This window comes from Nocardioides sediminis (genome assembly GCF_003047295.1).
GTDB classification, from domain to species: domain Bacteria; phylum Actinomycetota; class Actinomycetes; order Propionibacteriales; family Nocardioidaceae; genus Nocardioides; species Nocardioides sediminis.
This window is the reverse complement of record NZ_PZYZ01000001.1, coordinates 900,717-956,778: the sequence shown is the minus strand read 5'-3', so window position 1 is coordinate 956,778 and position 56,062 is coordinate 900,717. Positions and strand designations below refer to the sequence as shown.

Sequence of the window (56,062 nt, the reverse complement as noted above, 5' to 3'; positions counted from 1 at the left end):
GGCCTCGGCGCCCACGTCACCGTCCTGGACCGTGACGAGACGGCCGCCAAGGAGGTGGCCTCCAGCCTCGGCGGCGACGCCATCGGCCTGGACCTCACCGACGCCGCCGCGATCGACGCCGCCGACCTCGAGGCCGACATCCTGGTCAACAACGCCGGAGTCCAGCACGTCTCGCCGATCGAGGACTTCGACCCCGAGGCCTTCCGGCTCATCCAGCGCCTCATGCTCGAGGCGCCCTTCCTGCTGGCCCGCAAGCTCCTGCCCGGGATGTACGCCCGGGGCTGGGGTCGGATCGTGCACGTCTCCAGCGTCCACGGCCATCGCGCCTCGGCCTACAAGTCGGCCTACGTCAGCGCCAAGCACGGCCTCGAGGGGCTGTCCAAGGTGATCGCCCTCGAGGCGGCCGGCAAGGGCGTCACCAGCAACACGGTATGCCCGGGCTACGTCCGCACACCCCTGGTCGAGGGCCAGGTCGCCGACCAGGCGAAGGCCCACGGCATCGACGAGTCGGAGGTCCTCGACACCGTCCTGCTCGCCCGCACGCCCGTACGCCGTCTCGTCGAGCCCGACGAGGTCGCGCGCGCCGTGGCCGGCTTCTGCCTCCCCGGGAGCGACTCGATGACCGGGTCCTCCCTCCTGATCGACGGCGGCTGGACCGCCGCCTGAGCACGCGCACCCGCGTGATCCGCCTGAAAGGAACCCTCAGCACATGACATCCCCCGTCACCCAGTCCCCCCGAGCGGAGCAGGGGCCCGGCGAGACCAACATCGTCAAGGTCGTCTTCGCGTCCCTGATCGGCACCGCCGTCGAGTGGTACGACTTCTTCCTCTACGGCTCGGCCGCGGCGCTCGTCTTCGGCACCCTGTTCTTCCCCGAGAGCGAGCCGGCCGCCGCCACCATGCTGGCGTTCGGCACCTACGCGCTCGGCTTCGTGGCGCGTCCCCTCGGCGGCATCGTGTTCGGCCACTTCGGTGACCGTGTGGGCCGCAAGAAGATGCTGGTCACCTCGCTGCTCATGATGGGCGTCGCGACGTTCGCGATCGGCCTGCTGCCGACGTACGCCTCCATCGGCATCGGCGCCCCGATCCTGCTGCTCGCCTGCCGCCTGGTGCAGGGCTTCGCCGTGGGCGGCGAGTGGGGTGGCGCGGTCCTGATGGCCGCCGAGCACGGCGAGGACTCGCGTCGCGGGTTCTGGTCATCCTGGCCGCAGGCCGGCGTGGCGCTGGGCAACCTGTTCGCCACCGGTGTGCTGTGGGTCCTCGCTGCGGTCCAGTCCGACGACGCGTTCAACGCGTGGGGCTGGCGCATCCCGTTCCTGCTCAGCGCCGTGCTCGTGATCATCGGCCTGTGGGTGCGCCTCTCGATCGAGGAGTCGCCGGTCTTCAAGGAGGCCCGCACCGAGCTCGAGACCACCGAGAAGGCGCACGTCCCGCTGCTCGAGGTCGTCAAGAAGTACCCGCGTGAGGTCCTGGTCGCCATGGGCATGCGGATGGCCGAGAACATCTCCTACTACCTGTTCACCGTCATCTCGATCACGTTCCTGACGACGTACGTCGGCACCACCGGCGACAAGGGCATCATCCTCAAGGCACTGCTCATCGGCGCGGTCGTGCACTTCGTGACCATCCCCCTCATCGGCGCGCTCAGCGACAAGGTCGGCCGCCGGCCGCTCTACATCGCCGGTGCCATCGGCGTGGCCGCCTGGTCGTGGGTCTTCTTCGACCTGATCGCCAGCAAGTCCGAGGGCAAGATCCTGCTCGCGGTCTGCATCGGCCTGGTGCTGCACGCGCTCATGTACTCGCCGCAGGCGGCGTTCTTCTCCGAGCTGTTCGGCACCTCGGTCCGCTACACCGGCGCGTCGGTGGGCTACCAGCTGGCCTCGATCTTCGCCGGTGCCCTCGCGCCGATCATCGCCATCGAGCTGCTCGGCCCGGCCACCAACGGGGCGGCCAACGTCAACAGCGTGGCGATCTACATGACGATCGCGTCGGTCATCACGCTCGTCGCCGTGATGCTGGCCAAGGAGACCCGCAACTCCTCGCTGCGCCACGACCGCGTGCTCGACGACGCGCACCGGTGAGCTGACGCACCATCCCCCTCAGGCGCCCTGCTCGGCCACCGTGCCGAGCAGGGCGCCGCGCACTGCATGCGCGGCCTCGGCGGCCCGCTCGTCCGAGAGCCGGCCGGCACCCTGCTCCTGCAGGTAGAACACGTCCACTGCTTGAGGACCCACGGTCGACACGTGCGCGGACCGCACCGAGATGTCGTGGTCCGCGAGGGCCGCGCAGACCAGGTGCACCACGCCGGGCCGGTCGTCCATCCGCACCTCCAGGACGGTGGCCCGCCGCGACTCGCCGTGCCGCACCGCGACGACCGGCTCGAGCCGGCTCGGGGCCGGGCGCGCCAGCCGTCCGGTGGCGTCCAGCCGTCCCTCGCTGACCGCGGCCAGCCGCTCCCGCAGCACGGCCGGGTCGAGGTCGGGCTCCGCGACCTCCCAGACGGAGACCCCGACGACGGCCGCTCCGTCCTCCTGCGCCCACGCCCGCGCGGAGCGCACCGGCACCCGCTGCAGCGCCAGCACCGCGGCCGCGTCGGCGAGCAGGCCGACCCGGTCCGGCGCCATGACCGTCACCCGGGCACCTCCCTCGTCCGGCTCGACGCCCACCCACGTCCCGCCGCGGCGTACGACGTCGGGGACCGGGACCGCCCGGTCGGCGTCGACCGGCGCCTCGCCCTCCCCCGTCCGGGCCAGCGCCTGGGTGGCGAGGCGGGTGACGAGCGCGGCCCGCCAGGACGACCAGGCCTTGGCGGAGGCCGCGCGGCCGTCGGCCTCGGTGAGCGCGAGCAGCTGGGCGAGCGCCTCGGCGGTGGGGACCTTCGAGAGCACCGCGTCGACGGTGGCCGGGTCGTCGGGGTCGCGGGACGTGGCGGTCTCCGAGAGCAGCAGGTGCCACCGGACCAGCAGGGCGACCAGGTCGACGGCGTGGTCGTCGAACCCCATCCGCCCGGCGATCGCCCGGGCGATCGGCTCGCCCGCGACCGAGTGCTCCGTCAGGTCGCCCTTGCCGATGTCGTGCAGCAGCGCGGCGACGAGCAGGACGTCGGGACGGGCCACGGCACGGATCAGGCGGGAGGCCTCGACGCACGTCTCGACCACGTGCCGGTCCACGGTGAAGCGGTGGATGGGCGAGGCGTGGGGCAGCAGCCGGATCCGCTCCCACTCGGGGAGGAAGCCGGCCAGCGCCCCCGTCTCCTCCAGCGTCTCCCACACCGGCAGCAGGCCGTCGCCGGACGCGAGCAGGCTGACCAGCGCGTCCCGGGCCTCGCCGGGCCACGGGACGGGCAGGGGGGCACTCTCCCGGGCAAGCCGGGCCGCCGTCGCCGGGGCGAGCACGACGTCACGCTCGGCGGCCGCGGCGGCGGCGCGCAGCAGCAGCACGGGGTCGCGGTCGGGTCGGGCGTGTGCGTCGAGCACCACCTCGCCGCGCGACAGCGCGACCCCGCGGGCGATCGGCTCCAGCGCCGGCCGGCGGGCGTCGCGCACCGACGAGGGGCGGGCCAGCACCGACCCGACCCGGCGCCAGGTCAGCCGGGAGAGGTGGGTGACGCGGCGGCCGATCTCGCGCACGTGGCGCTGCGCCGCGGCGGCGTCGGCCAGCCCGAGGTCGGCCGCCAGCGCGTCCCACATCTCCGGGGCGACCCGGTCGGTGGGGCGCCGGGCCTGGGCGTGCACGAGGTCGCGGAAGTCCAGCAGCGCCTGCCGAGAGCGCTCGAGCTCGGGACCGGACACGTCGACGAGCCAGGTCGCCTCGAGCGCCTTGAGCACGGTGGCGTCCCGGAGGCCGCCCTCCGCCTCCTTGATGTCGGGGACCGACACGTGGGCCAGCTCCCCCACGACGTCGTGGCGCCGCTGGACGAGCTCGCGCAGGGCCGGCAGCCGCTCCCGCGCCTCGCGGCGCCAGGCGGCGAGCATCGTGGCGCGCAGCCGGAGGGTCAGGTTGGGGTCGCCCGCGAGGTGCCGGACGTCGAGCAGGCCGAGGGCGACCTTGAGGTCCTCCTCCGCGGCCGCCACCATCTGCGGCAGCGAGCGCACCGAGTGGTCGAGCCGCGAGCCGGAGTCCCACAGCGGGTACCAGACCTTCTCCGCCACGCCGCCGGGGTCGACGTCCGCGTCGTGCACGAGGACCACGTCGAGGTCGGAGTGCGGGGCGAGCTCGCCGCGGCCGTAGCCGCCGACCGCGACCAGCGCGACGCCGACCTCGGGCCCGTGGCAGTCGTCGTACGCCGCCCGGCACAGCTCGTCGGCGGTCGCGGTCCGGGCGGACCTCTCGGGGGCAGTCATCGTGGCTCCGATCCTCCTGCGGGTGGGTCCGGGTGTGCCACTGGCCCGCCGGGACGAGTCCCGGCGGGCCAGTGGGCGGGGCACCTCAGAGGGCGGCTTCGTCGGTGTCCCCCGTGCGGACCCGCACGACGGTCTCGACCGGGCTCACCCAGACCTTGCCGTCACCGATGCGTCCGGTCTGCGCCGTCTTGACGACGATGCCGACCACGTCCTCGGCGTCGGCGTCGTCGACGACGATCTCGATGCGGATCTTGGGCACCAGGGCGATGTCGTACTCCGCCCCGCGGTAGACCTCGGTGTGGCCCTTCTGCCGGCCGTAGCCGCTGACCTCCGAGACGGTCATGCCGGTGACGCCGAACGTCTCCAGCGCCTCGCGGACGTCCTCCCACTTGTGGGGCTTGATGACTGCGGTCACGAGCTTCATGCGTTGGCTCCTTCGGTGCTCGAGGCGGCGGACGGGCGGGCGGAGCTCGAGGCCGTGCTGGAGGCCAGGATGCCCGTGCCACCGCCGCTGGTACCACTGTGCAGGTCGTAGGCGGACTCGCCGTGCTCGGCGAGGTCGATGCCGTTGACCTCGTCCTCCGGGTCGAGCCGCAGTCCGATCGTGTACTTGATCGCCAGCGCGATGACCGTGGTCAGCACGCCGGAGTAGGCGACGGCCACCAGGACACCGAGGACCTGGTCGCCCAGGGACCCGAACCCGCCGCCGTGGAGCAGGCCGTCGACGCCACCGGCACCGTCGGCCGTGGAGAAGACGCCGATCAGGACGGTGCCGACGACGCCACCCACGAGGTGGACGCCGACGACGTCGAGCGAGTCGTCGTACCCCAGCTTGTACTTCAGGCCCACGGCCCAGGCGCAGACGGCGCCCGCCACGAGGCCGATCGCCACCGCGCCCTCGATGTCGACGGCACCGGCCGCCGGCGTGATGGCGACCAGGCCGGCCACGATGCCCGACGCGGCGCCCAGCGAGGTGGCCTTGCCGTGGAGGAGCCGCTCGATGAGCAGCCAGCCCAGGATCGCAGCGAAGGTGGCCAGCGTGGTGTTGGCGAAGGTGCGGCCGGTCTCGGAGTAGAACTGCGCGAGGAAGGCGTCCGGGTCCTCGTCGAAGGTCGTGCCGAAGACGATGGAGCCGACGTTGAAGCCGTACCAGCCCAGCCACAGCATGCCCGCGCCGAGCATGGTCAGGGTCAGGTTGTGCGGACGCATCTGGTCCTTGGGCCAGCCGATCCGCTTGCCGAGCAGCAGCACGAGGACCAGGGCCGCGACGCCCGCGTTGATGTGGACCGCGGTGCCGCCGGCGTAGTCCTGCGCGCCGATCCGGCCGCAGATCAGCGAGTCGTCGGTGCAGCTGAAGACCATGTGCGCCATCGGGAAGTAGACGATGACCGCCCACAGCGGCAGGAACACCAGCCAGGCCGAGAACTTCAGGCGGTCGGCGACCGCACCGCTGATGAGTGCGGCGGTGATGATCGCGAAGGTCATCTGGAACATCACGTAGATGTAGTTGTCGGTGGTGACGCCGTCGAGCCAGAGCAGCTCGAACGGGTTGGCGAAGAAGGTGCCGTCACCGCCGAAGCCCATCGACCAGCCGACCGCGACGTACAGGATGCCGACGACGGCCGCTGCGACGAACGACATCATCATCATGTTGAGCACGGACTTGGATCGCGACATGCCGCCGTAGAAGAGCGCCAGCGCGGGCACCGTCATCATCAGGACGAAAGCAGTCGCCACGAGCATGAACGCGTAGTAGCCGTCCACAGAACCTCCAGGGAAACGTTCGGGGGTGGTCCGCGTGGACATGACGCCGGTGTCACGCTGCGGACGAACCTGTTGGCCAGAACCCTGCTCGCGCGACGTTTCCTCGGCCGCCGGCTCGTGTTGCGGTCGTGCAACGGATGCGCCCCCGGTGTTACGTCCGCGTGAACGCGGGCACCCCGGGCGACCGCGGCCCGGAGGTCCCCCTCCCTCTAGACTGCGCCGCATGACCGGGACCCCACGGGACGCTTCGGCTGCGCCCGTGCACCAGCCCGGTCGCACCGGGGTCGTGATCGTCAACCACGACAGCGCCGACGACACCGTCGCCTGCGTGGGCTCGCTGGAGACCTCCCGCGACCTGGACCTCGACATCGTCGTCGTGGACAACTCCGACTCCGCCGACTCGGCCGCCTCCCTGCGCACCGTCCTGGGCCGGCGCGCCGAGGTGGTCAGCAGCGGGGGCAACCTCGGGTACGCCGGGGGCAGCAATGTGGGCATCGCCCGGTGCCTGGAGCGCGGCAACGAGTACGTGTGGCTGCTCAACCCCGACACCCGGGTCGAGCCCGAGACGCTCCCCCGGCTGCTCCAGGTCTTCGAGGACGTCCCCGACTGCGGGGTGGTGGGCCCGCGGGTCGTCCATCCCGGTGACCCTGCGGTCGTCTGGTTCGACGGCGGCATCGTGGACGAGGCCAAGCACGGCGAGACGCGCCACGTCCACCAGAACAAGCGCCTCGACGAGACGCCTCCGCCGCGCCGGATCGAGGTCGACTACGTGACCGGCGCGTCCCTGCTGGCGCGTCGTACGACCATGGAGACGGTGGGGCCGCTTCCCGAGGAGTACTTCCTGTACTTCGAGGAGACCGACTGGTGCCGTCGCGCCCACCGGGCGGGCTGGCGCATCATCGTCGACCAGCGCGCCCACATGGTGCACCACAAGCGGTCGAGCGGATCGCTGCCCTCGCCCTACCATCTCTACTACATGACACGGAACCGCTACCTCTTCGTCGACCGCGCGCTCGGCGGCGATCCCGAGGCGGCCCTGGCGCAGCTGCGTGGCAAGTGGGTGCGCAACTGGCGCCGGACCGTGCGCAGCGCCGCGCCCGAGTGGCTCGACGAGTTCGACGCCCTCGTGGAGCGCGCGGTCGACGACGCCCGGGCGGGTCGTGACGGACGCAACGACGAGGTCTCGCACGTGCCGTGGCCCGAGGACCAGGGAGGCGGCCGATGAGCGGCAGGGACGACAGCACCGCGGTGATCGACAGCACGCTGGCCGGCGGTCCGCGGGTCCTGCACATCGGCGTCGAGCCCTCGACCGTGCCGCGTCGCCTCGCCCAGGAGCACGACCGCGAGGTCGAGTGCCTGCGCTGGCCGCTCGGGCACGGCGCCGACGCGCAGTGGGGCCCCGAGGTCGACCTCGCCGAGCGGGCCGACGCGTGGGTCCAGCCGTTCCTGGTGGCGCCGGTCGACGTCGTGGTCGTCGAGGACGTGCTGGACGACGGACCGGCACCCGACGCGTTCCTCCGCACCCTGGGCTCCGGGGCCCTGGTGCCCGGCGGACTCGTCGTCGTGTCCGGCGCCCGGGACCTGACCGCGCAGCTGCAGACCGCCGGCTTCACGGTCGAGGGTGGCGCCGCCACCGACGACGGCCGTCGCGTCACGGTGGCCCGCTTCCCCTCCTTCACCACGGCCCGGCCGGAGTCGCAGGCGGCCGACGAGGCGAGCGCCGCCGAGAACCGGCGGCTGGCCCACGAGCTGGAGCGCACCCGCGAGCTGCTGGGGCGCGAGCGCGCCACCGTGGCCCGGGAGATGCAGCTCGGCAAGGACGAGCTGCTCGCCATGGACCGCCAGGTCGCCGAGCTCCAGGACCGGCTCCAGCGGCTGCGGCACAAGAACGTGCTGCTGCGGGCCCGGGTCGCGCAGGTCGCGCGGGAGCGGGACCTCGCCGAGGCGCGGGCCACGGCGCTGGCCGAGGAGCTGTTCCTGGCCCACGACTCCCGAGCGGTCCGCGCGGTGGCGGCGGTGGTCGAGCGAGCACGCCGCAGGCGGTCATCGTGACGACCACCGACCCCGACGACCGGGGGGCCCTGGACCGTCGACGAGCCGCCTACCGGCAGCTCGTCGACGGCGAGCTCGCCTCCGGCGACGGCCACCGCTACACCTTCCTCGTGCGGTCGGTCGACCTCCGCAACCCGACCCCGGACCTGGTGGCGGCCGCGGGTCTCGGCCTGGCGCTCGTCGAGCGCGGTCACGGCGTTCGCCTGGTCCCCCAGCACCGCTGGCACCTCGGGGGCTCGACCGACGTATGGGTCGCGGCGACGCCGGAGGTGGACCCGTCCCTCGCCCCCGCCGACGCGTGGAAGGTGGCGTGGGCGCACACCGCGGTCGACGAGTGGGCGGCCCTGGACCACCTCGTCGCCTTCGACCGCGTGCTGTCGGGCTCGGAGGTCGCCCGGGCGACCCTGCGGCGGCGGACGCCCCGGGCCACCGAGGTCCTGCGGCTCGGCGTCGACGCCGAGCTGTTCGCACCCGGACGGGGTCCGCGCGAGGACGTGGTCGGCATCGGCGTGCACGTGGACCGCGGACGCAGCATCCAGCCGCTGATGACCGACCTGCGCCTCGAGGTGCCGCTCACCGTCCACGCCGAGCCGGTCCGCAACATGCGCACCGGGCTGCTGGGCCGGCTGGAGGCGCCGGTGGCGTGGCTCCGGGCCCCCGACGTGCTGGGCGGCGCGCTGCTGAGCGTCGTCGAGATGCCGTGGTCCTCCGTCGCCCACGGCACGCTGCCCGCCACGGTGCTCGAGTCGCTGGCCTCCGGCGTGCTGCCGGTCCTCAACTCCCGCCTCGGCGCGGTCGAGGCGGGCCTCGAGCTGCCGACGTTCTCCACCTCCCGCGAGCTCGGCGACGTCATCACCGCCCACCTGGCCGACCCGGAGGCGACCGCCGCGCGGGCGGCCGAGCTGCGGGAGTCCGTGCTGGACGGGCACACGTGGGACCACCGGGCGGCCCAGCTCGACGGCCTCGTCCGGGCGGGTGCCCGGGTCGGCGAGGCGGCGCCACCGTCGCGAGCGTTGCACTACTTCCCCGACTACAACCGGGCCAATCCCTACCAGGGGATGCTCTTCGCCGGCCTCGACGGCGTGGACGCCTACCCGGTGGCGGTGGCCGACGTCGTCGGCCACCTGGAGAACCGCGCCGTCTCGGCCGTGCCGGGGACGCTCAACATCCACTGGACGACCCCGATCATGCAGTACGCCGCCGGCCCCTACCGCGCCGCGATCGAGCTCGACCGTTTCAGCGCCGCCCTGCACAAGTTCCGGGCCGCCGGCGGGCGGCTCGTGTGGACCCTGCACAACGTGCTGCCCCACGAGGCCAAGCACGTGTGGGCGGAGACGCAGCTGGCCCAGCTGCTCGCTGACCGGGCCGACGCGATCCACGCGCTGGCGGAGATCACCGCCCGCCAGGCCTCCGAGGTGCTGCGCCTCGACCCCCGGAAGGTGGTCGTGATCGAGCACTCCAGCTACCTCGGCTGCTACCCGCAGTGGATCAGCCGGGAGGCCGCGCGGGCCCAGCTCGGCTTCGGTCCCGACGACAAGGTCCTGGTGGCGCTGGGCGGGATCCGGCCCTACAAGGGGCTGGGGCGCCTGCTCGACGTGTTCCACGAGCTCGCCGACGACGACCCCACCCTCCAGCTGCTCGTCGCCGGCAAGCCCGCGCAGACCCAGGAGACGGCCGGGCTCAAGCGCCGCTGCGAGCAGTCCCCCCGCGTCATCTCGGAGTTCTCCCACGTGCCCGACGACCAGCTCCAGGTGTGGTTCGGTGCCGCCGACCTCGCCGTCCTGCCCTACTCCCGCATCCTCAACTCCGGCGTCTTCTGGCTGGCCCAGACCTTCGGCCTGCCGATCGTGGGCCCGCGCACCGGGGCACTGCTCGAGCTGGCCGACGAGCCGCACGTGCGGCTGTTCAACCCACGCGACGACCGGTCGCTGAAGGAGACGCTGCGCGCCGCCGTACGCGACCTGGTCGACGACGAGGAGCGGTCGGCGATGGCCCGGGAGGCGTCGTTCGCCACGGCCCGGTCCCGGCCCCCGCAGCAGATGGCCGACGACTTCGCGGCCTTCATCGGGCCGCTGCTCGGCACCGAGCGGTCCCCCCGGCTGGCGACGGGGTGACGGCACCGTGATCGAACCTCCGATGAGCTCGGCGGCCCGCCACTCCGCCCGCGACCTCGTGGCGTCGGGCCTGCTCGACCTCGACTGGATCGCCGCCCAGCTCGGCACCGAGCCCGGCACCGCCGAGGACGCCGCCCGGGCGGTGATCAACACCCCCGACATCTCCCCGCACCCGCTCTTCGAGGCGACCTGGCTGCCCGGCAAGGGCGTGTGGCAGGCGGGCGACCTCCCGCCGTCGCTGTGGTACGTGACCGAGGGGCCGCGCCGCAACCGACTGGCGCCGCACCCGCTGATCAACACCGAGCGGATCCACGAGGAGAACGCCGCCGCCCGCGACCACGAGTTCGGTCCGCTGGCCTGGTGGGCGGCGCACGCCACCCGCGACACCCCCCTGCCGGTCCGCCGCGGCTACCCCCACATCTCGTGGGGCGAGTTCCGCGACAACGCCCTGCGGGCGGCCCGGGAGTGGCAGGTGCTGTCCTACCTCGACGCCAACCCCGGGGCCCACCAGCACTCCCCCGAGGCCGACGGGCCGGTCGTGACCGTGCTGATGAGCGCCCAGGACGTGGGTCCGCTGCTGGCGCCGACCATCGCCGCCCTGCAGGCGCAGACCCTCGATCAGTGGGAGCTGCTGGTCCTGGACCGGGGCTCCATCGACGCCACGGGCACCATCGCCTCCGACGTGGCGGCGGGCGACGCCCGGGTCCGGGTCATCATGGGGTCGCGCACCCAGCTGGGCCGCACCTTCAACCGCGGCCTCCAGCGCGCCCGCGGCGAGTTCGTCGCCTTCCTCGAGCCCGGCCACCTGTGGCACCCCGAGTTCCTGGCCCGCGGGGTGGGCGTGCTCCGGGCCGGCGACAGCTCGGCCGTGCACGCCTTCCCCGGCCGCGACACCCGGCTCTCCGGGGAGCTGGTCACCGCCTCCCAGTTCGACCTCGGCACCACCCTGCTGCGGCGCTCGGTGCTCACCGGCCTGGGTGGCTTCGACGAGGGCGACTCCGAGGAGACCGTCGCCGACCTCGTACGACGCCTCCGCTCGGGCGACCTGGAGTGGGCCAACCCCCTCGTGCTGCTGCGCGGCGCGACCGAGGAGGCCCCCCGCACCGTCAACTGGGAGGCCGCCCAGGCGACCGCCCGTGTGGTGGGGCAGACCAGCGTGGTGCTGCCGATGGGCACCGGCAGCCGCGGCACCATCGACTGGCTGCTCGCGGGCGGGTCGGACGTCGACGTCGTCGTGGTCACGGCGCGCGACCGTCGCGGGCCGCACCTCCTCACCTCGGCCCTGGCCGGCCTGCTGCCGGGCGTCACCAGTGTCTCGGTGCCCAGCGGCACCTCCATCACCTCGGCCATGAACATCGGCATCGCCCACAGCTCGGGCGACACCGTGGTCCTGGTCCGCCCCGAGGCGCAGCCCGCTCCCGGCATCATCGGGCCGCTGGCCGCCGCCGTGCACGAGGAGGGCGTGGCCGTCGCCCAGCCGCTCGTCCTGGACCGGCGCGGCCTGATCCTCTCCGCGGGCGCCGGCTTCCCCCGCGCCGACGACCGGCTCGGCCTGCTCTTCGCGGGTCACCCGGCGTCCGACGCACGGCGCCTCGGCCGCACCGAGATCCCGGCCCCCGCCTCCCCCGTCGTGGCCCTGGAGGCTCGGCGGCTCACGGCCCTGCGCGGGCTGGACCCGCTCTTCGACGACGTGCTCGCCGAGACCGACCTCGGGCTGCGTGCGCGGGCGAGCGGGGCCGGGCGCAGCCTCCTGGTGCCGGACGTCACGGTCACCTCCCGCACCGCGTACGCCGACCCGGCCGACCTCAAGGTCGCCATGTCGGCCCTCCGCTCGCGACGCCACCAGATCCCCGAGGACCGCACCTCGCAGCTGTGGCGCTCCACCGGCTTCGAGGTGACCGGGGTCCGCACCCAGCGTGTCTCGGCCGACCCCGAGGACCCCGAGTCCGACTCGGTCCTCCTCCAGCAGCACGTCGTACGCCCCGTGCAGGGCATCGACGAGAGCCCGCCCCGGCTGCGCTGGACCATCGACACCGCGGCGCCGGCGGGACCGCGCGGCGAGCGGTGGGGCGACACCCACTTCGCCCGCTCCCTGGCCGCCGCCCTCGAGCGGTGCGGCCAGGACGTCTCCGTCGACTCCCGCGACGCCCGCAACCGGACCTCGCGCGACCACGACGACGTCGTGCTGGTGCTGCGCGGGCTCGACCTCGTCGCGCCCCACCCTCGCGCCCTCAACATGGAGTGGATCATCAGCCACCCCGACCTCGTCACGGCCGAGGAGATCAAGGGCTTCGACCTCGTCTACGCCGCCAGCGTGAGCTGGCCCGCCCAGGTGCGCCGCGACTGGGGGCTGGCGGTCACCCCGCTGCTCCAGTGCACCGACCCGCGCTACTTCCACCCCGACCGGGGCGTGCCCGACACGGGTCCGGCCGTGCTCTTCGTGGGCAACTCCCGCGGGGTGTTCCGCCACGCGGTCCGTACCGCCCTGGCCGCCGAGGCCGACCTGACCGTGCACGGCGCCGACTGGGACGAGTACCTCGACCCGCAGACGGTGGCCTCCAGCGGCGTGCCCAACGACGAGGTCGGAGTCCTCTACGCCTCGGCCGGCGTGGTCCTCAACGACCACCACGTCGACATGCGCCGCGACTCCTTCCTCTCCAACCGGCTCTTCGACGCCGCGGCCTGCGGTGCCCGGATCGCCACCGACGAGGTGTCCGGGCTCGACGAGACGTTCGGGGCGCTGGTGCAGCCGTTCGCCGACGAGCACGACCTCGCCCGGCTGGTGCGCCCGCCGTACGCCGCGTTCCCCGACAACGAGACGCGCCGCCGGCTGGCCCAGCGCGTCATCGCCGAGCACACCTTCGACCAGCGGGCGGCCACGCTCGTGCACGACGCCGTGGCCGCGCTGCGGGCCCGGAGCCGCTGAGGCCGGTCCTCACCGACCGTCCTGCGCCGTCGGCGCGGGGCCCTCAGCCCAGGAGCGCGTCGACGAAGGCGCCGGAGTCGAAGGGCGCCAGGTCGTCGGCGCCCTCCCCCAGGCCCACGAGCTTGACCGGCACGCCCAGCTCGCGCTGGACCGCGACCACGATGCCGCCCTTGGCGGAGCCGTCGAGCTTGGTGAGGACGATGCCGGTGACGTCGACGATCTCGCTGAAGACCCGGGCCTGGATCATGCCGTTCTGCCCGGTGGTGGCGTCGAGCACGAGCAGCACCTCGGTGACCGGCGCCTGCTTCTCGATGACGCGCTTGACCTTGCCGAGCTCGTCCATCAGCCCGGCCTTGTTCTGCAGGCGCCCGGCCGTGTCGACCAGGACGGTGTCGACGCCGTGCTCCACTCCCTGCTTGACCGCCTCGAAGGCGACGCTTGCCGGGTCGGAGCCCTCGGGGCCGCGCACGACCTCGACGCCCACGCGCTCGCCCCAGGTGGCGAGCTGGTCGACGGCGGCGGCGCGGAAGGTGTCGGCCGCGCCGAGGGTGACGGAGCGGTCCTCCGCGACGAGGATCCGGGCGATCTTGCCCACGGTGGTGGTCTTGCCGGCGCCGTTGACGCCGACCACGAGGACGACGCCCGGCTTGCCGTCGTCGCCGCTCACCCGCAGGCGGCGGTCCATGTCGGGGTCGACCAGGGCGATGAGCTCCTCGCGGAGCACCTCGCGGGCGTCGGTGGCGGTGTTGCCCTCGACGCGCAGCCGGGTGCGCAGCCGGTCGACCAGCTGCTGGGTCGGCGCCACGCCGATGTCGGCGGTGAGCAGGGTGTCCTCGATGGACTCCCAGGTGTCCTCGTCGAGCCGGTCACGGCTCAGCAGGGCCAGGAGCCCCCGGCCCAGCGTGCCCTGCGACCGGGAGAGCCGCTGGCGCAGCCGGACGAGGCGGCTGGCGGTGCTCTCGGGCTGCTCGAGGGCCGGCGGGGCCTCGGGGACGGCCTCGGCCGGGAGGGTCTGCTCGACCGGGGTCTGGACGTCGACCTCGGTCGGAGGCGCCTCCGGCGGCGCGGTCGGCGTCTCGGCCGGCCGCTCGATGAGGTCGGTGCCGCCGCTGGGCGGCGTACGCCTGCGTCGGCCGGCCGACGTGATGAGTCCGACGAGCGTGAGCACGCCGACGACGGCGATGCCGATGATCAGGTAGAGCCAGTCACCCATGGGTCAATCCAACCAGACGCCTCGGTCGCGCTCAGGCGCGGATGTCCTCTTCCTCGGCGATCGTGGGCAGGGCGTCGACACTCTTGCGCATCGCGTCGCCGAGCTGCGGGACGACCGGGAGGTCCTCGCCGCGGTGGGGGAAGGCGACGTAGACGACGACGGCGGCCGCCGCGACGAGCACGAACAGCATCACCAGGGTGATCACGAGCATGGGTTCAACTCCCGAGTACGACGGACCGGACCTCCAGCGTGGCACAGCACGGCCGGTATCCCCATTCGGGCGCCGGGCTCGCCGTGTCGCCGCGGTTCAGGAGCGCAGGAGGGGCTCCACGGCCGCGCGGACCACGTCGGGCATCGGTACGACGGGTCGGTTGCCGGCGCCGTGCTCGTTGTCGACGTACACGTGCACGAACCGCCCCTCGGCGGCCGCCTCGTCACCGTCGCCCTGGAAGAGCCCGATGCGGTAGACGATCGAGGAGGTGCCGACCTTGTCGACCACCAGGCCCATCTCGATGGGCTTCGGGAAGCCGATCTCCCGGAAGTAGCGGCACGACGTCTCGGCGACGACGCCGATCTGCGGCAGGTGACGCACGTTGGTGCCGGTGGCCTCGAAGAGGTGGGCGTTGACCGCCGTGTCGAACAGCTCGTAGTAGGTCGCGTTGTTGAGGTGGCCGTAGGCGTCGTCGTCGCGCCACCGGGTGGTCACGGTGCGCCACGCGACGTAGTCGGCACGGGTCGGCTGGGGGGCTCGCTCGCTCACGGCGGCCACCCTAGGGCGTGCCCCGCCACGCGTCGTACGCCGCCCGATCCCCCCGGATAGTTTGGGACGAACTGGGGGCAGAAACGGGTCGGGGACCTACGAGATCGTCCCAAACTATCCCCCCAGAACACGCGCGCGCGCACGCTCAGGCGCTCGCCCGCTCCAGCCGCTGGGAGATGACCGCCGAGACGCCGTCGCCGCGCATCGTGACGCCGTACAGCGCGTCACCGACCTCCATGGTCCGCTTCTGGTGGGTGATGACCAGCAGCTGGGAGTTCTCGCGCAGCTCTTCGTAGATCTGCAGCAGCCGGCCCAGGTTGGTGTCGTCGAGGGCCGCCTCGACCTCGTCGAGGATGTAGAACGGCGACGGCCGGGCCTTGAACAGCGCGACCAGGAAGGCCACGGCCACGAGCGACCGCTCGCCTCCGGAGAGCAGCGAGAGGCGCTTGACCTTCTTGCCCGGCGGGCGGGCCTCGACCTCGACGCCGGTGGTGAGCATGTCGGAGGGGTTGGTGAGCACGAGCCGGCCCTCACCGCCGGGGAAGAGCCGAGCGAAGGTCGCGTCGAACGCCTTCGACACGTCGGCGTAGGCCTCGGTGAAGACCTGCTCGACCCGCTGGTCGACCTCGCGGACGATGTCGAGGAGGTCCTTGCGGGTGCGGCGCAGGTCCTCGAGCTGCTCGGTGAGGAACTTGTGGCGCTCCTCCATCGCGGTGAACTCCTCGAGCGCGAGGGGGTTGACCCGGCCGAGCATCGCGAGCTGGCGCTCGGCGGCCTTGAGCCGCTTCTGCTGCTCCTCACGCACGAACGGGACCGGCTCGGGGGCCTCCTCGCCGTCCGGCACCTCGCCGGTGAACGGCACGGGGTTGTCGGGGCCGTAGTCGGCAACCAGGCCGTCGGGGTCGAGCCCCAGCTCCTCGAGGGCGCGCTCCTCGAGCTGCTCGATGCGCATCCGCTGCTGCGTGCGCGCCATCTCGTCGCGGTGCACGGAGCTGACCAGCTCGTCGTGCTCGCGGCCGAGGTCCCGCAACGTCGTGCGGACCGCCAGGAGCTGCTCCTCGCGCTCCTTGCGAGACTCCTCCACCTCAGCACGCCGGTCGGCGGCCAGCATGACCGAGCGCTCCAGCGCGTGCAGCACGACGCCGACGGCGGACCGCACGGCCTCGGCGGCCCGGCCCTCCCGGAGGAGCCGCTCCCGGCGCTCGGCCGCCCGGGCGCGCGAGTCCCGCTCGGCCTGCGCCGCCCGGGCCAGCGAGTCGGCCCGGCCGTGCAGGGCCCGGGCGCGCTCCTCGGCCGTGCGCAGCGCGAGGCGGGCGTCCATCTCGCCCTGGCGCGCGGTCCGGGCGGCCTCGGCGAGCCGCTCGCGCTCGGTCGCGTCCGGCTCCTCGTCGGGAGCGTCCTCCGCGGTGGCGAGCCGGGTCTCGAGCTCGCTGAGGCCGGCGAGGTCCTTGTCGCGAGCCTCGGACGCGGTGGTGATCGCGCGCTCGAGGCGCTCGGCCTCACCGCGTGCGGACCGGGCCTGGGAACCGTGGTGCCCGAGCTCCTCGGCCACCGCGGCGAGCGTGGCGTCGGACTCGTGCAGCTTGGCCAGCGCCACGTCGGCGCGCTTGAGGGCGTCGTGGCGCTCGGCCTCGAGGCCGGAGATGACGAAGCCGAGCCGCTCGGCGGTCGCCGTCGCCTCCCCCAGCGCCAGGGTCGCCTCGTCGACGGCCGCCTGCACCTCGAGCAGGCTCGGCTGGCTCGAGGAGCCACCGGCCGCGTAGTGGGCCCCCAGCAGGTCGCCCTCGAGGGTGACCGCGGTGAGGTCGGGCAGCTTGGCCACCAGCGCCTGGGCCGCGTCGAGGTCCTCGACGACGGCGACCTTGTGCAGCAGCCGCGTCAGCGCTCCCGCCAGGTCGTCCGGGGCCTCGACCACGTCCACGGCGTACGACGCCCCGTCCGGGAGGTCGGGCCAGTCCCGGTCCTGCGTGGGCGCACCGCCGAGGACGAGCCCCGCCCGACCGAGGTCGTCGCCCTTGAGGTGGGTGATCGCGTCGACCGCGGCGTCGGCGCCGGTGACCACGACCGCGTCGGCCGCAGACCCCAGGGCGGCGGCGACGGCGGTCTCGTGCCCGGCGCGGACCGACAGCACGGCGGCCACCGAGCCGAGCAGGCCGGAGACGCGGTCGGTGGCGGCGAGCAGGGCTCCCGCGCCGTCCTTGCGGTTGAGGCCGAGCTCGAGCGCGTCGCGGCGGGCCACGAGCGCGGTCCGGTCGCGGTCGGCCTGCTGGGCCTCGTCACGGGCGGTGGCCAGGCGCTCGTCGATGTCGTCGAGGGCGGCCGTCGCGGCCTCGTGCTCGGCGTCGAGCCCCTCCTCGCCGGCGTCGAGCCCCGCGACCCGGGTCTCCAGGGCGGTGAAGTCGCGCTGCGCACGCTCGGCCCGGGCGACGGCCTCCTCGCGCGCCGCCTCCAGCCGGCCGATCTCGTCGGCGGCCGCGGTGGCGCGCGACCTGAGCGCGTTGACCTGGCCGTGGAGCCGGGCCAGGCCCTCGCGCCGGTCGGCGGCCGCCCGCTGGAGGGCCGCGATGCGCCGGTCCTCCTCGGCGGCTGCGTCCTCGGCCGTGCGCCGGGCGGCGACGGCCGCCTCGAGGGCGGCGCGCTGCTGCTCGACCTCGGCGGCGATCTCGGCCTCCTGCTCACGCACCCGGGCCGCCTGGGCGTCGAGCTGGTCGGGGTCCCGGCCGGTGTCGACCGACTCGTCCGCCGCTCCGGCGGCGTTGCGCACGCGCTCGTCGGCCAGCGACTGGGTGCCGCGCAGGCGCTCCTTGAGGCCCGAGAGGGCGAACCACGTCTCCTGCGCGGCGGCGAGCGCGGGCAGGTCCTCCCGCAGCGCCGCCTCGAGCTGGGCCTCGCGCTCCCGGCCGCGGGCGAGCTCGGCCTCGACCTGCTCGCGCCGCTCGACGAGCACGCTCTCGTCGGCCATCTCCTGCTCGAGGGCGGTGCGGGCGGTGACGAGGTCGTCGGCGACGAGCCGGGCCCGGGCGTCGCGCACGTCGGCCTGCACGGTGGCGGCCTTGCGGGCGACCTCCGCCTGGCGGCCCAGGGGCTTGAGCTGGCGACGGATCTCGCTCAACAGGTCGCCCAGCCGGGTCAGGTTGCCCTCAGTGGAGTCGAGCTTGCGCAGCGCCTTCTCCTTGCGCTTGCGGTGCTTGAGCACGCCGGCCGCCTCCTCGATGAAGCCGCGGCGGTCCTCCGGGGTCGCGTGCAGGATCGAGTCGAGCTGGCCCTGCCCGACGATCACGTGCATCTCCCGGCCGATGCCGGAGTCGCTGAGCAGCTCCTGCACGTCGAGGAGGCGGCACGAGCTGCCGTTGATGGCGTACTCCGAGCCGCCGTTGCGGAACATCGTCCGGCTGATCGTGACCTCGGCGTAGTCGATGGGCAGCGCGCCGTCGGAGTTGTCGATCGTCAGCTGGACCTCCGCGCGCCCCAGCGGCGGCCGGCCCGAGGTGCCGGCGAAGATGACGTCCTCCATCTTGCCGCCGCGCAGCGACTTGGCGCCCTGCTCGCCCATCACCCAGGCGAGCGCGTCGACGACGTTGGACTTGCCGGAGCCGTTGGGCCCCACGATGCAGGTGATGCCGGGCTCGAGCTGCAGCGTCGTCGAGGAGGCGAAGGACTTGAAGCCCTTCAGCGTCAGGCTCTTCAGGTACAACGTGCTGCTCCCTGGCTTCTGGAGTACCGCGCGGTCGGCGGACTTCTGCGATCGCGGCATCCTCTCAGACACCGGGGGAAGCGTCGGTCCGCTCACACTACGCGTCGCGGGGGCCCGTTCCGGGGACCTCGACCGTTCCCGGTGTCACCTGCCACAGTGGCCCGGTGAGCGAGTCCTCCGCCGGACGCGAGGCCACCGACAGCCCGGGCGGCATCGCCGGTGTCTTCGACCGGGCCGCGGCGACGTACGACCAGGTCGGGGTGAGGTTCTTCGGCATCGTGGCCGAGCACCTCGTCGACCGCACCGCCCCGCGGCCCGGCGAGCGCGTCCTGGACGTCGGCTGCGGTCGCGGCGCCAGCGCGCTCCGCGCGGCGCGGGCCGTGGGGCCGGGAGGCCGGGTGCTCGCCACCGACCTGGCCCCGCGGATGGTCGAGGGCCTCCGCGGCCTCGCCACCGACCTGCCGTGGCTGGAGTCAGCGGTCGGGGACGCGGCGGACCCGCCGGCCGGCCCGTGGGACGTCGTCCAGGCGAGCCTGGTCCTCTTCTTCCTGCCGGACCTCCGGGCGGCGCTCGACCGCTACCGCGAGGTCCTCTCCCCCGACGGCCGGCTCGGCCTCACCTGGTTCGGCGCCGTCGACACGTCGTGGGAGGCGGTGCACACCGCGGTCGTCGGCGGGCTGCCCGAGGCCGACCGGCCGCCGCGCGTCACGACCGCCGGCCCCTTCTCGTCCGTGGCCTCCCTCGAGGACCTGCTGCGGGAGCACGGGTACGACGACGTCGTCACCACCGAGCGTCGCGTCGACGTGGCCTTCACCGGGCCCGGACAGTGGTGGGACTGGTCGTGGTCGCAGGGCCAGCGGGTGCTCCTCGAGGCGCACGAGCGCAACGGCACCCTGGCCGCCCTCCGCGAGGCGGTCGACCCCCTGCTCGAGGAGTGGGCCGCCGAGGACCGGCTGACGTGGTGGACCGACGTGCGGTGCACGACGGCCCGTCGCGCCTGACGGCGCCCGGGCGCTAGAGGATCGCCCCCGGGTTGAAGATGCCGGCGGGGTCGAGGGCGTCCTTGACCCGCCGCGTCAGCGCCATCACGTCGTCCCCGAGCTGGGCGGGCAGGGCCGCCTTCTTGGTGCGTCCCACGCCGTGCTCGCCGGTGATCGTCCCGCCCAGGGCGATCGCTGCCTCCATGACCTCGTCGAAGGCCGCGAGGGCCCGGACGCGGGCGTCGGCGTCGCCCCGCGGGACCACGATGAGCGGGTGGGTGTTGCCGTCGCCGGCGTGCGCCACCACGGGGATGAGCACGTCGTGCCGCTCCGCGATCCCCGCGACCGCGTCCACCAGCTGCGGCAGTCGCGGGACGGGCACCCCGACGTCCTCCAGCATGAGCTCGCCCAGCGGCTCGACCGCCGGGACGACCAGCCGTCGGGCCTGCACGAAGAGCTCCCCCTCGTCGGGGTCGGTGGTGACGAAGACGTCCGACCCGCCGGCCGACTCGCAGGCCCGCCGCATCGCGTCGACCTCCTCGGCACAGGCGGCGCCGGGCGCGTCGCTCTGGGCGACCAGCAGCGCCCCGGCCGCGGTGTCCAGGCCCATCGGCCGAAAGTCCTCGACGGCGCGGATCGACGGGCCGTCCATGAGCTCGAGCATCGAGGGCCGCAGCTGCCCCCTGATCGCGACCACGGCCTCGGCGGCCGCCGTCATCGTCGGGAACGACGCGACCAGGGTCGCCCCGGCGGACTGCGCCGGCAGCAGCCGCAGCACCGCACGGGTGACGACGCCCAGGGTCCCCTCGCTGCCGACGAAGAGCTCGAGCAGCGACAGCCCCGCCACGTCCTTGATGCGCGGTCCGCCGAGGGTGACCAGGGTGCCGTCGGCCAGGACGACGTCGAGGCCCAGGACGTAGTCGCTGGTCACGCCGTACTTCACGCAGCACAGGCCGCCGGCGTTGGTGGCGATGTTGCCGCCGATGGAGCAGATGTCCCACGACGACGGGTCCGGCGGGTACCAGAGCCCGTGCTCGGCGGCGGCGGCCTTCACCGCGGAGTTGAGGGCCCCCGGCTCGACGAACGCGACCTGGCACTCGGCGTCCACCTCGACCGCGGTCATCCGCTCGAGGCTCAGCACGATGCCGCCGTCGAGGGCGCTGGCGCCGCCCGAGAGCCCGGTGCCGGCACCGCGCGGCACGACCGGGACGCCGTGCTCGGCGGCCCACCGGACGGTGGCCTGCACCTGGGCGGCGTCCTGGGCCCGGACGACCGCGAGCGGAGTGCCGGCGTGCGGGTCCTGCGAGCGGTCCCAGCGGTACTTCTCGGTGCGGTCGGCGTCGGAGACCACGACGTCGTCGGGAAGGGCGGCGACCAGGTCGGCGAGCGCGTCGGTCAGGGCATCGGCGGGGAGAGCGGACATGGGTGCCATGCAACCACGTCGCGCGACCGGTGCCGGTCGATCAGCCGACGGCGAGCGTGGCCTCCTCGTCCGCGTGGGCGATGTGGCCGAGCTGGCGCCACACCAGTGCGAGGGTCAGCCCGGACCCGACGAAGGCGAACCACCACGGGGCCGTCACACCCCACTGGTGGGCGATCAGGCCGCCGAGCAGCGAGCCGCCGAGCATGCCGCCCATCACGCACAGCATGTAGACCGACCCGACCCGCCCCTGGAACTCGGTGGGCACGGCCCGCTGGCGCACCGCCTGGGACAACGTGCCCCAGATGAAGGCGTAGGCGCCGAAGAAGAACATCAGCGGGTACGCCGCCCACGGCGAGGTGGTCAGCGCCATCGCCAGGTGGAACACGACCTCGCACGCCAGCACCGTGCGCATCAGGGTCGCCAGCGGCACCCGTCTCTCCACGCGCCCGTACGCCGCCGTCCCCAGCAGTCCGCCCAGGGCCGCGGCCGTGGTGAGCAGGCCGAAGCCGGCCTCGTCCATCCCGACGCGCTCGAGGGACCAGAGCACCAGCACCGACCAGGGCGCGGCCCAGGTGATGTTGAACGCCACGATCACCAGCGCGAGCGTGCGGACCGGCTTGTTGCGGGCCAGCCAGCGCACGCCCTCGGCGATGTCCTGCCGGACGTGGGTCTCGACGTGCTCGCGCACCGCGCCGCGCGGCGTACCGATCCGGGAGACGAGGACGACCCCCACCGCGACGCACACCGTCTGGATCATGAACGGCAGCGCCATCCCGGCGGCGAACACGACTGCCCCCAGGGCTGGTCCCACCAGCTGGTTGGCGGTGAGGAAGCCGACCTGGATGCGAGCGTTGGCGATGCCGAGGTCGGGCTTGTCGACCAGCATCGGGACCAGGGTGCCGGTCGAGGAGTCCGCGAAGACCTCGGCCAGCCCCACCAGGAACATGGCGGCCATGACCAGCCAGATGTTCACGTGCCCGGTGACGATGACCGCGCACAGGCCGGCCAGCACCACGGCACGCGCTCCGTCCATGGCCATCACGAGCAGCCGCCTGTCCAACCGGTCGGCCATCGCGCCGGCGACCAGGCCGAAGACCAGCCACGGCAGCTGGAAGGCCATCGCCGCGGCCGCCACCAGCACGGGGTTGCGGGTCTGGGAGGCGACGAGCAGCGGACCGGCCGCCATCATCAGCCCGTCGCCCAGGTTGGTCGTCCACGAGGAGGCGACCAGCCAGCGGAAGGAGGTGCCGAGCCGACGGGGGAAGACGGTCTCGACCAGGCGGCTCACAAGAGCGAGAGCCTAGTCCCGCGCCCGTCGTCGGCCCACGGGTTTTCGCCCCTCCCGCCCGATCACACCCCGTGATCCTGACCACGGCCGGAAGATCAAGCGCGAGGGTCGCAAGCTCCGCGTGCGGTGGACGGAACCGCGCAGCGGCGACAGCGCCACGATGCTCGCCAGGAGGACCTGAGGCACGCCGGGCGCCCGGACCCGGATGCAGCTCCGGGTCCGGGCGTCCCCGGGAATCAGGAGCGGCGCAGCGACCGACGGCGTACGACGACCAGCAGGGCACCCAGACCGCCGACCGCGCCGAGCGGCACGGCGTCCGAGAGTCCGACCTCGGTGCCGGTGCCGCCGGGCAGGAGGGTCGGGTCGGGGACGGCGCCGACGCCGTCGCCCTCGACGTCCACCGCAAGCACGTCGAGCCCGCGGACGAGGTCCACCGAGTAGAGCAGGTTGGTCTTCCTGCCGGTGGCCACGCCGCGGGCGTTGTAGACCGGGACCCAGTAGCTGTCCCACACCTCGGAGGCTCCGAACCAGGCGTGGCCGTGGCTGGAGGGTGTCAGCGGGTCGCTGACGTCGATGACCTGGGTGCCCCCGCCGTAGTAGCCCACGGACACCAGCCCCGACGGGTGGAAGTCGAACCAGTGGGCCGAGCAGAACGCCCCGACCGGCAGCGGATAGGTGGCGAGGTCGGCCAGCTCGACCTTGGCCAGCGGCACGATCGAGCCGTCGGAGCCGTCCAGCCGCTTGACGTGCCAGGTCTGGAAGGAGCCGGCCGTCGAGCAGTCGGGGTCCTCGTAGTCCTCCTCGGTGACCAGCAGGACGTTGCCGTTCTCCAGCGCAGGAGGTGCGTCCGGCCGGAACGCCTCGGCGTTGGGCTGGAAGGAGTTGTGGTGGATGAAGTCGTTGAAGCCGTTGGACTCCCCCTCCCTCGCGGAGTCGCCGGCCGCGCCGGTGTTGGCGATCTCGACCGGGCGGGTCGGGTCGGAGACGTCGAAGACGTACGCCCCGCCGGCGCCGGTGTGGACGCCTCGGCCAGCACCGTCGAAGTTCCACTTGTGGCCGCCCCAGCCGACCGCGTCGGAGCGGAAGGGCTGGATGCCGGCCGCCACCGGGTCGCTGTCGACCTCGACGGGCCGGTCGAGGTCGGTCAGGTCGAAGACCGAGAAGCTCCCCTGGCCCGGCACCTGGCTGTCGTCGCCGGCGGAGTAGACGTAGCGGCAGTCGGTGTCCACCACGCACGTCACGGTGTGGGTGCTGGTGCTGGACGGGACCCGGGAACGGATGCGTGGCGCGGCCGGGTCGGTGACGTCCACGACGACGAGCTCGTAGTCGCCGGTCGCGGGATCGTTGACGTGGCTGATGTCGTCGGGTGATGCCTGGTAGAGGTCCACGCCGATGAGGGCGAAGCGCTGGGTGGTCCCGTCGACCTTGCGCTCGCCGCAGTTCATCGCCTCGTTCTCGAACTGCAGGCTCGGCAGCGTGCCGACGCGCTGCGGGTCGAGGGGGTCGCTGACGTCGTGGACGACGACCGAGTCGAGCCCGGACATCACGAAGAGCGGCGCGGTCTTCATGAAGCAGCCCGAGATCCCGGCCGAGCCCGGGTTGCTGTCCACCAGGCTCACGCTGGGGCTCGTCGCGGCCGGGACGTTCAGGCCGGCGACGTGCTCGGCCCTCTTGTCGTCCATGCGATCGCGGTCACCGTGGGCGAGGGCGGGTGCCGCGAGCGGGACCGAGGCGGCGAGTGCGAGGGCTGCGAGCAGCGGGGGCAGTGGGCGCATGCCTCCTCAACGACCCGGGTGTGTCCCGGGTCACGCCCTGCCGGGATCAGGCAGGGAGCATCTCCGGGTCGGGGGCGACCGGCCTCCGCGCGCCCTGCTGGCGCGCCTCGAGCTGGTCGTTCTCGGCCTGGAGCCGGAGGACCAGGGTCTCCAGCTCGGTGACGCGTTCGCGTAGTCGACGGTTGTCGGTCGCGAGTCGGGCGGCGGTGCGTGTGTCGCCGGCCAGGTGGCCGATCAACGCCTTGGCCATGGAACAGCCCTTTCGGTGGGGATGCCCGGAACCGGGCCGTCTACAAGAGTCCCACCGGGGTGGCGGGTGGTCAACGGGCACCGGCGCGTCGCGGCGCGGCCCCGGCGCGTCGGCGCGGTGGGCGCTGGCACTGCGGGCAGAAGTAGGACGACCGGTTCATGAAGGCGACCCGTCGGATCGGGGTCCCGCACCGCTCGCACGCCTCCCCCTCGCGGCCGTAGGCGTGCAACGAGCGGTCGAAGTAACCGGACTCCCCGTTGACGTTCACGTAGAGCGCGTCGAAGGACGTCCCGCCCTGCGCCAGGGCATCGGTCATCACGTCGCGGGCGTGCCCGATGACCTCGCGCACCTGCGCCGCGGCGAGCCGGTCCCCCGGACGCTCGCCGTGGACCTGCGCCCGCCACAGCGCCTCGTCGGCGTAGATGTTGCCGACCCCCGAGACCAGGGACTGGTCGAGCAGCTGGCGCTTGATCGCGCTCGCCCGCCGGCGGACGCGACGTACGAAGGCGTCCTCGTCGAACGCCGGGTCGAGGGGGTCCCGGCCGATGTGGGCAATCTCGGTCGGGAGCTCCGCGCCGGCGTCCGAGACGAGCAGGCCCCCGAACATGCGCTGGTCGACGAACCGCATCTCCAGCGGACCCTCGTCGGTGGCCAGCGTGAAGCGCACCCGCAGGTGCCGCTCGTCGGGCGCTCCGGGGCGGTGGAGGAGCATCTGCCCGCTCATGCCGAGGTGACCGAGCAGCGCGTCACCCGGACGCTCGCCCTCGGCGTCCAGGGCGAGCCAGAAGTACTTCCCGCGACGGCGGACCGCCTCGATGCGGCGACCGACCAGGGCCGCGACGAAGCCGTCGGACCCACGCGGGTCCCGGCGCAGCGGGCGCGGGTGGAGCACCTCGACCGCCTCGACACCGGCTCCGGCGACGTGGCGCTGGAGGCCGGCGCGGACGACCTCGACCTCGGGCAGCTCGGGCACGGGCGGGGCGTCAGGCCTGGGAGGTGAGCCCGGGGTGGGCGGCCGTCAGCTCGCCGTACGCCGTCTCGGCGGCGCCCTGCTCGGCCTCCTTCTTGGAGCGGCCGGTGCCGCGGCCGTAGAGCTCCTCGCCGACCCGGACCCGGGCGACGAAGGTCTTCATGTGGTCGGGGCCGTCGTCCTCGATCACGTAGTCGGGCACGCCGAGCCCCAGGGTGGCCGACAGCTCCTGCAGGGAGGTCTTCCAGTCGAGGCCGGCGCCCATGGAGGCGGCCTCCTCCATCAGCGGGTCGAAGAGGCGGTGCACCACCTCGGCGGACGCCTCGATGCCACCGGAGAGGTGGATCGCGCCGATGACGGCCTCGACGGTGTCGGAGAGGATCGAGGCCTTGTCGCGACCCCCGGTGGTCTCCTCGCCGCGGCCGAGCTTGATGTGCTCGCCGAGGCCGAGATCGCGGGCGACGCCTGCCAGGGCGCGCGCGTTGACCACGGCGGCGCGCAGCTTGGCCAGCCGTCCCTCGGAGAGGTCGGGATGGGTCGTGTAGAGCGTCTCGGTCACCACGACGCCGAGCACCGAGTCGCCCAGGAACTCCAGGCGCTCGTTGGTAGGGAGCCCGCCGTTCTCGTAGGCGTAGGAACGGTGCGTCAGGGCGCGGTCGAGCAGCTCGGGATCCAGGGTCGGATCACCGAGTGCTCGGCGCAGGTCCTCGGTGGTCAGGGGATCGCAGGCCTGGTGAGAGGTGGTCTCAGAGGACCTGGCGACGGTCGGCGCGAGCGCCGTACTGACCGCAGGTGCCGCACGCGCGGTGCGGGAGGTGCTTGGCACCGCAGGCGGGGTTGGCGCAGGTCACCAGGGTGGGGGCCACGGCCTTCCACTGCGACCGGCGGTGGCGCGTGTTGCTGCGCGACATCTTCCGCTTCGGGACAGCCACTGTTATCTCCTGTTTGCTACGGGCCGGGTGATTGGTTCGGTCGGCCCGGGATGGTCAGTCTTGGGTGGTGCTCTGGTCCTGCGTCAGGGCGGTGAGCCCGGCCCAGCGCGGGTCGATCGGTGCTGCGTGCGCGTGGTCGGGATCGTCTGCCAGTCGTGCACCGCACTCGGTGCACAACCCGGGACAGTCGTCCCGGCACACCGGGGTGAACGGTAGTGCGAGCACCACTGCGTCCCGGAGCAGGGGCTCGAGGTCGAGCAGGTCGTCCTCGAGCAGGCTGGTCTCGTCGTCGAGGTCGCGGTCGTCGTGCTCCACGGCCTTGTCGTGCTGGTCGGCGTAGACGAACAGCTCCTGCAGCGTCACGTGGACGTCGTCCTCGATCGGCTCCAGGCACCGCGCGCACTCACCCTCGAGCGCGGCGGTTGCCGTGCCCGTGACCAGCACTCCCTCCATGACCGCCTCGAGGCGCAGGTCGAGCTCGACCGGCGACCCCTCGGGGACACGAAGGACTTCGATTCCAAGCTCTGCCGGTGCCGGGACCGTGATGACGACGTCCCGCTGGGACCCCGGGCGGCGGCCGAGCTCGCGAGTGTCGAGCACGAGCGGCGCTCTCGGGTCCAGGCTGGTCATGAAGTCACTTCCGGTGTCCGGACACAAACAGAACCTCGGAATCGTAGCCGCCACGCGTCGGGTGGGGCAAAACGACTCGTCCCCGTGCGGGTCCGGGGGCCGGTCATCCCCGCTGCTGCTCGGCCAGCCGCGCGGTGAGCCTCCGCAGCACGAAGTCGGGGACCAGCCCCGACACGTCGCCGCCGAACGTCGCGACCTCCTTGACCAGCGAGGACGCCAGGAACGACCACTCGGGGCTGGTGGGCACGAAGACGGTCTCGACGGGCGCCAGCGAGGAGTTCATCTGGGCCATCTGGAGCTCGTAGTCGAAGTCGCTGACCGCCCGCAGGCCCTTGACGATGGCGTGCACGTCGTTGGCGAGGCAGAAGTCGGTGAGCAGGCCGGTGAACCCGTCGACGCGCACGTTGCCCCAGCCGGCACAGGCCTCGGTGAGCATGGCGATGCGCTCGTCCGGGGAGAACAGGCGGTTCTTGCTGGCGTTGACGCCCACGGCGACCACCACCTCGTCGAACAGCGAGGCGGCACGCTCGATGATGTCGAGGTGCCCGTTGGTGACGGGGTCGAACGACCCGGGGCACACGGCTCGGTGCAGGGGCACGGCCTACTCCTCCTCCACCTGGTCGCGTGCGGCGCGGTGACCGTACCAAAGCATCGTCTCGCCGTACTTCTTCGACCTCTCCCCCTCCAGCCCCTCGGGCCAGACCAGCGCAGGACCGCGGGACGAGCGCTCCACGACGACCAGGGCCCCTGGCACCAGCCAGTGGCCCTCGACCAGCGCGGTCAGCACGGCGAGCACGTCGTCGTCGGGTAGCGGGTAGGGCGGGTCCAGGAACACCACGTCGTACGGCGCCGCCGGCGGCTTGCGCAGCACCGACCCGACGGAGTGGCCCTGGACGTCGGCGCGGGCGAAGCCGAGGGTGGCGGCGTTGCGGGAGATCAGCGCGGCCGCGCGCCGGTCCTGCTCGACCAGCGTGACCACGCCGGCGCCGCGCGACCAGGCCTCCAGCCCGACGGCCCCCGAGCCGGCGTAGAGGTCCAGGAAGCGGAGCCCGTCGAGCGACCCGCACCACGCCTCGACGGCGGAGAACAGCGCCTCGCGCACCCGGTCGCTGGTCGGCCGCGTCTGCGACCCGCGCCGTGTCGCCAGCCGCCGTCCCCCGGCGCTGCCCCCGATGATCCGCGTCACGACTTCTCCAGGAACCCTGAGGCGCTCGAGCGCTCGACCTCCTGCACGGCCGCGGCCAGGTCGGGGGCCGCGGCCAGCTCCGGGTCGGCGCCCAGCAGGGACTCGGCCGCGTCGCGGGCCTGGTCGATGGTCTTCGCGTCGCGCAGCACCCGCAGGCTGACCAGGCTGGAGCGGAACCCCGACTGGCTGGCCCCCAGCACGTCGCCCTCGCGCCGCTGCTCGAGGTCGACCCGGCTCAGCTCGAAGCCGTCGGTCGTCGAGGCCACGGCGTCGAGCCGGTCGCGGGCCGGGGAGCCCGCCTCGGCCCGCGAGACGAGGAGGCAGAGCCCGGGCAGGCCACCGCGGCCGACCCGGCCGCGCAGCTGGTGGAGCTGGGAGACGCCGAACCGGTCGGCGTCGAGGAGCACCATGGTGGTGGCGTTGTGGACGTCGACGCCGACCTCGATGACCGTGGTCGAGACGAGCACGTCGATCTCGCCCGCGGCGAAGGCCCGCATGGTGCGGTCCTTGTCCTCGGCCGCCAGCCGCCCGTGCAGCACCTCGACCCGCAGGCCGGCGAGCGGGCCGGCGACCAGCTCGGCGTGGACGTCCTCGACGGCGGCGAGCTGCTGCCGCGTCGTGACGACCTCGCCGTCCTCGTCGACGTCGACCTGGTCCTGCTCGCCCTCCTCCTGGGTGTCGCCGCTGATGCGGGGGCACACGACGTAGGCCTGGTGGCCGGCCGCCACCTCCTCCCGGACGCGTTGCCAGACCCGGGAGATCCATGCCGGCTGCTCGGCGAGCGGCACGACGTTGGTCTGGATGGGAGCCCGTCCGGCGGGCAGCTCGGAGAGCACCGAGGTCTCGAGGTCGCCGAAGACGGTCATCGCGACGGTGCGCGGGATGGGCGTCGCCGTCATGACCAGGACGTGGGGCGGGGTGCCGGCCTTGTCGGTGAGCGCGGCCCGCTGCTCCACCCCGAAGCGGTGCTGCTCGTCGACGACGACGAGCCCGAGGTCGGCGAGCTCGACCGACCGCTCGAGCAGGGCGTGCGTGCCGATCACGATCCCTGCCTCCCCGGTGGCCATCTGCTGCAGTGCAGCCTCCCGGGCAGTCTTGCCCATCGAACCGGTGAGCAACACCACCGAAGTGGCGTACGCCGGACCGCCGAGCATGCCGCCCTGCGCGAGCTCGCCGAGCATCGCGGTGATGGAGCGGTGGTGCTGCTGGGCGAGCACCTCCGTCGGCGCGAGCAGCACGGCCTGCCCCCCGGAGTCCACCACGCGCAGCATGGCGCGCAGCGCGACGAGCGTCTTGCCGGACCCGACCTCGCCCTGGAGGAGGCGGTGCATCGGGTGGTCGCGGGCGAGCTCCTCCTCGATGAGGTCGCCGATCTCGCGCTGCCCGGCGGTCAGCTCGAACGGCAGCCGCGCGTCGAAGGCCCCGAGCAGCTCTCCCCCGCCCGTCCGGGCACGGGCCCCGAGCGCGCGCTGGGCCGCGCGGCGCCGGGCGAGCACGAGCTGGAGGACGAGCGCCTCCTCGAAGCGGAACCGGCGTTGCGCGGCCCCCACCTGGCCGTAGTCGTCGGGCCGGTGGGCCAGCCGCAGCGCGGTCATCGCGTCGACGACGTCGTACTCCCGGCGCAGCTCGGGGGTGAGCACGTCGGTGACCCCGGTGACCAGGTCGAGCGCGGACGCCATCACCCGGATGAGGTCCCAGACGTAGAGGCGGTGGGTGAGCGGATAGACCGGCAGCAGCCGCGGGAGGGAGGCGGTCTCGCCGTCGTCGCCGAACATGAGCTGGTGCGGCTGCTCGAGCTGCCAGGTGCGGTTGAAGAGCTTGGCCTTGCCGGTGAAGAGACCGCGGCTGCCGGGCCGCATCTCGGCGGCGTACTTCTCGGCCTGGCCGGAGTAGGGGCTGAAGAACGACAGCGTGAAGTCGGGTCCGTTGGTGCGGATCCGCACCTCGGTGCGGTACTGCCGCTTGTTGCGGGCGAAGAACTCGGTGACCCGTGACGAGCTGACCTCGCCCACCACCGACATCATCTGGCCGACCACGGGCTCGGCCACCTCCGACAGCTCCGTGGAGGCGACGTAGCGCCGCGGCAGGTGGTGCAGCAGCTCGCCGACCGTGTGGATGCCGAGGCCCTCCTCGACCAGCTTGCGCTTGGCGTGGCTGCGGCCGAAGACGGCCGCCACCGGCGACTCCGGGGTGATCGCGACCATCGGCTACTCCACGCCCACGAGGACCGGGTAGCGCGACTGCCCGCCCTCGTAGACCGTGACGTCGACGTGGGGCCGGGTCCTCTCGACGTACGACGCCGCGCGGGCCGCGAGGTCGGCGCCGCCCTCGCCGGCCACGATCGTCACCAGCTCGCCACCGCCGCCGAGGAGGCCCTCGAGGACGTCGGCCGCCACCGCGTCCAGGTCGTCGCCCACGACGGCGAAGTCGCCGGCGATGACGCCGAGCACGTCACCGGGCTCGCACGGCCCGGCCATGGTCATGGCCTGCCGGGCGGCGATGGTCACCGCGCCGTGCCGGGCGTGGCGCGCGGTGGCCGTCATCTCACGGACGTCCTGGTCGAAGGTGCGTCCCGGCTCGTGCACCGCGATCGCGGCCAGGCCCTGGACCTGCGCCTGGCTGGGGATCACCTCCACCCGGACGCCGCCCTCCTGCTCGGCGGTCCGGGCCGCGATCTCGGCCACCCGGACGGAGTCGGCGTCGTTGGGCAGGACCACGACCTCGGTGGCGCCGCACGCGTGGATGGCCTCCAGCAGCTGGCCGGTCGAGGGACGGTGCCCCGGGCCACCGAGGACGACCACGGCACCGGCCTCCTCGAAGAGGCGGGCCAGACCGGGACCGGCGGCCACGGCGACGACGGCACGCTGACGCGTCACCGGGGCCCGGCGGGCCTCGGCCACCTGCTCGGCGAAGTGGGTGACCCGCACCCGGTGCGGCCTCCCGGCCTCGATGCCCGCCTCGATGGCCGCGCCCACGTCGTCGACGTGGACGTGGACGTTCCACAGGCCCTCCCCGCCCACCACGACGAGGCTGTCGCCCAACTTGTCGAGGGTCGCCCGCAGCGGGGCGATCGCGGCCTCGTCGGCGTCGAGGAGGTACATCACCTCGTAGGCCGGGCCATCCTCGGTGAGGTGGTCGGCGGGGACGGGGTGGGGCACGGGGATCCGGTGCCCGGTCGGGGCGGCCGGGGTCGGACGACGCCCGGTCGACACGGTCTCCGCCGCGTCCAGGACGACGCAGAGCCCGCGACCGCCTGCGTCGACCACTCCCGCCTCGGCGAGCTGCCGGAGCTGCTCGGGGGTGTGGGCGAGCGCCTCCCGGGCTGCGGCCGCCGCGGCCACGAAGACGTCCCGGGCGCGCGCACCGTCGGCCGACGCGCGCTCGAGGGCTGCGTCGGACGCGGCCCGGGCGACGGTCAGGATGGTGCCCTCGACGGGCCGGCCGACCGCGGCGTAGCTCGCGTCGGTGGCTCGCTGCATGGCCTCGGCGACGATCCGCGCGTTGCGCTCCCCGGCGGCCACCTGCCCCAGCCGGGCGGCGTACGCACCGAGCATCTGGCTCAGGATGACCCCGGAGTTGCCCCGCGCGCCGAGCAGCGCACCGCGCGACACCACCGCGAGCGCCTCGGGGAGGGGCAGGTCGGCGTCGGCCGCCACCGCCTCGCGGAGGGCGTCACGGGCGGCCGCGACGGTCAGGAACATGTTGGTGCCGGTGTCGCCGTCGGGCACGGGATAGACATTGAGGGCGTCGATCTCCTCGCGCGCGCCGGCGAGCGCGTCGGAGGCGATGTCGACGAAGCGCAGGATGGACGAGGTCGAGATGCCGTGGGGTACGGTCTCCATCCCTGTGTGCCTCCCCTGTGCCGTCGGTCCTGTGCCGTCTCTCATGTGCCGCTGCGGTGCGAGTGCCACAGGGTAGTGCCCGGCGGGGACACCTTCGATTTCATCCCGTCCGTGGTCGTCGGATAGTCTGGCGCGGTTGCCCGCTGACATCTCCGCGGGCCGCTTCACAAGAAGCTTTCACAAGAATCCTCGAACTGATCGGAGTGCACGGTGGCTGCCGTCTGCGACATCTGCGCCAAGAAGCCGGGCTTCGGCAACAACCGTCCCTGGTCGCGCAAGATCACCAAGCGTCGTTTCAACCCCAACATCCAGCGCGTCCGGGCGACCGTCAACGGCACGCCCAAGCGCATGAACGTCTGCACCGGCTGCCTCAAGGCCGGCAAGGTCTCGCGCTGACCCGCTGACGCACGTCGTCGAAGGCCCCGTCCCCTCGTGGGACGGGGCCTTCGTCGTCTGCGGAGCCCGGGTGGACCGGGTGGCCAGGACCCCTCAGAAGTGGGTCCAGCCGGTGGGACCCTCGTACGCCGCACCGTCGACCGTCACGCCCTCCCCCTCGGTGACCTCGCCGACGACCTGCCAGCCCTCGGGCACCGATCCCCGGTCGGGGAAGGTCGCCAGGAGGGCGTGGTCGTCGCCCCCGCCGAGGATGAAGCCGAGCGGGTCGGCACCGAGCGCCGCGCCGACCGCGACGAGGGGCTCGGGGACCTCGAACGCGTCCCGGCGCACGTCGATCGCGACGCCGCTCTCCCGGGCCAGGTGGCCGGCTTCGGCGACCAGCCCGTCGGAGATGTCGATCATCGCGGTGGCGCCGGCCTCGGCGGCGACCCGCCCGGCGTCGTACGGCGGCTCCGGACGACGGTAGGCCTCGACCAGCACCCGCGGGGACCGGAAGCCCCGGCCGAGCACGGCCAGGCCGCCGGCGGCCCAGCCCTGGCGGCCGTGCAGCGCGAGCACGTCGCCCGGTTCCGCACCGCTGCGCACGACCGGCGCCTGCGTGCACGCGCCGAGGACGGTGACGGCGATGACGACCTCGTCGGCCCGGGTGACGTCACCGCCCACGACGCTCGCGCCGACCAGGGCGGCCTCGTCGGCGAAGCCCCTGGCGAAGTCGAGCGCCCACTGCACGGGCAGGTCCGGCGGCATCGCCATGCCGATGGTCAGCGAGTGGGCCCGACCTCCCATGGCGTTGACGTCCGACAGGTTCTGGGCGGCGGCGCGGTGGCCCACGTCCTCGGCGCTGGCCCAGTCGCGGCGGAAGTGCCGCGACTCCACCATGAGGTCGGTCGAGACGACCACGTGGCCGTTGCGGATGCGCAGCACGGCGGCGTCGTCACCGGGTCCGATGAGCACGTGCTCGCCCTGCGCGAAGATGCCGTCGAGCTGTGCGATCAGGCCGAACTCGCCGGCATCGGCGATGGTCGCGTCGGGCGGGTTCGTAGCGGGGGAAGACATGCCTCCCATCACACCAGACGACGCGGTAGGTTGGCCGCGACACATCCGAGCAGCAAGGAGTCCAGATGGTCGTCCAGGCCTACATCCTGATCCAGACCGACGTCGGCAAGGCCGCCGAGGTCGCCGCGGAGATCGCCCAGGTCAAGGGCGTCACCCTTGCCGAGGACGTCACGGGCCCCTACGACGTCATCGTCCGCGCCGAGGCCCGCAACGTCGACGAGCTCGGCAAGCTGGTCGTCTCCAAGGTGCAGAACCTCGACGGCATCACGCGCACGCTCACGTGCCCCGTCGTCCACATCTGACACCGCAGCACCCGCGCCCCGCGTCCGCCCGGACGCGGGGCGCCGCTGTGCTGGCGCTCGTCCTGGCCTGGTCCCTGGCGGGCTGCTCCGACCTGCCGGACCTGTCGGCCGACGAGGAGCGCGCCTGCGCCGACCTCATCGAGGCGCTGCCCGACCCGCTCGCCGGCACGGCGATGTCGGACGCCCACGACCGTACGGCGTCCTGGGGCGGGGTCGAGCTCACCTGCGGCGTGGACGAGCCGGAGGCGTACGACGAGTACGCGCCGTGCCTGGACGTGCGCGGCGTCGGCTGGTTCGTGCCCGACGACGAGCTCGAGGACCTCGGCGGCGACGCCACCGCCACCGCGCTGACCACGACGCCGTACGTCGCCTTGCACGTGCCCGCCCAGGACCGCTCGGCCGGCGTCGACACGATGCTCACCGAGCTGGCCGGGCCGCTCAAGGAGACGCTGGCGGCCGGCGAGCCGTGCCACTGAGCCCTTGCGAGCGACCTGGAGGGTCAGCGCAGCCCGGTGTCGCGCTCCAGCGCCAGCGTGAGCAGGCGGTCGACCAGGGTGGCGTAGTCGACGCCGGACTCGGCCCACATCTGCGGGAACATCGAGGTCGGCGTGAACCCCGGCATCGTGTTCAGCTCGTTGATCACCAGCGTGTGGTCGGGCATCACGAAGAAGTCGACGCGCGCCAGGCCCTCGCAGGACAGCGCGTCGAACGCCCGCACCGCCAGCCGGCGCAGCTCCTGCTCGACGTCCGGCGGGAGGTCGGCGGGGAGGTCGATCTCGGTCTGCTGGTCGGCGAGGTACTTGGCCTCGAAGTCGTAGAACTCGTGGTCGCCGCCAGTGCGCACCTCGGCCGGACGGCTGGTCTCCGGCTCGCCGTCGCGGGTGCCGAGGACGCCGCACTCGACCTCCCGGGCGCCCACCATCGCCTGCTCGACCACGACCTTGGGGTCGTGCTCGAAGGCCAGCTCCAGGCAGTCCCCGATCTCGGAGGCGTCGTGGATCTTGCTGATGCCGATGCTGGAGCCGCCGCGGGCGGGCTTGGCGAACGCCGGGAAGCCGAGCTCCTCGACCCGGGCGAGCACGCCGACGGGGTCGGTCTCCCACTCGCGCCGGGTGACGGTGATGCCGGGCGTCACCGGCAGGCCGGCCGCGGCCAGCGCGACCTTCATGTAGGCCTTGTCCATGCCCACGGCCGAGGAGAGCACCCCGGAGCCGACGTAGCGCACACCCGCCATCTCGAGCATCCCCTGGAGGGTCCCGTCCTCACCCCACGGCCCGTGGAGCAGCGGGAACACCACGTCGACCTCGCCGATGACCTCGGGGACCTGGGCGGCGCGGGTGATGACGAGGTCGGTCTCGCCCTCGGCGCCCAGCATCGCGACCATCGCGCGGGTGCCGTCCACCTCCGGCAGGTCCTTGCCGTTGATCGCCAGGCGCGCCGGGTCGTCGGCCTCGAGGACCCAACGGCCGTCGGGCGCGATCCCGACCGGCACCACGTCGTACCGCTCCCGGTCGATGGCGGCCAGCACGCTGCCGGCGGTGACGCAGGAGATGCCGTGCTCGCTGGAGCGGCCTCCGAAGACGACGGCGACGCGGGGCTTGCGGGGCTCGTTCATTGGCATGACCCTAGCCGCCTACGCTGGCCCGCATGGCAGCCGACCCGCCCACCCGACCCGATGCCCGTCCCGCGCTGAGCCCGGCCACCGTCGCGGTGACCGCCGGCCGGCCGGAGCACGTGCCGGACGCCCCGCTCAACACGCCGATCACCATGGCGAGCACCTACGTCGCGGGCGGCGACCTGGAGTACGGCCGCTACGGCAACCCGACGTGGACGGCACTCGAGGAGGCCGTCGGCGCCCTCGAGGGCGGCCGATGCCTCACGTTCTCGTCCGGTCTCGCGGCCGTGTCGACGGTCCTGGACCTGGTCGGCAACGGCGCCAAGGTCGTCGCTCCGCAGGGCGCCTACAACGGCACGATCATGCAGCTGGCCGACCTGGAGTCACGCGGCCGCATCCGCGCCGAGCTCGTCGACGTGACCGACACCGAGGCCGTCGTCGCCGCCTGCGAGGACGCCGCGCTGGTCTGGCTCGAGTCGCCCACCAACCCGGGGCTCGAGCTCGCCGACATCGCGACCATCCGGGCCGCCGCCCACGACGCGGGCGCCTACGTCGTCGTCGACAACACCTTCGCCACTCCCCTGCTCCAGACCCCGCTGGACGACGAGGTCGACCTCGTCGTGCACTCGGCGACCAAGTTCCTCGCCGGCCACAGCGACGTCCTGCTCGGCGCCATCTGCACGCGCGACGACGAGCTCTTCTCCGTGCTCAAGGGCCGCCGCGACCTGCTCGGCGCCGTGCCGGGCACGCTCGAGGCATGGCTGGTGCTGCGCGGCCTGCGCACGCTGCACCTGCGCGTGGAGCGCGGCCAGGCCAACGCGCAGGAGCTCGTACGCCGCCTGGCCGAGCACCCAGCCGTCGGCGAGGTCCGCTACCCCGGCTTCGGCGCGATCGTGTCGATCGTGCTGGCCCAGGGCGCGATGGCCGCCGACCTGCTCACCCGCAAGACGAAGCTGTGGGTGCACGCCACCTCGCTCGGCGGCGTCGAGTCGACCTTCGAGCGGCGTCGCCGCTGGAAGACCGAGTCGTCGACGGTGCCCGAGGGCCTGGTGCGGCTCTCGGTCGGGGTCGAGGACGTCGAGGACCTGTGGACCGACCTGCGCGTCGCCCTCGACGGCTGCGTCGGCTGACCGACCGGGCACTTCCGTCGCGCTGAAACGGGGTGACCGGGCACGTTCGTCGCGCTGGATCGGCGTGACCGGGCACTCCTGAACCGCACGCCACAGGGCAAAGCGCACGGAAGTGCCCGGTCGGCGCGTCCCGGCGGCACGGAAGTGCCCGGTCGGCGTACTCCAGCGGCACGAAAGCGCCCGGTCGGTCCGTTCCAGCGGCACGGAAGTGCCCGGTCAGTCCGTCTCGGCCTTGGTGTCGCGCGCGATGAAGGCGTTCATCATCTCCAGCGCGGTGATCCGTCCGTCGATGACCGCGTCGACGTGCTCGGCGATCGGCGCGTCGACGCCGGTGACGCGGGCCAGCGCGAGCAGCGACTTGCACGACTTGGCCCCCTCGGCCACCTGGCTGGTGGTCGCGTAGATCTCCGCGGTGGTCATCCCCTGCCCGAGCTTCTCGCCGAAGGAGCGGTTGCGGGAGAGCGGCGAGGAGCAGGTGGCCACGAGGTCGCCCAGTCCGGCGAGGCCCATCAGCGTCAGCGGGTTGGCACCCTGCGCCGTCGCGAGCCGCGCGGTCTCGGCGAGCCCGCGGGTGATGACGGAGGCGGTGGTGTTGTCGCCGAAGCCGAGCCCGACCGCCATGCCCACCGCGAGGCCGACGACGTTCTTGTAGGCGCCGCCGATCTCGCAGCCGAGCACGTCGACGGAGGTGTAGGGCCGGAAGGCGGCGGTGTGGAACAGGCCCTGGAGCCGCTTGGCGACGTCCTCGTCCGCACAGGCGACGACCGAGGCCGCAGGCTCCCGGCGGGCGATCTCCTTGGCCAGGTTGGGCCCGCTGACGACCGCGATCCGTTCCGGCCCGGCGCCGGTCACCTCGGCGATGACCTCGCTCATCCGCTTGAGGGACCCGAGCTCGACGCCCTTCATCAGCGAGACCAGCACGGCCTTCTCCGGGATGAGCGGAGCCCACTCGGTGAGGTTGGCGCGCAGCGACTGCGACGGGACGGTCAGCACCACCACGTCCGCGTCCGCGGCCGCGTCGGCCGCATCGGTCGTGGCGCGCACGCTGGCCGGGAGCTCGATGCCCGGCAGGTACTCGGTGTTCTCCCGCTTGGTGTTGATGGCGTCGGCGACCTCTTCGCGCCGTGCCCACAGCACCACGTCGTTGCCGGCGTCGCCCAGGACGATGGAGAACGCGGTCCCCCAGGATCCTGCGCTGAACACTGCGACCTTGGTCATCCGCGATCCTTCTTGTGGGGGTTGCCGATCTGTCGGTCGCCGTGCTTCCTGGGGTCGTAGCGCTCGGCGGGCGGCTGCTCGCCGCGGAGCTCGGCGACGATGTCGGTGATCGCCGCCATGATCCGCTCGGTCGTCTCGTGCACCAGCGCCGGCGACAGCGGCTTCGCGCGCAGGTCGTCGAGCGGCACCGGCGGTCCGGCCTTCATGACGATGCGCTTGCGCGGGACGAGGTGCGGGTGCTTGGAGTAGGGCGGCAGCACCTCCTGGGCACCCCAGTGGCCCACAGGGACCACCGGGACCCCGGTGGCGAGCGCGATCCGCGCCGCGCCGGACTTGCCGGTCATCGGCCACAGGCCCGGGTCGCGGGTGAGCGTGCCCTCGGGGTAGACCACGACGCACTCGCCGTCGTTGACGGCGCGCACCGCGGCGTCGTACGCGCCGATGGCGTTCTTGCTCAACCGCTCGACGGGGATCTGCTGCGCCGAGCTCAGCACGGTGCCGACGAAGCGTGTGCGGAACAGGCTGGACTTGGCCAGGTAGCGCGGTATCCGGCCGTGGTCGTAGACGAAGTGCGCGGTGAGCAGCGGGTCGAGGTGGGAGATGTGGTTGGCGACCACGATGCAGCCACCCTCGGCGGGGATGCGGGTCCCGTCGATCCACGTGCGCGACGTGGCTGCGAGCAGCGTCGGCTTGATCACCGAGGCGGCGAACGTCACCGCCCAACCCCGTTGTTCGTGCAACTTGCGAACCCGCACCTGCTCAGCCCCTCCCTGTACGTCGACCCGCAGGCTACTCGGTCGTGGGAGGATCTCCTCGATGTCTGCCGCGTCCTTCGTCGTGATCCTGCCGGTCAAGCCTCCGGCGCTCGGCAAGTCCCGCCTGCGCGGACTCCCTGACACCAGGCGGCGCGACCTCGCCGCCGCGTTCGCGCGCGACACGGCGTACGCCGCGCGGCGTACCCCGGGGGTCGTCGCGGTGCTCGCCGTCACCGACGACTTCCGCTTCGCCGCCGAGCTCGCCGAGGACGGCTGCGAGGTCATTCCCGACGGGGTCAGCGAGGACCTCAACGCGTCGCTGCGGCAAGCGGCGGCGGAGGCCGGCCGGCGCTGGCCGGGCACCACTCCGGTCACCCTGTGCGCCGACCTCCCGGCGCTCGTCCCCGACGACCTGGCCGCCGCGCTGGACGAGGTGGCCGGCCCGACGTTCGTGCGCGACGCCGCCGGCACCGGCACGACGGTGTACGCCGCCCCCGTTGCGGAGTTCGAGCCCCACTTCGGACCCGGCTCCGCGACGCGGCACGTCCAGACCGGCGCCCGCGAGGTGGTGGCCCCCGCCGCGACACTGCGCCTCGACGTCGACGACCTCGGCGACCTCGGAGGCGCACTCGTCCTCGGGGTGGGCCCGCACACCGAGGAGGTCCTGTCCGGCGGGAAGCCTGAGGGGCACGTCGGCGAGGACGCAGACGGCGGGCCACCCGAGGGGTGACCCGCCGTCCGGCACGGCAGCGACGAGGTCGCGGCCGTGGTTGCCGCTAGGACTTCTTGGCGGCCGCCTTCTTGGTCGTGGACTTCTTGGCCGTCGAGGCGGTCGTGGTCTTCTTGGCCGGCGCCTTCGTGGCGGCCGAGGTCGTGGACGCCTTCTTGGCGGGCGCCTTCTTGGCCGCGGTGGACTTCGAGGCCGTCGACTTCGAGGCCGTCGACTTGGAGGCGGTCGACTTCGAGGCGGTCGACTTCGACGCCGTCTTCTTGGCGGGCGCCGACTTGGAGGCGGTCGACTTGGTGGTCGACTTCTTCGCGGGCGTCGTCTTCTTGGCGGCGGTCGACTTCGACGCCGTCGACTTCGAGGGCGTGGACTTCGCGGTGGACTTCTTCGCCGGCGCCGTCTTCGACGCCGTCCTGGAGGCCGCCGACCTCGAGGCGCTCCCCTTCTTGGTGGCGGCCGCGGCGGTCGCGGTGGCTGCGGTCGCGACGGCCCGGACCGACGGCGGCTTGGGCATCGTCGCGGCCGTGAGCTTGGGGAGCTTCTTGGCGCCCGAGACGATGTTCTTGAGGTCCTGTCCGGGCGAGAACTTCGGAACGGCCTTCTTCTTCGACTTCATCCGCTCGCCGGTCTGCGGGTTGCGCACCCAGCGCGCGTTGCGGACCGCCTTCTCGAACGAGCCGAACCCGGTGATGGCGACCTTCTCGCCCTTGGCCACCTCACGCGTGATGGTGTCGAGCACGGAGTCGAGCGCGTGCGCGGCCTGCTTGCGGTTCCCCTCGTAACGCGCGGCGAGCGCGTCGATGAGCTGAGACTTGTTCACTGTCTTCCCTTCCAATGAACCCAGTGCGCCGAGCCCGTGCTCGACCCGTTGCCTCGCACGCTAGGCACCTGTGGCATGGGTCACAATCACCTCGGGCCGGTTTCCCCCGGTTTTTTGGGGGTTTCCGGCTCGAAGTGGGGTGGAGGGAGGTCGATCAGGCGTGCTGCGTCGCGGGCTTCCAGCTCGGACGCGTCGCCTCGTACGCCGCGATGTCGGCCTCGTGCCCGAGCGTGATGCCGATGTCGTCGAGGCCCTCGAGCAGCCGCCAGCGGGTGTAGTCGTCGATGTCGAAGGAGTCCTCGATCGCACCGGGACCCTCGCCGGCGCGGACCGTGCGCGACTCCAGGTCGACGGTCACGGTGGCACCCGGGTGCTCCTCGAGGTGGTCCCACAGGCGCTGCACGACCTTCTCGTCGACCTGCGCCGCGAGCAGTCCCGCCTTGCCGGAGTTGCCGCGGAAGATGTCGGCGAACCGCGGCGAGATCACGACCTTGAAGCCGTAGTTCTGCAGGGCCCACACGGCGTGCTCGCGTGACGAGCCGGTGCCGAAGTCGGGGCCCGCGACGAGCACGGTGCCCGCGGCGTACTCCGGCTTGTTGAGGACGAACGACTCGTCACCGCGCCAGGCGGCGAAGAGGCCGTCCTCGAACCCGGTGCGGGTGACGCGCTTGAGGTAGACGGCCGGGATGATCTGGTCGGTGTCGACGTTGCTGCGGCGCAGCGGCACGCCGACGCCGGTGTGGGTGGTGAAGGGCTCCATGGCTCAGGCCTCCTGCAGGGCGGGGACGAGGTCGGCGGGCGAGGAGAGAGTGCCGCGGACGGCGGTGGCCGCCGCGACCGGCACCGAGACGAGGTGCGTGCGACCGCCCTTGCCCTGGCGACCCTCGAAGTTGCGGTTGGAGGTGGAGGCGCTGCGCTCCTGCGGGGCGAGCTGGTCGGGGTTCATGCCCAGGCACATCGAGCAGCCCGCGCCGCGCCACTCGGCGCCGGCAGCGATGAAGATCTTGTCCAGCCCCTCCTCCTGCGCCTGGAGCCGCACCCGCACCGATCCCGGCACGACGAGCAGTCGCGTCCCCTCCGCGACGGTGTGGCCCTCGATGATCTCGGCGGCGAGGCGGAGGTCCTCGATGCGTCCGTTGGTGCACGACCCGACGAACACGGTGTCGACCTTGATGTCGCGCATCGGCGTGCCGGCCTCGAGGCCCATGTACTCCAGGGCCTTCTCGGTGGCGATCTTGTCGGTCTCGTCGTCGAAGTCCTCGGGGCTGGGCACCGTCGCACCGAGCGGCACGCCCTGGCCGGGGTTGGTGCCCCAGGTGACGAAGGGGGTCATCTCGGCCGCGTCGAGGACGATCTCGGCGTCGAACTCCGCGTCGTCGTCGGTGCGCAGGCTGCGCCAGTGCTCGACGGCGGCGTCCCAGTCGGCGCCGGTCGGCGCCTCGGGCTTGCCCTGGATGTAGTCGAACGTCGTCTGGTCGGGGGCGATCATGCCGGCCTTGGCGCCCCACTCGATCGACATGTTGCAGACGGTCATCCGGCCCTCCATGGAGAGCTCCTCGATGGCCTGCCCGCGGTACTCCACGATGTAGCCCTGCCCGCCGCCGGTGCCGGTGTGGGCGATGAGCGTCAGCACGAGGTCCTTGGCCGTCACGCCCTCGGGCAGCGAGCCGTTGACGGTGACGGCCATGGTGCGCGGCTTCGCCTGGGTGAGGGTCTGGGTGGCCAGCACGTGCTCGACCTCGGAGGTGCCGATGCCGAACGCGATCGCGCCGAACGCCCCGTGCGTGGAGGTGTGGGAGTCACCGCACACGATCGTCATGCCGGGCTGGGTGAGGCCGAGCTGCGGGCCCACGACGTGCACGATGCCCTGCTCGACGTCGCCGAGGGGGTGCAGGCGAACGCCGAACTCGGCGGCGTTCTTGCGCAGCGTGTCGACCTGGGTCTTGCTCACCGGGTCGGCGATCGGCTTGTCCCAGTCGACGGTCGGGACGTTGTGGTCCTCGGTCGCCAGGGTGAGGTCGGGACGGCGGACGCGGCGGCCGGCGAGCCGGAGCCCGTCGAAGGCCTGCGGCGAGGTCACCTCGTGGATGAGGTGCAGGTCGATGAAGAGAAGGTCGGGCTCCCCCGGGGCACTGCGGACGACGTGCTCGTCCCACACCTTCTCGGCCAGGGTCTTGCCCATGACGATCGCTCCTTCGTGGTGGTCGCGTCGCAGCGCGATGGGCGACGACGCGGGATGTCCAGTGGCGGTGGTCCCAGACCCTACCGCTTGCATCCCATGATCTGAGACGGCAGTATTGCCATATGGACAACTCTAGCGGTGTCGGCGTGCTCGACAAGGCGGCCCTCGTGCTCTCGGCCCTCGAGTCGGGTCCCGCGACCCTGGCCGGGCTGGTGGCCGGCACCGGCCTCGCCCGCCCCACGGCGCACCGCCTCGCAGTGGCCCTCGAGCACCACCGGCTCGTGGCCCGCGACATGCAGGGACGCTTCGTGCTCGGGCCGCGGCTGGCCGAGCTGTCCGCCGCCGCGGGCGAGGACCGGCTGCTCGCCGCCGCCGGCCCGGTGCTGGCACGCCTGCGCGACATCACCGGCGAGTCGGCCCAGCTCTGGCGCCGCCAGGGCGACCACCGCGTGTGCGTCGCCGCGGCCGAGCGCCCGTCGGGCCTGCGCGACACGATCCCGGTCGGGTCCCAGCTCACCATGCGCGCGGGCTCGGCCGCGCAGGTGCTGCTGGCGTGGGAGGACCCCGAGCGCATGCACCGTGGCCTGCAGAACGCCGCCTTCTCCGCCACCGCGCTGTCCGGCATCCGTCGTCGGGGCTGGGCGCAGTCCGTCGGCGAGCGCGAGCAGGGCGTCGCGTCGGTGTCCGCCCCGGTCCGCTCCCCCAGCGGCAAGATCATCGCCGCGGTGTCGGTGTCGGGGCCGCTCGAGCGCCTCTCCCGGCAGCCCGGTCGCATGCACGCCCCCGCGGTCCTCGCCGCGGCCGAGCGGCTCTCGGAGTCGCTGCGGCGCGCCGCCGCGGAGTAGGCACCACACCGACGCGGTCGGGACGACAGCGTCAGAGGAGGCGCCGTCAGAACAAAGCGTCCTGCTCCAGCGAGAGCAGGGTCTGCTTGCGCTCGATCCCACCGGCGTACCCGGTCAGCGTGCCGTTGGCGCCGATGACCCGGTGGCACGGGATCACGACCGGGATCGGGTTGCGCCCGTTGGCCAGGCCGACCGCTCGCGACGCCGCGTTGGTCATCCCGAGCCGCGCGGCGACCTGGCCGTACGACGCGGTCTCGCCGTAGCCGATCGCGCGCAGCTGGTCCCACACGCGCCGCTGGAAGTCGCTGCCCTGCGGGGCGAGCGGCAGGTCGAACTCCTTGAGGTCGCGGGCGAAGTAGGCGTCGAGCTGGCGCACCGCCCCGGCCAGGAGCGGGTGGTCGTCGTCCCGCGCCCCCAATGGGCGGCCGTCCGCCGGCTGGCGGAAGGGGGAGAACTCGATGGCGCTGATCGCGCCGTCGCGCTCGATGATGCGCAGGTCGCCGACGGGCGACGTCATCACGGTCCACATTGGTCAGCTCTCCTTCTGGGGTCGACGCGAGGTCGAGGACGGCGGTGGTGCCGGCGTGTCCGGCATGAGGGTGTTCCACAGGTGCATGAGGGCGTAGGAGCGCCACGGGCTCCACCGCTCGGGGTCCGCCGGCTCGCCGGTGTCGCCGGCGAGACCGCGCAGCACGCCCCGGACGGCGAGGTCGGTGGGCAGGAACACGTCGGGGTGGCCGAGCGCCCGCATCGCCACGTAGTCGGCGGTCCACGGTCCGATGCCGGGCAGGTCGAGCAGCGCGCGGCGTACGTCGTCGCGGTCGGGTCCGCGGTCCAGCGCGACCGTCCCGGCGGCGAGCGCCCCGGCGAGGCCGACCAGCGCCCGGCCGCGGGCGCAGGGCATCGGCAGCGACTCCGGGTCGACCCGGGCGAGGGTGACGGCGTCGGGGAACAGGTGCGTCAGCCCCGGCACGTCGGTCTCCACCCGGCGGCCGTGGGCGACGACGATCCGCCCCGTGACCGTCCGCGCGCCGGTGACGCTGACCTGCTGGCCCACCACCGTCCGCACCGCGGTCTCGTCCCCGTCCACCTGGCCGGGCACCCGCAGGCCGGGCGTGGCCCGGACGAGGTGGCCGAGCACGGCGTCGTCGGCGAGGTGGTCGTCGACCGCCACCGGGTCGCAGTCGGCGTCGAGCAGGCGGCGTACGCGCTCGACGGCGGCCGCGGTGTCGCGCAGGTCGTGCAGCGAGAACTCCGCGGGGACGAACGCGGTCTCGCCGACCGACGCCGCGTCGGCGAGCTCCAGCCGGACCGTGCCGGGCCCGTGCGGCAGGTCGAGGGTCCGGGCGTACCAGCCCGGCCCGGCCACCTCCACGCCCGGCACCAGGTGGTGGGCGAGGAAGTCGAGCATCCGGCGGCCCGCGAACGGCGTGCGGACCGCGAGCCGCAGGGAGACCGTGCCACGAGCGGTCGAGCGGGTACGGCGGCCGCGCAGGTCGGTGGGGCTCAGGGCATAGACCTCTCGGACGGTCTCGTTGAACTGACGGATGCTGGAGAAGCCCGCGGCGAAGGCGACGTCGGACAGGGGCATGTCGGTCGTCTCGACGAGCACCCGTGCGGTCTGGGCACGCCGTGCCCGGGCCAGGGCGAGGGGACCCGCACCGAGCTCCTGCACCAGGAGCCGGCCCAGGTGCCGCGGCGTGTAGCCGACCCGCCGGGCAAGGCCCTCGACGCCCTCGCGATCGACCAGCCCGTCGCTGATGAGGCGCATGGCGCGCCCGGCGACGTCGGCGGCGACGTCCCAGTCGGGGCTGCCGGGCGTCGCGTCGGGCAGGCACCGCTTGCAGGCGCGGTAGCCGGCCGCCTGCGCGGCAGCCGCCGTGGGGTGGAAGGTCACGCCGGTCAGCGCCGGCGTGCGGGCGGGACAGCTCGGGCGGCAGTAGATGCCCGTCGAGCGCACCGCGGTGTAGAAGACGCCGTCGAAGCGACGATCCCTGCTCTTCACGGCGCGGTAACAGGACTCCGGGTCGAGGAGGGTCATGCGTCGTGCGGTCCGTGCGGTGCTCACGGGGTCGAGTCTGACGGAGGCGAGGCCCGCTATCCAGCGGGAATCGGACATGACGGCCTGCTCGCCCAGTGTGGTGGGATGCCGATCGACACGCGACACCATGGTCAAGCCGCCCGGCATCTGGTCGGATGCGCACGTGATCGATTCCCTGCGAGCCTGGCTCCTACCTGAGACCCAGCGCCGAACGCTCGACAACCTCACCGACGACCTCGACCTGAGGGCAGGGGACGCACGCTCCAAGCTCTCGGCCTACTGGACGCTGCTGACCCTGTCCTCGATGATCGCCGGCGCGGGGGTGCTGGCCGACTCCACGGCCACCGTGATCGGGGCGATGATCATCGCTCCGCTGTCCACGCCCATCATGGGCACGGCCCTCGGTCTCGTGAAGGGGGACCGCAGGACCAAGGCACTTCGGTACGCCGTCGCCGGGGCGGTGGTCGTGGTGGCGATCGGCGTCCTGTTCGCGCTGCTGATCCCCGCCGAGTACGACCTGCGTGCCAACTCCCAGGTCACCGGGAGGGTGACGCCCGGCCTCTTCGACCTGATCGCCGCCGCGTCGACCGGCCTGGCCGGGGCGGTAGCGCTCGCCCGCAAGGACATCGCGGCCGTGCTGCCGGGAGTGGCCATCTCGATCTCCCTGGTGCCACCGCTGGTGGTCGTCGGCATCTGCATCGGCCAGGGAGCGGGCTTGATGGCGGCGGGCGCGCTGCTGCTGTTCTTGTCGAACCTCATCGCCCTGGTCCTGGCCGGGACCTTCGTCTTCGCCTTCCTCGGGTACGCCGAGGCCTCCCGCGGCCGGGCGCGAGGCGCGACGCGGCGGGCGCGCGTCGTGCTGGCGACCCTCTTCCTAGTCGTGAGCGTCCCGCTGGCCATCACCTCGCTGGTGAGCCTGTACGTGACCCAGCTCGACCACCGAGCCACCAGCACCACCGAGGCGTGGCTGGCCTCGGTCCCCGACGCCAGCGTCACGAGTGCTGGGCTGGCGCTCCCCGACTTCGTCATCGAGATCAAGACACCGGGAGACCTGCCGCCGACCAACACGCTGCGCGCGGACCTGCGGGAGGTCCTCCCCGCCGGGCTGAACGTGGTCCTCGTCACGACGATCGGCGACCGCGTCGACCTCGGGGAGATGCCCTGAGCTGCGCCCGACGCCGGCTCGCCCGGGAGACGCGGGATCCGGCCGTCGCTCGTCTCGCCGGGGACGCCGAAGGGCCTGCCCGGCATCCCTGCCGGACAGGCCCTTCGGTGATCTGTACCCCCGACCGGATTCGAACCGGCGCTACCGCCTTGAGAGGGCGACGTGCTAGGCCGCTACACAACGGGGGCATTGCTTCCAGCCAGTGGCTGGCACAGCGGACGAAACTCTAGCCGGGGCTGGTGTTTCGCACCAAATCCCGGTCGAGGACCGGGATTCGCTGGGATACAAGGACTCGAACCTTGACTAACTGAACCAGAATCAGTCGTGCTGCCAATTACACCATATCCCACTGCTACGGCCCCTCTGATCCAGCGCTGAGGAGCCGAGGAGGAACTCTACACGCGGCCTCCGGGGCCCTCCAAAACGCCCCCGTCGACGGCGCTAGAGAGCCCTCTCCGACGCGCCATCCAGGTCGCGAGCACGAGGTAGACGAGCGACTGGGTGAGCGTGCCGGGCAGGCTCCACCAGGACCCGCCCGTGGGGTTGAGCGTGCTCGCCATGTCGGTGAAGGCCAGGGCCAGGCCGTAGGCCAGGAAGTTGTTGAGCACGTGCATCGCGATGCCGGCCTCCAGCCCGCCGGTGAGGATCACGAGCGCGCCCGCCACGATCCCGAACGCCAGCCGGTCGATGAAGACGGGCCAGCTCTGCCCCAGCCCGTGGGCGATGGCGAAGAGGAGGGCAGAGAATCCGACGGCGAAGGCCCGGCTGCCGAACAGCCCGCCGAAGGCCTGCTGCAGGTAGCCGCGGAAGGCGAACTCCTCCCCCGCCGCCTGGAGGGGGGTGAGCAGCAGGATCACGATCAGGAAGTCCCGCGTGGTCCGAGTGAAGTCGTTGGGCTCGGTGGCCATCTCGGTGCCGCCCTGCTGGGGCACGAAGGCGCTGACGAGCACCGTGGCCACCAGCGCCACCACCGAGACGCCGAGACATGCCAGCAGGAAGCGCCACCGGATGCGCCCGGCCACCGACGAGAGCAAGCCCGGCCGCAGGCCGTGCAGCCAACGCGTCAGCAGCCAGGTGAGGGGGATCGCCGTCGCCAGGATCAGGTTGACGTAGGCCAGCGTCAGCGGTGTCGGGTCGTCCAGGTCCAGGAGACGGTCCATGCCCGCCCCCACGGGCTCGCCGGTGGCCAGCAGCCACGCGACGTACGGGAGCTGCCAGAGGAACGGCGCGACCGCGAAGACCCCGATCGTGAGCAGGACCACGCCCAGCACCGGCCGCCACGCTCCGCGACGGCCGAGCCGGTGGACGAGGTGGTACTCCAGCCTCGGCGGGGGCTCCGGGGCCGGGAGCTGCTCGGACATGGGTGGGGTCAGGTCGCCATCGCGTCGCGCAGGCGGGCCAGCGAGCGGTCGCGGCCCAGCAGCTCGAGGGACTCGAAGAGCGGCGGGCTGATCTTGCGGCCCGTCGCGGCGATGCGCACGGGACCGAACGCGTGCCGCGGCTTGAGCCCTCGCTCCTCGACCAGCGCCTTGCGCAGGGCCTCGTCGATCTCGGCGGTGCTCCAGTGCGCGATGGCGGACAGGGCGTCGTACGCCGCTCCGACGACCTCACGACCCGCGTCGTCGATGTCGTCGGTGCGGACGAAGTCCGCCTCGTCGACGAAGAGGAAGGCGAGCATGTCCACGACCTCGGTGAGCTTGTTGATGCGCTCGCCCACCAGCGGCATCGCCTGGTCGAGCAGCTGCCGGTCGGGCAGGTCGGTCGGGTTGAGGACGCCCGCCCTCGCCAGGAACGGCAGGCAGCGCTCGGTGATCTCGTCGAGCGGCAGCAGCCGCATCTGCGAGGCGTTGATGGCCTCGGCCTTCTTGAGGTCGAAGCGCGCCGGGTTGGGGTTGACGTCCGCGAGGTCGAACGCGTCGACCATCTCGTCGAGGGTGAAGACGTCGCGGTCGGCCGCGATCGCCCAGCCGAGCAGCGCGAGGTAGTTGAGCAGCCCCTCGGGCAGGAAGCCCTGCTCGCGGTAGAGCTCCATGTGCGCCTCGGGGTCGCGCTTGGAGAGCTTCTTGTTGCCCTGGCCCATGACGTAGGGCAGGTGGCCGTACTGCGGGGTCTCCTCGGCCAGGCCGATCGCCTTGAACGCCTCGAAGAGCGCGATCTGGCGCGGGGTGCTGGAGAGCAGGTCCTCGCCGCGCAGGACGTGAGTGATCCGCATCGTCGCGTCGTCGACCGGGGCGGTCAGCGTGTAGAGCGGGTCGCCGTTGGCGCGCGCCAGCGCGTAGTCGGGCACGTGCTCGGTCTGGAAGGTGATGTCCCCGCGCACCAGGTCGGTGAAGGTGACCTCGCCGTCGGGCATCCGGAACCGGACGACCGGCTCGCGGCCCTCGGCGCGGAAGGACGCGACCTGCTCGTCGGTCAGCTCGCGGCAGAACCCGTCGTACCCCATCACCTTGGAGCCGGCGGCCTTGCGCCGCGCGGTGACCTCGTCGGTGGTGCAGTAGCAGTCATAGGTGTACGACGACTCGTGCAGGCGCGCGAGCACGTCGGCGTAGATCTCCGAGCGCTCGGACTGGCGGTAGGGACCGTAGGGGCCCCCGACCACGACCCCCTCGTCCCAGGTCAGGCCGAGCCACTGCATCAGGTCGATCAGCGACTCGTAGGACTCCTCGGTGTTGCGCTCCTTGTCGGTGTCCTCGATGCGGAACACGAAGGTGCCGCCGGCGCCGTGGCGCTGGTGGTGGCGCGCGAACGCCCAGTTGTAGAGGGCCGTGCGGGCGAGGCCGACGTGGGGGCTGCCGGTCGGGGACGGAGCCATGCGGACACGGACGGGTCGGACGGGCTGGGTGCTGCTCAACGCTGGGCCACCTTGTTGACGAGGGTTCCGATGCCGGCGATCGAGACCTCGACCTCGTCGCCGACCTCCATGGGGCCGACACCCTCGGGGGTGCCGGTGAGGATGACGTCGCCCGGGAGCAGCGTCATGACGCTGGACACGTGCGCGACCAGCGTGGGGATGTCGAAGATCAGGTCGGCCGTGGTGCCGTCCTGGCGCACGTCGCCGTTGAGGTGCGTCTGCACGCGGACGCCGTCGACGAAGGCCTGGGGGTCCAGGTCGGTCTCGATCCACGGACCGAGCGGGCAGAAGGAGTCGAAGCCCTTGGCACGGGTGAACTGCACGTCGCTCTTCTGCAGGTCGCGGGCGGTGACGTCGTTGGCGACGGTGTAGCCGTAGATGACGTCCGTGGCCTGCTCCGGCGGCACGTCGCGGCAGATGCGGCCGATCACGACCGCGAGCTCGCCCTCGTAGTGCAGGTCCCGGGTCTGGCGCGGGTAGAAGATCGGGTCGCCCGGGCCGACGACGCTGGTGTTGGGCTTGAGGAACATCAGCGGCTCGCTGGGCAGGTCGTGACCCAGCTCGGCGGCGTGGGCCGCGTAGTTGCGGCCGATGCCGATCACCTTGCTGCGGGGCAGCACGGGCGCCAGCAGGCGGACGTCCTCGAGCCGGTGCTCCTGGTCCAGCAGCTTGACGCCGACGTAGAGGGGGTCACCGGCGAGGGCCACCACGACGGTGTCGTCGGCGGGCTGGCCGTGCTCGTCCACCTCCCCCGTCACGACGCCGTACATGGGTTCGTCTCCGGTGGTGAATCTGGCGATGCGCACGACGCCGACCCTATCGGCCCGCCACCGCCCGCAGGGCGGCGAGGCTGCGCTCGACGTCGGTCTCGGTGGTCGACCAGTTGCTGACCGAGACGCGCAGCACGGCGCGCCCGTGCCAGCGCGAACCGGTCATCCAGGCGGTGCCGTCGGCGAGCATGCCCCGGACGACGTCGCGGGTCCTCTCGTCGCTGCCGAAGGCCGCGCACACCTGGGTGAAGACGACGTCGTTGAGCACCTCGGCGCCGTCGATCGCCTCGATGCCGCGGGCGAACGCGGCCGCGTGGCCGGCCATCCGGTCGACGAGGTCGGCGACACCGCTCCGGCCCAGGGCGCGGAGCACGGCCCACACCGTGAACGCGCGCCCGCGACGACTGATCTCGGGCACCTTGTCGAAGGGCTCGCCGGCCTCGTCGAGGATGAGGTAGTCGCCGTGCATGCCCATCGCGGCCCGCAGTGCGGCGCGCTCGCGCACGACGGCCAGTCCGCAGTCGTAGGGGACGTTGAGGGTCTTGTGGGCGTCGGTCGCCCACGAGTCGGCGCCCGTGACGCCGTCGACGAGGTGGCGGTACGTCGGCGACGCGGCCGCGAAGAGTCCGAAGGCCCCGTCGACGTGCACCCAGGCGCCGTGGGCGTGGGCGACCTCGATCGCCTCGCTGAACGGGTCGAACGCCCCGGAGTGGACGTTGCCCGCCTGGAGCACCACGACCAGGGGGCCGCCGTCGTGCTGCGCGAGCGCGTCACGCAGGGCGGCCGGGTCGAGGCGCCCCTGCCCGTCGGCCGCGACCGTCTCGGGCGCGCCGAGGCCGAGGTAGCGCAGCGCGAGGTCCACGGTGTCGTGCCGCTCCTCCCCCGCCACGACCCGGACGCCGGGCGACCCGACCAGCCCCCGCCCGGCGACGTCCCAGCCGGCACGCCGGAGCACCTCGTCGCGGGCCGCGGCCAGGCAGGTGAAGTTGGCCATCGTGCCGCCGGTGACGAACCCGACGGCGCTCTCGGGCGGGAGTCCGAGCAGGTCGAGCACCCATGCCTCGGCGACGTCCTCGACGGCGCTGTGGGCGGGGGTGAGGGCGCGCAGCCCGGCGTTCTGGTCCCAGGCGCTGACCAGCCAGTCGGCGGCGAGCGCGGCCGGGTGGGTGCCGCCGATGACGAACCCGTAGAAGCGGCCGGACGGCGTGGCCACCAGACCCGGCTCGCAGGCCCGGGCCAGGTGCTCGACGACCTCCACCGGGTCCGTCGGCCCCTCCGGGAGGTCGGTGCCGAGGGCCTCGGTCACCTGCTCCACGGTGGCGGCCGGCGGGACGGCCCGGTCGTCGAGGGACGCGAGCCACTCCAGGGCGAGCGCGTGCGCGCGCGCCAGCTCGGGTCGGTCCTGCCCGGACGTCGTCCCCGTCATCGTGCCTCCCGCAGCGGGTCCACCCGTGGGTTCCCCAGTGTGGCACCGCGCGACCTACCCTGTCCCGCGTGCAGATCGTGGACCGGGAGACGTGGCGGGTCCGCGCCGAGGCCCACGCGGCCCGGGTGGACGCCCACCTGCGTCCCCACCTGTCACGGCGCGCCGACGGGGTGAAGCACCCCGTGCACGACTTCCTCTTCACCTACTACTCCCAGCGGCCCGCGCAGCTGCGGCGCTGGCACCCCGGGTACGGCGTCCGGCTGGCCGACGCCCCCGAGTACGACGGGCTGCGCGGCTACGACGCCGGCGCGGTGACCGACGCGTACGTCGCCTCGCAGGCCACGCTGCTGCGGGGGCTCGCCAACCTGCTGCGGGCGACCGAGTCGCGGCCCGCGCACACGGGCTGCTTCGGGCTCCACGAGTGGGCGATGGTCTACCGCCAGTCCCCCGACGAGGTCCGGCACAACGACTGGGACCTGCGGCTCGGCCCGTCGGGCACCGACGCCGTGGTGGAGTCCCACCGCATCGCGTGCTCGCACTTCGACGCCTTCCGCTTCTTCACCGGGCCGGCCCGACCGCTCAACGCGCTGCAGCCCGGGCGCGACGACCGTGCGTCGTACGAGCAGCCGGGGTGCCTGCACGCCGGGATGGACCTCTACAAGCACGCGTTCCGGCTGACGCCGATGATCAGCTCGGACCTGGTCGCGGACTGCTTCGAGCTCGCGCGGGACATCCGCGAGCTGGACATGCGGGCGGCGCCGTACGACCTGGCGGCGCTGGGCTTCGATCCGGTGCGCATCGAGACGCCCGCGGGCAAGGCGGCCTACGTGCGCGAGCAGCGGGCGTTCGCCGAGCGTGGAGCACCGTTGCGCCGACGCCTCGTCGAGGAGTGCGAGCGACTCCTCGAGGTGGCGCGGACGGTCCCTCAGAACTCGTAGCCGAAGGCCTCGATCGCGTCGGCGAACACGACCTCCACCCGCTTGCGCGACGCGTCGGAGTAGAGCTCGCGGTAGTGACCGGCCGGACGCGCGTGGCCCTTGGCGCGCGGCAGGTCCGGCTCGCCGGGAAGGCCGAGGCGGTGCCAGACCTCCGACAGCTCGGTGTCGAGGTGCTCGTAGCGCAGCACCCGGTCGACGGCGAGACGCCCGCGGATGCGGTACATCCGGCGGTTGTTGGCGAGCTGCTCGATCCACTCCTCCGAGACGTAGGTGTCGAAGTCGGGGAGCTGCTCGCGGTCCTTGTACTTCCAGTAGTAGAGGGACACGACCGCGTCCCACGGGTTCCGCTCGATGGCGAACTTGTAGTAGCTGCGCCAGGCGTCGGGGCCGACGGCGTCGCGGGCGAGGCGGGCGCTCATGTGGTTGAACGCCTTGCGCGGGAGCGGCGGCGACTGGAAGTTCTGCGGGCTGCGCCCGCCGGCGGCCGCCCGGAGCTCCTCGTCCTCGGGGCTGATGAGCGTGATCACGTCGTCGGGGCCGCAGACCTTCGAGAGCGCGATCTCCACGCTGGTGCCCGCCGTCTTGCGGGTCTTGAGGAAGATGAAGCGGTGGGCATGGGACGCGATCACCCGCCCGAGACTACTGGGCGGACCCGCGGCTAGCGTGAGGGACGTGATGCGCCGTCCCGCCCGACTCGCGGCCCGGCTGCTGGCTCCCTTGCCGGCAGTGCTCCTGGCCGTGCCGCTGCTCGTCGCCTGGTCGCCGCCCGCCGGGGCCGACGACCCGCGGTGGGTGTTCTACAGCCGCGACACCACGGCGTACACCTCGCCCTGGTGGCGGGGCGCCCACCGCACCATGATCGGCTACGGCTGCACGCGGGCGTCGTACTACTCACCCGACCCGCGGTGCCGCGACGGCAACGGCTTCCACCACGGCGTCGACTACGCGATGCCCTGTGGGACCAGGCTCTTCGCCGGGCGCGCGGGCACGGTGGTCTCGAGCGCCGCGCTCGGACCGGCGTACGGCGTGCGGCCGCTGCTGATCCGCAACCGGCGGCTCGGCGTCGACTTCCTCGTGGCGCACGCGGTGCGCGTGCACGTCGCTCCCGGCGACCGGGTGCGGCGCGGACAGCTGATCGCGCGGGCGTCCGACTCCGCCGCCCCCGACGGGTGCCACCTGCACATCGAGGTCCGCCGCGCCGGCGGTGGGCTCGACGACGCCCGGCGCCCGATCCGCTACCTCGACCTGGAGGCGGCCCGCTGACGGTCCCGGCCTCGGGTGTGCTCGTCAGCCCCTGACACGCCGGCCGGCCGGCGCGTGCACGGCGAGTCCGTCCAGCACGAGACCCAGCCCGAGGTCGAAGTCACCCGTGCGGTCGAGGGCCGCGTCGCCGATGACGGCGCCGTCGCTCCCCGCCTGCATCGCGGTCTGCTCCTCGAAGGTGTGCCCGAAGACGAAGTGCAGCAGCGTCCGGGCCCCGACCCCGACCAGGGACTCGTCGAAGCCGGCGTCGGCCAGGATCTCCTCGAGCTCCTCGGCCGGGCCCTGCGCGCCCAGACCGAAGGCGTAGACCGTCGCCACGAGGTCGGCACCGTCGCGGTAGGCCAGCATCGCGTCCCGCAGCTCGTAGCAGGCCTCGACGAGCCGGTCGTCCCAGGCGCCGGCCGCGCGGGGACGACGGCCGCGCGCGAGGAGCTCGTCGGCGACGGCGCCCAGCAGGACCTGCTTGCTCGGGAAGTGGTGGTAGATCGCGCTGGCCTGCAGGCCCAGCTCGGACCCGAGCCGGCGCATGGTCAGCGAGGCGAGCCCGTGGTCGTCGAGCACCCGGACCGCGCGCTCGACGATGTCGTCCCGGTGGTGTCGCACTGGACGCTCCCCCTCGTGAGACCGCGTTGACGTGACAGGTCGGCCACCCTAACCTGAACGCCGTTCAACTGACCACCGTTCAGGTAAGCGAAGGACTCCCCCATGCAGACTCGCCGCGCCGGCACCGACATCGCGCTCATCGCGGCCTTCGCCGCCCTGATCGCCGTGTGCGCCCTCCTTCCCGCCATCAAGCTGGCCGGCCCCGTGCCCATCACCCTGCAGACGTTCGCGGTGCTGCTGTCGGGTGCGGTGCTGGGCATGCGCCGCGGCTTCCTGGCCGTCCTGCTGTACGTCGTCGCCGGCGCGGCCGGCCTGCCGATCTTCTCGGGCGGCGCGGCCGGGCTGGCCGTGCTCACCGGACCGTCGGCCGGCTACCTCGTGGGCTTCCCGCTGGCCGCGGGCCTGTGCGGCTTCATCGTCGAGCGCCTCCCGCGTCGCTCGCTGGCGAGCGTGACCGCGATCTTCACCGCCGGCCTCGTCAGCTCGGCGCTCTTCATCCACACCTTCGGCATGGCCGGCCTCGTGCTGCGCGCCGACATGACGTGGGCCCAGGCCTTCGACGTGGACAAGATCTTCTGGATCGGCGACGTGCTCAAGAACGTGGCGATGGCGATCGTCGCCACCGCCGTGCACCGCGCGTTCCCCGACCTGCTCAGCAGCCGCCGGGACGCCCCCGCCTCCGCGCAGGACCAGCCGGAGGGCACCCTCACCGCGTGAGCGAGATCGCCCTGGAGCAGGTCTCCGTCCGGGTCCCCACCCACGACGGCGACCTGCTCGTCCTCCACGAGACGTCCCTGCGCCTGACCGAGCGACGGGTCGCGCTGGTCGGCCCCAACGGGTCGGGCAAGTCCACGATCGCCCGTCTCCTCAACGGCCTCGTCGCGCCGAGCACCGGCCGGGTGGTCGTGGACGGCCTGGACGTGTCGAGGTCGGGACGCGAGGTGCGACGGCGCGTGGGGTTCGTGTTCACCGATCCGGCCGCGCAGCTCGTGATGCCGACCGCGCGCGAGGACGTGGCCCTGTCGCTGCGGCGTACGGTCCCGGACAAGCAGGAGCGGCTCGCCGCCGCCGACGCCGTGCTCGCCGACTTCGGGCTGGAGGGCTTCGGGGACCGCAGCGTCCACGGCCTCTCGGGCGGGGAGCGGCAGCTGCTGGCGCTCGCCGGCGTGCTCGCGACCGGACCGTCGGTGCTGGTGGCCGACGAGCCCACCACGCTGCTCGACCTCGGCAACAGCCGCCGGATCGGTGACCTGCTGCTCTCCCTGCCGCAGCAGGTGGTGCTGGTGACGCACGACCTCGAGCTGGCGTCGCGGTGCGACCGCGCGCTCCTCGTGCGGGACGGGCGGGTGGAGCAGGACGGGGCTGCGGACGACGTGATCTCCCGCTACCGGGCGACCGCATGAGCGCCGACCTGCTCGGGATCCACCGGCCCGGCGACACGTTCCTCCACCGCCGTCGAGCGGGGACCAAGCTCCTCGGGCTGATGGTCGCGAGCATCGTGGTGGTCGTCGTCCACGGACCGGTGTCGGCACTGGTCTTCGTCGGCGTGGCCGCCGGCCTGCTGGTGTGGTCGGGGGCGCGGCTCGACGTGACGCTGCGGGCGATGCGGGGGCTGCTCGTCGTCGCCGCCCTCCTGGGCGCCTGGACGGTCTGGCAGAGCGGCTGGCCGCGGGCCGTCGAGGTGGTGGGCGACCTGGTCGCGCTGATCCTGCTCGCCACGACCCTCACGGTGACGACGCCGGTCGACGAGGTGATGGACGCCGTCACGCACGGGTTGCGTCCGCTGCGCCGCGTCGGCGTCGACCCCGAGCAGGTCGG

General features: G+C 73.1%; 52 protein-coding genes, 2 tRNA genes and 2 pseudogenes (2 of these 56 only partly in view). 20 read left to right on the top strand and 36 right to left on the bottom strand.

Going from position 1 to position 56,062, the window contains the following annotated elements; translation table 11 throughout:
* Positions 1-666, top strand: partial view of a 3-hydroxybutyrate dehydrogenase gene (locus DAI17_RS04585; protein WP_107771636.1) — the 3' portion only. It extends 132 nt beyond the left edge of the window; 666 of the gene's 798 nt are visible here — the last part of the coding sequence; its start codon lies beyond the left edge, outside the window; it ends in the stop codon at positions 664-666.
* 43 nt (positions 667-709) lie between these two features.
* A complete protein-coding gene (locus DAI17_RS04580) occupies positions 710-2,080 on the top strand; it encodes an MFS transporter (protein WP_107771635.1) in 1,371 nt (456 codons plus the stop codon).
* 18 nt (positions 2,081-2,098) lie between these two features.
* On the opposite strand, the gene DAI17_RS04575 is transcribed toward DAI17_RS04580, so the two are convergent.
* From DAI17_RS04575 to DAI17_RS04565, 3 genes are all read right to left on the bottom strand, one after another.
* On the bottom strand, positions 2,099-4,342 hold the full coding sequence (locus DAI17_RS04575) for a [protein-PII] uridylyltransferase (RefSeq protein WP_107771634.1): 2,244 nt from the start codon (positions 4,340-4,342) through the stop codon (positions 2,099-2,101).
* 85 nt (positions 4,343-4,427) lie between these two features.
* Entirely contained in the window at positions 4,428-4,766 is a 339-nt protein-coding gene (locus tag DAI17_RS04570; protein WP_056924909.1) for a P-II family nitrogen regulator, read from the bottom strand.
* On the bottom strand, positions 4,763-6,106 hold the full coding sequence (locus DAI17_RS04565; RefSeq protein ID WP_234412189.1) for an ammonium transporter: 1,344 nt from the start codon (positions 6,104-6,106) through the stop codon (positions 4,763-4,765). Before DAI17_RS04565 ends, DAI17_RS04570 begins: the two co-directional genes overlap by 4 nt.
* Positions 6,107-6,329: 223 nt before the next feature.
* Here DAI17_RS04565 and DAI17_RS04560 point away from each other — a divergent pair, with 223 nt between their 5' ends.
* The 4 genes from DAI17_RS04560 to DAI17_RS04545 are packed head-to-tail and all read left to right on the top strand — an operon-like array spanning position 6,330 to position 13,198.
* The gene (locus DAI17_RS04560) at positions 6,330-7,331 is read left to right on the top strand and encodes a glycosyltransferase family 2 protein (RefSeq protein ID WP_159081355.1); all 1,002 of its coding nucleotides are present in this window, start codon (positions 6,330-6,332) and stop codon (positions 7,329-7,331) included.
* Positions 7,328-8,158 carry a hypothetical protein gene (locus DAI17_RS04555; protein ID WP_107771632.1) on the top strand — a complete coding sequence of 277 codons (831 nt, stop codon included), beginning with the start codon at positions 7,328-7,330 and terminating at the stop codon, positions 8,156-8,158. Before DAI17_RS04560 ends, DAI17_RS04555 begins: the two co-directional genes overlap by 4 nt.
* Positions 8,155-10,272, top strand: coding sequence for a glycosyltransferase (locus DAI17_RS04550; protein ID WP_107771631.1), 2,118 nt, complete (start codon positions 8,155-8,157; stop codon positions 10,270-10,272). The genes DAI17_RS04555 and DAI17_RS04550 overlap by 4 nt, the downstream gene beginning before the upstream one ends.
* 7 nt (positions 10,273-10,279) lie before the next feature.
* On the top strand, positions 10,280-13,198 hold the full coding sequence (locus DAI17_RS04545; RefSeq protein ID WP_159081354.1) for a glycosyltransferase: 2,919 nt from the start codon (positions 10,280-10,282) through the stop codon (positions 13,196-13,198).
* Positions 13,199-13,241: 43 nt separating this feature from the next.
* Here the strand turns inward: DAI17_RS04545 and ftsY are convergent, their stop codons facing one another.
* The 4 genes from ftsY to smc all read right to left on the bottom strand — a co-directional run bounded on the left by ftsY (position 13,242) and on the right by smc (position 18,865).
* Positions 13,242-14,411 carry a signal recognition particle-docking protein FtsY gene (gene ftsY, locus DAI17_RS04540; RefSeq protein ID WP_107771629.1) on the bottom strand — a complete coding sequence of 390 codons (1,170 nt, stop codon included), beginning with the start codon at positions 14,409-14,411 and terminating at the stop codon, positions 13,242-13,244.
* A gap of 31 nt (positions 14,412-14,442) precedes the next feature.
* The gene (locus DAI17_RS04535; RefSeq protein ID WP_107771628.1) at positions 14,443-14,622 is read right to left on the bottom strand and encodes a hypothetical protein; all 180 of its coding nucleotides are present in this window, start codon (positions 14,620-14,622) and stop codon (positions 14,443-14,445) included.
* Between the two features lie 96 nt (positions 14,623-14,718).
* On the bottom strand, positions 14,719-15,171 hold the full coding sequence (locus tag DAI17_RS04530) for an acyl-CoA thioesterase (protein ID WP_107771788.1): 453 nt from the start codon (positions 15,169-15,171) through the stop codon (positions 14,719-14,721).
* Between the two features lie 145 nt (positions 15,172-15,316).
* A complete protein-coding gene (smc, locus tag DAI17_RS04525; protein WP_107771627.1) occupies positions 15,317-18,865 on the bottom strand; it encodes a chromosome segregation protein SMC in 3,549 nt (1,182 codons plus the stop codon).
* 164 nt (positions 18,866-19,029) lie between these two features.
* Here smc and DAI17_RS04520 point away from each other — a divergent pair, with 164 nt between their 5' ends.
* Positions 19,030-19,866, top strand: coding sequence for a class I SAM-dependent methyltransferase (locus DAI17_RS04520; RefSeq protein ID WP_107771626.1), 837 nt, complete (start codon positions 19,030-19,032; stop codon positions 19,864-19,866).
* Positions 19,867-19,879: 13 nt separating this feature from the next.
* Here DAI17_RS04520 and DAI17_RS04515 read toward each other — a convergent pair whose 3' ends face one another.
* The 12 genes from DAI17_RS04515 to DAI17_RS04460 all read right to left on the bottom strand — a co-directional run bounded on the left by DAI17_RS04515 (position 19,880) and on the right by DAI17_RS04460 (position 32,141).
* Entirely contained in the window at positions 19,880-21,268 is a 1,389-nt protein-coding gene (locus tag DAI17_RS04515; protein WP_107771625.1) for an FAD-binding oxidoreductase, read from the bottom strand.
* A 40-nt stretch (positions 21,269-21,308) separates the two neighbouring features.
* Positions 21,309-22,556, bottom strand: coding sequence for an MFS transporter (locus DAI17_RS04510; RefSeq protein WP_107771624.1), 1,248 nt, complete (start codon positions 22,554-22,556; stop codon positions 21,309-21,311).
* Between the two features lie 236 nt (positions 22,557-22,792).
* Positions 22,793-24,331: an LVIVD repeat-containing protein gene (locus DAI17_RS04505; protein WP_107771623.1), complete on the bottom strand. Its 1,539-nt coding sequence runs from the start codon at positions 24,329-24,331 to the stop codon at positions 22,793-22,795.
* Between the two features lie 46 nt (positions 24,332-24,377).
* Positions 24,378-24,581, bottom strand: a complete 204-nt coding sequence (locus DAI17_RS04500) for a hypothetical protein (RefSeq protein WP_107771622.1) — start codon at positions 24,579-24,581, stop codon at positions 24,378-24,380.
* A gap of 70 nt (positions 24,582-24,651) precedes the next feature.
* Positions 24,652-25,554, bottom strand: coding sequence for a bifunctional DNA-formamidopyrimidine glycosylase/DNA-(apurinic or apyrimidinic site) lyase (gene mutM / locus DAI17_RS04495; RefSeq protein ID WP_107771621.1), 903 nt, complete (start codon positions 25,552-25,554; stop codon positions 24,652-24,654).
* 10 nt (positions 25,555-25,564) lie between these two features.
* A complete protein-coding gene (gene rnc, locus DAI17_RS04490) occupies positions 25,565-26,377 on the bottom strand; it encodes a ribonuclease III (RefSeq protein WP_107771620.1) in 813 nt (270 codons plus the stop codon).
* A complete protein-coding gene (rpmF, locus tag DAI17_RS04485; RefSeq protein WP_056924925.1) occupies positions 26,298-26,483 on the bottom strand; it encodes a 50S ribosomal protein L32 in 186 nt (61 codons plus the stop codon). The genes rnc and rpmF overlap by 80 nt, the downstream gene beginning before the upstream one ends.
* 54 nt (positions 26,484-26,537) lie before the next feature.
* Positions 26,538-27,113 carry a YceD family protein gene (locus tag DAI17_RS04480; RefSeq protein ID WP_107771619.1) on the bottom strand — a complete coding sequence of 192 codons (576 nt, stop codon included), beginning with the start codon at positions 27,111-27,113 and terminating at the stop codon, positions 26,538-26,540.
* Between the two features lie 103 nt (positions 27,114-27,216).
* Positions 27,217-27,705, bottom strand: a complete 489-nt coding sequence (coaD, locus tag DAI17_RS04475) for a pantetheine-phosphate adenylyltransferase (protein ID WP_107771787.1) — start codon at positions 27,703-27,705, stop codon at positions 27,217-27,219.
* A gap of 9 nt (positions 27,706-27,714) precedes the next feature.
* The gene (gene rsmD, locus DAI17_RS04470) at positions 27,715-28,299 is read right to left on the bottom strand and encodes a 16S rRNA (guanine(966)-N(2))-methyltransferase RsmD (protein ID WP_107771618.1); all 585 of its coding nucleotides are present in this window, start codon (positions 28,297-28,299) and stop codon (positions 27,715-27,717) included.
* Positions 28,296-30,503 (bottom strand): ATP-dependent DNA helicase RecG, encoded by a 2,208-nt coding sequence (locus DAI17_RS04465; RefSeq protein WP_107771617.1) that lies wholly within the window; start codon positions 30,501-30,503, stop codon positions 28,296-28,298. The genes rsmD and DAI17_RS04465 overlap by 4 nt, the downstream gene beginning before the upstream one ends.
* Positions 30,504-30,506: 3 nt before the next feature.
* A complete protein-coding gene (locus tag DAI17_RS04460) occupies positions 30,507-32,141 on the bottom strand; it encodes a DAK2 domain-containing protein (protein WP_107771616.1) in 1,635 nt (544 codons plus the stop codon).
* A 210-nt stretch (positions 32,142-32,351) separates the two neighbouring features.
* On the opposite strand from DAI17_RS04460, the gene rpmB reads away from it, so the two are divergent.
* Positions 32,352-32,537, top strand: a complete 186-nt coding sequence (gene rpmB / locus DAI17_RS04455) for a 50S ribosomal protein L28 (protein ID WP_056885645.1) — start codon at positions 32,352-32,354, stop codon at positions 32,535-32,537.
* A 93-nt stretch (positions 32,538-32,630) separates the two neighbouring features.
* On the opposite strand, the gene DAI17_RS04450 is transcribed toward rpmB, so the two are convergent.
* Positions 32,631-33,593, bottom strand: a complete 963-nt coding sequence (locus DAI17_RS04450; RefSeq protein WP_107771786.1) for a thiamine-phosphate kinase — start codon at positions 33,591-33,593, stop codon at positions 32,631-32,633.
* Positions 33,594-33,658: 65 nt separating this feature from the next.
* Between DAI17_RS04450 and DAI17_RS04445 the strand changes: the two genes are divergently transcribed.
* Positions 33,659-33,895 carry an Lrp/AsnC family transcriptional regulator gene (locus tag DAI17_RS04445; protein ID WP_107771615.1) on the top strand — a complete coding sequence of 79 codons (237 nt, stop codon included), beginning with the start codon at positions 33,659-33,661 and terminating at the stop codon, positions 33,893-33,895.
* Between the two features lie 47 nt (positions 33,896-33,942).
* The gene (locus tag DAI17_RS04440) at positions 33,943-34,371 is read left to right on the top strand and encodes a DUF3515 family protein (protein ID WP_159081353.1); all 429 of its coding nucleotides are present in this window, start codon (positions 33,943-33,945) and stop codon (positions 34,369-34,371) included.
* Between the two features lie 23 nt (positions 34,372-34,394).
* Here DAI17_RS04440 and DAI17_RS04435 read toward each other — a convergent pair whose 3' ends face one another.
* Complete coding sequence (locus DAI17_RS04435; RefSeq protein ID WP_107771613.1) at positions 34,395-35,510, bottom strand: D-alanine--D-alanine ligase family protein; 1,116 nt, start codon at positions 35,508-35,510, stop codon at positions 34,395-34,397.
* A gap of 32 nt (positions 35,511-35,542) precedes the next feature.
* On the opposite strand from DAI17_RS04435, the gene DAI17_RS04430 reads away from it, so the two are divergent.
* A complete protein-coding gene (locus DAI17_RS04430) occupies positions 35,543-36,640 on the top strand; it encodes a trans-sulfuration enzyme family protein (protein WP_107771612.1) in 1,098 nt (365 codons plus the stop codon).
* Positions 36,641-36,856: 216 nt separating this feature from the next.
* Here the strand turns inward: DAI17_RS04430 and DAI17_RS04425 are convergent, their stop codons facing one another.
* Both DAI17_RS04425 and DAI17_RS04420 read right to left on the bottom strand, forming a co-directional pair.
* Positions 36,857-37,858 (bottom strand): NAD(P)H-dependent glycerol-3-phosphate dehydrogenase, encoded by a 1,002-nt coding sequence (locus DAI17_RS04425; RefSeq protein ID WP_107771611.1) that lies wholly within the window; start codon positions 37,856-37,858, stop codon positions 36,857-36,859.
* Positions 37,855-38,574, bottom strand: coding sequence for a lysophospholipid acyltransferase family protein (locus tag DAI17_RS04420; RefSeq protein WP_234412187.1), 720 nt, complete (start codon positions 38,572-38,574; stop codon positions 37,855-37,857). The genes DAI17_RS04425 and DAI17_RS04420 overlap by 4 nt, the downstream gene beginning before the upstream one ends.
* A 100-nt stretch (positions 38,575-38,674) precedes the next feature.
* On the opposite strand from DAI17_RS04420, the gene cofC reads away from it, so the two are divergent.
* Together cofC and DAI17_RS21775 are read left to right on the top strand one after the other, a co-directional pair.
* Positions 38,675-39,343, top strand: a complete 669-nt coding sequence (gene cofC, locus DAI17_RS04415) for a 2-phospho-L-lactate guanylyltransferase (protein WP_107771609.1) — start codon at positions 38,675-38,677, stop codon at positions 39,341-39,343.
* A 77-nt stretch (positions 39,344-39,420) separates the two neighbouring features.
* A pseudogene (locus tag DAI17_RS21775) lies at positions 39,421-39,585 on the top strand (hypothetical protein); the annotation flags it as partial.
* Positions 39,586-39,905: 320 nt separating this feature from the next.
* Here DAI17_RS21775 and DAI17_RS21770 read toward each other — a convergent pair.
* The 3 genes and pseudogenes from DAI17_RS21770 to leuC form a co-directional block, all read right to left on the bottom strand.
* Positions 39,906-40,160, bottom strand: a pseudogene (locus DAI17_RS21770) (HU family DNA-binding protein); the annotation flags it as partial.
* Between the two features lie 154 nt (positions 40,161-40,314).
* Complete coding sequence (leuD, locus tag DAI17_RS04405; protein WP_107771607.1) at positions 40,315-40,920, bottom strand: 3-isopropylmalate dehydratase small subunit; 606 nt, start codon at positions 40,918-40,920, stop codon at positions 40,315-40,317.
* A 3-nt stretch (positions 40,921-40,923) separates the two neighbouring features.
* Positions 40,924-42,342, bottom strand: a complete 1,419-nt coding sequence (gene leuC, locus DAI17_RS04400) for a 3-isopropylmalate dehydratase large subunit (protein ID WP_107771606.1) — start codon at positions 42,340-42,342, stop codon at positions 40,924-40,926.
* A gap of 122 nt (positions 42,343-42,464) precedes the next feature.
* Between leuC and DAI17_RS04395 the strand changes: the two genes are divergently transcribed.
* Complete coding sequence (locus tag DAI17_RS04395) at positions 42,465-43,187, top strand: IclR family transcriptional regulator (RefSeq protein ID WP_107771605.1); 723 nt, start codon at positions 42,465-42,467, stop codon at positions 43,185-43,187.
* 46 nt (positions 43,188-43,233) lie between these two features.
* Here DAI17_RS04395 and DAI17_RS04390 read toward each other — a convergent pair whose 3' ends face one another.
* Together DAI17_RS04390 and DAI17_RS04385 are read right to left on the bottom strand one after the other, a co-directional pair.
* Positions 43,234-43,704: a methylated-DNA--[protein]-cysteine S-methyltransferase gene (locus DAI17_RS04390; RefSeq protein WP_325049845.1), complete on the bottom strand. Its 471-nt coding sequence runs from the start codon at positions 43,702-43,704 to the stop codon at positions 43,234-43,236.
* Positions 43,705-43,719: 15 nt separating this feature from the next.
* Entirely contained in the window at positions 43,720-45,255 is a 1,536-nt protein-coding gene (locus DAI17_RS04385) for a DNA-3-methyladenine glycosylase 2 family protein (RefSeq protein WP_325049844.1), read from the bottom strand.
* A gap of 136 nt (positions 45,256-45,391) precedes the next feature.
* Here DAI17_RS04385 and DAI17_RS04380 point away from each other — a divergent pair, with 136 nt between their 5' ends.
* Positions 45,392-46,393 (top strand): DUF389 domain-containing protein, encoded by a 1,002-nt coding sequence (locus DAI17_RS04380; RefSeq protein WP_107771785.1) that lies wholly within the window; start codon positions 45,392-45,394, stop codon positions 46,391-46,393.
* A gap of 115 nt (positions 46,394-46,508) precedes the next feature.
* On the opposite strand, the gene DAI17_RS04375 is transcribed toward DAI17_RS04380, so the two are convergent.
* The 6 genes from DAI17_RS04375 to DAI17_RS04350 all read right to left on the bottom strand — a co-directional run bounded on the left by DAI17_RS04375 (position 46,509) and on the right by DAI17_RS04350 (position 51,440).
* Positions 46,509-46,581: transfer RNA gene (locus DAI17_RS04375), tRNA-Glu, on the bottom strand.
* An 89-nt stretch (positions 46,582-46,670) separates the two neighbouring features.
* A tRNA-Gln gene (locus tag DAI17_RS04370) sits at positions 46,671-46,742 on the bottom strand.
* Between the two features lie 46 nt (positions 46,743-46,788).
* Positions 46,789-47,754, bottom strand: a complete 966-nt coding sequence (locus tag DAI17_RS04365) for a CPBP family intramembrane glutamic endopeptidase (protein ID WP_107771602.1) — start codon at positions 47,752-47,754, stop codon at positions 46,789-46,791.
* A gap of 8 nt (positions 47,755-47,762) precedes the next feature.
* Positions 47,763-49,205, bottom strand: a complete 1,443-nt coding sequence (gltX, locus tag DAI17_RS04360; protein WP_107771601.1) for a glutamate--tRNA ligase — start codon at positions 49,203-49,205, stop codon at positions 47,763-47,765.
* 35 nt (positions 49,206-49,240) lie between these two features.
* Positions 49,241-50,050: a fumarylacetoacetate hydrolase family protein gene (locus DAI17_RS04355; protein ID WP_107771600.1), complete on the bottom strand. Its 810-nt coding sequence runs from the start codon at positions 50,048-50,050 to the stop codon at positions 49,241-49,243.
* Between the two features lie 10 nt (positions 50,051-50,060).
* Entirely contained in the window at positions 50,061-51,440 is a 1,380-nt protein-coding gene (locus DAI17_RS04350) for a pyridoxal phosphate-dependent decarboxylase family protein (RefSeq protein WP_107771599.1), read from the bottom strand.
* Between the two features lie 68 nt (positions 51,441-51,508).
* On the opposite strand from DAI17_RS04350, the gene DAI17_RS04345 reads away from it, so the two are divergent.
* On the top strand, positions 51,509-52,378 hold the full coding sequence (locus tag DAI17_RS04345; RefSeq protein WP_107771598.1) for a 3-methyladenine DNA glycosylase: 870 nt from the start codon (positions 51,509-51,511) through the stop codon (positions 52,376-52,378).
* On the opposite strand, the gene DAI17_RS04340 is transcribed toward DAI17_RS04345, so the two are convergent.
* On the bottom strand, positions 52,366-53,007 hold the full coding sequence (locus DAI17_RS04340; protein WP_159081352.1) for a sulfotransferase family 2 domain-containing protein: 642 nt from the start codon (positions 53,005-53,007) through the stop codon (positions 52,366-52,368). The two genes, DAI17_RS04345 and DAI17_RS04340, sit on opposite strands and share 13 nt — an antisense overlap.
* Positions 53,008-53,053: 46 nt before the next feature.
* Here DAI17_RS04340 and DAI17_RS04335 point away from each other — a divergent pair, with 46 nt between their 5' ends.
* Positions 53,054-53,641, top strand: a complete 588-nt coding sequence (locus DAI17_RS04335) for a M23 family metallopeptidase (protein ID WP_234412222.1) — start codon at positions 53,054-53,056, stop codon at positions 53,639-53,641.
* A gap of 24 nt (positions 53,642-53,665) precedes the next feature.
* Here the strand turns inward: DAI17_RS04335 and DAI17_RS04330 are convergent, their stop codons facing one another.
* Positions 53,666-54,244, bottom strand: a complete 579-nt coding sequence (locus DAI17_RS04330; RefSeq protein WP_107771595.1) for a TetR family transcriptional regulator — start codon at positions 54,242-54,244, stop codon at positions 53,666-53,668.
* A gap of 102 nt (positions 54,245-54,346) precedes the next feature.
* Here DAI17_RS04330 and DAI17_RS04325 point away from each other — a divergent pair, with 102 nt between their 5' ends.
* The 3 genes in view from DAI17_RS04325 to DAI17_RS04315 are tightly spaced (each overlapping or abutting the next) and all read left to right on the top strand, a layout consistent with a single transcriptional unit that may run on beyond the window.
* Positions 54,347-54,961 carry a biotin transporter BioY gene (locus DAI17_RS04325; RefSeq protein ID WP_107771594.1) on the top strand — a complete coding sequence of 205 codons (615 nt, stop codon included), beginning with the start codon at positions 54,347-54,349 and terminating at the stop codon, positions 54,959-54,961.
* Positions 54,958-55,647, top strand: coding sequence for an energy-coupling factor ABC transporter ATP-binding protein (locus DAI17_RS04320; RefSeq protein ID WP_107771593.1), 690 nt, complete (start codon positions 54,958-54,960; stop codon positions 55,645-55,647). Before DAI17_RS04325 ends, DAI17_RS04320 begins: the two co-directional genes overlap by 4 nt.
* A protein-coding gene (locus tag DAI17_RS04315) for an energy-coupling factor transporter transmembrane component T family protein (RefSeq protein WP_107771592.1) crosses the window boundary here: on the top strand, positions 55,644-56,062 show its 5' portion. The gene runs 190 nt beyond the window's last position; the window shows 419 of its 609 coding nt (coding positions 1-419); its start codon is at positions 55,644-55,646; its stop codon lies beyond the right edge, outside the window. Before DAI17_RS04320 ends, DAI17_RS04315 begins: the two co-directional genes overlap by 4 nt.

What these genes read in the sequence shown, in the direction of transcription:
- DAI17_RS04580 (WP_107771635.1), top strand. Translation starts at nt 710, where the DNA reads ATGACATCCCCCGTCACCCAGTCCCCCCGAGCGGAGCAGGGGCCCGGC.
- DAI17_RS04575 (WP_107771634.1), bottom strand. Translation starts at nt 4,342, where the DNA reads ATGACTGCCCCCGAGAGGTCCGCCCGGACCGCGACCGCCGACGAGCTG.
- DAI17_RS04570 (WP_056924909.1), bottom strand. Translation starts at nt 4,766, where the DNA reads ATGAAGCTCGTGACCGCAGTCATCAAGCCCCACAAGTGGGAGGACGTC.
- DAI17_RS04560 (WP_159081355.1), top strand. Translation starts at nt 6,330, where the DNA reads ATGACCGGGACCCCACGGGACGCTTCGGCTGCGCCCGTGCACCAGCCC.
- DAI17_RS04555 (WP_107771632.1), top strand. Translation starts at nt 7,328, where the DNA reads ATGAGCGGCAGGGACGACAGCACCGCGGTGATCGACAGCACGCTGGCC.
- ftsY (WP_107771629.1), bottom strand. Translation starts at nt 14,411, where the DNA reads ATGGGTGACTGGCTCTACCTGATCATCGGCATCGCCGTCGTCGGCGTG.
- DAI17_RS04535 (WP_107771628.1), bottom strand. Translation starts at nt 14,622, where the DNA reads ATGCTCGTGATCACCCTGGTGATGCTGTTCGTGCTCGTCGCGGCGGCC.
- DAI17_RS04515 (WP_107771625.1), bottom strand. Translation starts at nt 21,268, where the DNA reads ATGTCCGCTCTCCCCGCCGATGCCCTGACCGACGCGCTCGCCGACCTG.
- DAI17_RS04505 (WP_107771623.1), bottom strand. Translation starts at nt 24,331, where the DNA reads ATGCGCCCACTGCCCCCGCTGCTCGCAGCCCTCGCACTCGCCGCCTCG.
- DAI17_RS04500 (WP_107771622.1), bottom strand. Translation starts at nt 24,581, where the DNA reads ATGGCCAAGGCGTTGATCGGCCACCTGGCCGGCGACACACGCACCGCC.
- DAI17_RS04480 (WP_107771619.1), bottom strand. Translation starts at nt 27,113, where the DNA reads ATGACCAGCCTGGACCCGAGAGCGCCGCTCGTGCTCGACACTCGCGAG.
- DAI17_RS04465 (WP_107771617.1), bottom strand. Translation starts at nt 30,503, where the DNA reads ATGGTCGCGATCACCCCGGAGTCGCCGGTGGCGGCCGTCTTCGGCCGC.
- DAI17_RS04460 (WP_107771616.1), bottom strand. Translation starts at nt 32,141, where the DNA reads ATGGAGACCGTACCCCACGGCATCTCGACCTCGTCCATCCTGCGCTTC.
- DAI17_RS04450 (WP_107771786.1), bottom strand. Translation starts at nt 33,593, where the DNA reads ATGTCTTCCCCCGCTACGAACCCGCCCGACGCGACCATCGCCGATGCC.
- DAI17_RS04445 (WP_107771615.1), top strand. Translation starts at nt 33,659, where the DNA reads ATGGTCGTCCAGGCCTACATCCTGATCCAGACCGACGTCGGCAAGGCC.
- DAI17_RS04435 (WP_107771613.1), bottom strand. Translation starts at nt 35,510, where the DNA reads ATGAACGAGCCCCGCAAGCCCCGCGTCGCCGTCGTCTTCGGAGGCCGC.
- DAI17_RS04430 (WP_107771612.1), top strand. Translation starts at nt 35,543, where the DNA reads ATGGCAGCCGACCCGCCCACCCGACCCGATGCCCGTCCCGCGCTGAGC.
- DAI17_RS04425 (WP_107771611.1), bottom strand. Translation starts at nt 37,858, where the DNA reads ATGACCAAGGTCGCAGTGTTCAGCGCAGGATCCTGGGGGACCGCGTTC.
- cofC (WP_107771609.1), top strand. Translation starts at nt 38,675, where the DNA reads ATGTCTGCCGCGTCCTTCGTCGTGATCCTGCCGGTCAAGCCTCCGGCG.
- leuD (WP_107771607.1), bottom strand. Translation starts at nt 40,920, where the DNA reads ATGGAGCCCTTCACCACCCACACCGGCGTCGGCGTGCCGCTGCGCCGC.
- leuC (WP_107771606.1), bottom strand. Translation starts at nt 42,342, where the DNA reads ATGGGCAAGACCCTGGCCGAGAAGGTGTGGGACGAGCACGTCGTCCGC.
- DAI17_RS04395 (WP_107771605.1), top strand. Translation starts at nt 42,465, where the DNA reads ATGGACAACTCTAGCGGTGTCGGCGTGCTCGACAAGGCGGCCCTCGTG.
- DAI17_RS04390 (WP_325049845.1), bottom strand. Translation starts at nt 43,704, where the DNA reads ATGACGTCGCCCGTCGGCGACCTGCGCATCATCGAGCGCGACGGCGCG.
- DAI17_RS04365 (WP_107771602.1), bottom strand. Translation starts at nt 47,754, where the DNA reads ATGTCCGAGCAGCTCCCGGCCCCGGAGCCCCCGCCGAGGCTGGAGTAC.
- gltX (WP_107771601.1), bottom strand. Translation starts at nt 49,205, where the DNA reads ATGGCTCCGTCCCCGACCGGCAGCCCCCACGTCGGCCTCGCCCGCACG.
- DAI17_RS04350 (WP_107771599.1), bottom strand. Translation starts at nt 51,440, where the DNA reads ATGACGGGGACGACGTCCGGGCAGGACCGACCCGAGCTGGCGCGCGCG.
- DAI17_RS04335 (WP_234412222.1), top strand. Translation starts at nt 53,054, where the DNA reads ATGCGCCGTCCCGCCCGACTCGCGGCCCGGCTGCTGGCTCCCTTGCCG.
- DAI17_RS04325 (WP_107771594.1), top strand. Translation starts at nt 54,347, where the DNA reads ATGCAGACTCGCCGCGCCGGCACCGACATCGCGCTCATCGCGGCCTTC.